The sequence below is a fragment of the Streptomyces sp. 7-21 genome (assembly GCF_016741785.1).
Taxonomy (GTDB): domain Bacteria; phylum Actinomycetota; class Actinomycetes; order Streptomycetales; family Streptomycetaceae; genus Streptomyces.
On sequence record NZ_JAERRL010000018.1, the window covers coordinates 57,455 to 100,762 of the forward strand.

Here is a 43,308-nt window from a genome sequence, read left to right on the forward strand (position 1 = left end):
GGCGCGAAGAGGATCTCTCCGGGGATCACGTGACGGCCTCCTCGGGCACGGGTCAGCTGATGGGCTCGTGGACGGTGACGAGCTTGGTGCCGTCGGGGAAGGTGGCCTCGACCTGGACGTCGCGGATCATCTCGGGGACGCCCTCCATGACGTCGTCGCGGCTGAGCACGTGGCGGCCGGACTCCATGAGTTCCGTCACGGTCCTGCCGTCGCGGGCGCCCTCCAGCACGTGCGCGGTGATCAGCGCCACGGCCTCGGGGTGGTTCAGCCGCAGCCCCCGGGCGCGGCGCCTGGCGGCGACGTCGGCGGCCACGTGGACCAGCAGCCGTTCCTGCTCGTGCGGGGTCAGTTGCACGCGTCACACCTCACCGTCATCGGCCCGGAACCGGGCGCCGGGCACCGGAAGGTTAGTTCGAGTTCGTTACGGTCGCGTTACCGGCGCTTCGCCCGGCTTCCGTCACCGTGTGCGGTCACGGTGTGCACAGAAGTGGCCAGTGAGGCCCGGGGCAAGGCAGGGTAGGGGAGGACAAGCGGGACACAGACCCCCGTGCCAGTGACGGAAAACGTGCACGTGTGAAGGAGCTAGGAGCCTCATGAGGATCGGGATCGTCGGAGCCACGGGCCAGGTCGGCGGCGAAATGCGGCGGATTCTGGCGGAGCGGAAGTTCCCGGTCGAGCAGCTGCGGCTGTTCGCCTCGTCCCGGTCCGCGGGGCGCACGCTGCCGTGGCAGGACGGCGAGATCACGGTCGAGGACGCCGCCACGGCCGACTACTCCGGGCTCGACATCGTGCTCTTCTCCGCGGGCAAGGGCACCTCCCGGGCGCTGGCCGAGAAGGTCGCCGCCGCCGGGGCCGTGGTCGTCGACAACTCCTCGGCCTGGCGCCTTGACCCCGAGGTGCCGCTGGTCGTCTCTGAGGTCAACCCGCAGGCACTGGCCAACCGCCCCAAGGGCATCGTGGCCAACCCGAACTGCACCACGATGGCCGCCATGCCCGTGCTCCGCCCGCTGCACGCCGAAGCCGGGCTGACCGGCCTGGTCGTCGCCACCTACCAGGCCGTCTCGGGCAGCGGCGGCGCCGGCGTCGCCGAGCTGGCCTCACAGGCGAACGCCGCCGTCGCGCAGGACGCCTCGCGGCTCACCTTCGACGGCGCCGCCGTCGAGTTCCCGGCGCCCGAGGTATACGTGCGCCCCATCGCGTTCAACGTGCTGCCGATGGCGGGCTCGATCGTCGACGACGGCCTTGAGGAGACCGACGAGGAGCAGAAGCTCCGCAACGAGAGCCGCAAGATTCTCGGCATCCCCGACCTGAAGGTCTCCGGCACCTGCGTGCGCGTGCCGGTCTTCACCGGCCACTCGCTCCAGATCAACGCCCGCTTCGAGCGCCCGCTGTCCCCGGCGCGCGCCCGGGAGCTGCTGGCGCAGGCCCCCGGCGTGGAGCTGTCGGACGTGCCCACGCCGCTGCAGGCCGCCGGCCGCGACCCGAGCTACGTCGGCCGCATCCGCCGCGACGAGACCGCGGAGAACGGGCTGGCGATGTTCGTCTCGAACGACAACCTCCGCAAGGGCGCCGCGCTCAACACCGTGCAGATCGCGGAGCTGCTCGCCGACGAGCTGAGCTGACCGCCGCGCGGGCCCCGGGCGCCCGGGGCCCGTCAGCAGTCGCAGCCGCAGTCGCAGCCGCCGCCCTCGCCGTTCCCGCAGCTGCAGCAGTCGCAGCAGTTGCCGCACGGCTCGCAGCAGTCGCACCAGTGACAGCAGCCGGTGCGCTCCTTCCCGGTCCACGGGTCGTGGTACGGGTCCTTGCAGCAGATCTGGCAGCTGACGCACAGCCCCAGCCACACCACGCAGCCGGCGATCAGCCCGCGCCGCCGTCCGGGCGGGGCGCCGGGCGGCGCGCCCGGCGGCGCACCGGGCGGCACGTGCGAGCAGGCGGGGGCGGCGGGGCCGAAGGCCCGGTCGATGGAGCGGCGCAGCTCGTGGACGAGCAGCAGGTGCGTGAGGCGGTCGCCGGCGATGTCCGTCTCGCGCAGCGCCAGCCTGATGCCGTGCGCCGCGTCGTCGCACAGCCGCCGCACCTCGGGCATCGGCGTGCCGGTGGCGGCGATCGGGTTCCACACCCCGGCCGCCGTGTCGGCCTCGAAGTCCTCGACGGCGTCCAGCAGGTGGGCCACGCGGCCGAAGAACCGCCCGGCCTCGGCCAGCGGCTCGGCGTTGCCGGGCCGGCCCGCCAGGTGGGCGGTGTGGGCGAACGCGGCGGCGGTCGCGGTCTCGGTGGGCTCGGTGACCGCCAGCAGGGGCGTGCCGGGCCCGGCGAGCGACTCCAGCCGCTGCTGCCGCTCGACGGCCTCGACCAGCACAGCCGTGTCGAAACCCACCCCGGCGCCGCCTTCGGCGGCCGCCCGGTCCCAGCGCCGCGCGACCCGGCTGGCCGCCGCGGCCAGCGGGCGGCGGGCCAGCAGCCCGTCGCCGTCCGCGACGTGGTCCCGGATCTTGGCGGAGGCCAGGACCAGCGAGACGGCCGCCGCCAGGTCGGCGCCCTCACCGCGCACGATCCTGGCCGGGCGCATGCCGCGCAGCGGGCACGGCCCCGCGGTGCGCCGGTGGCGCGCCTCCCCGGCGCGGGCCTGCGCCTCGTAGAGCACGGAGATCAGCAGCCCGTCGTAGTTGGTCGCCAGCCGCGCTGACTGGCCGTGTGTGGCGCGCAGCGCCAGGCACAGGCCGCACAGGTGCGCCAGCCAGGTGCGGTGCAGCCCTTCGGGCAGCCGGTGCTGGCAGGGTCTGATGATTCCGAACACGCCTCCCCCGTTTCCCCCTGACACGTCGTGCTTCATGCGTGCCGTGCGCGTCGGCGCTGCGCACGGACTGATGCGGAGGCCCCGGCCCGCACGGGCCGGGGCCTCCGTAGTCTGCCATCTTCACGGGCGGCCCGCGGTGTCAGGGGCCGCCCGCGGGCGGTCGGTTACGGGAGCGTGGCGCCGGTCGCCGCCAGCGCGTCGGCCACCGGGTAGAAGAACGTCGTCCCGCCGAACGTGCAGTCGCCGCTGCCGCCGGAGGTCAGCCCGAGCGCGGTGCTGCCGGAGAACAGCGCGCCGCCGCTGTCGCCGGGCTCGGCGCAGACGTTGGTCTGGATGGTGCCCCTGACGACGCCCTCCGGGTACTCGACGGACACGTCAAGGCCGGTGACCTCGCCGCCGTGCAGGCCGGTCGTGCTGCCGCTGCGCTGGACCTCCTGGCCCACCACGGCCTCACCGGCGCCGGTGATCTGCTGCTGGCTGCCGTTGTACAGGTTCACGGCGCTCGGAGCGTCCACGCTGGAGGTGTACTCGACCAGCGCGTAGTCCGCGCCGGGGAAGACGCTCTCGGTCGTCACGCCGACCTCGGAGCCGCCGGAGGAGCCGGACCAGCCGGTGCCGACGCCGCCGCAGTGGCCCGCCGTCAGGAAGGCGGGCGAGCCGTTGACGGTCACGTTGAAGCCCAGCGAGCAGCGCGCGTTCGAGGTGTAGATCGCGTCACCGCCCGCGAGGTAGGGAGTGAACTCGCCCTCGACGCGCTCGAAGCTGGCCTTGCTGCCCAGCGCTTCCACGCCGTCGCGGACCGCCTCCAGCTCGCTGCCGGTCACAGTCGAGTCGACGGTGACCTTCACGGTGTTGCTGACCGGGTCGATGGACCAGGCGGTGCCGGGAACGGAGAACTCCTCCACCGCCGCCTTGGCGGCGGTCAGCTCCGCCATGCTGTTCTCGACGATCCGGGCCTGGGCGCCGGCCGCCTCCACCTGGTCTGCGGCCTCGGCGTCCAGGACGTTCACGATGAGCGTTCCTGACGCGCTGTCGTAATAACTGCCCGCCGCGGTGTCGCTGAGCTGCTCGGTGAGGGTGGCGGACAGCTGGCCCGCCTCCTGCGAGGACAGGACGCGGGGCTCACTGTCCGAGGATGTGGGGGTGGTGGCATTCGCCTGCGAGACGGCGAGAGAGCCCGCCATCAGGGCTGCGATGCCGGTGACGGCCGCCGCGGCGCGCCGCCGTGTGGTGCGTCGGTGTGTCACGCTCGTTTCCTCCTGTGGGGGTTGGAGCCGGACGGCTCCGGAGAGAGCACGGGCGTGCGCGTCCCGGGACCAGGCCGGGCCGGACACGTCCATGCCAAGCGGTCTGGCGAGTATCGCCAGCCAGGCATGGCGCGCACAAGAACAAGTTCACGCCCCGACCATATGAACACATCGAGGGCATGAATCCTCACACCTCACGCAGAACACTCCGGCTATTCGCGCAGCGGGCCCACAACGAGAGGCCCCGAGGGGGGTGCGTGCTGGTTCCGTGCGAGCAAACCAGCCATGAACATAAGGTCTACACCTGTCTGAAAATAATCGGTTGGGGTCCGCTCATCGCACCAGGCCGTCCGTTTTCCGGAGCGCACGAGCCCGCGCACGGTGGCGCGCGAGGGCTTTCTGCGGCGCTCCAGCAGCCCTCCAGGGTCCCGTGAGCATTTCTGGGAGGGCAGCCGCCGCCGCTGCCGCGGAGAACGAGACGCGCCACCTGGTGGCGCCGGGAGGGCGGCGTGACCTGCCAGGGCGGACGGCGCGGCGCCGGGACCCCGCCAGCAGCGGCCGTCCGGCCACCCGCGCTCCGTCCCGCCGCTCCGTATCCCCCCAGGGACGCACGAAGGCGCCCCCGCCCGGACGTGCCGGGCGGGGGCGGGAGGAGTGTGACGCGCGTCCCCTGCTAGAAGACGTCGACGCCGTAGGCGTCCAGCGCCTCGACGACGGGCTGGAAGTACGTCGTGCCGCCGAACGTGCAGTCGCCGCTGCCGCCGGAGGTGAGGCCGATCGCGGTCGAGCCGGAGAACAGCGGACCGCCGCTGTCGCCCGGCTCAGCGCAGACGTTGGTCTGGATCAGGCCGTAGACGATGTCCCCGCCGCCGTAGTTCACGGTGTAGTTGAGCCCGGTGACCGTGCCGCTGTGCAGTCCGGTGGTGCTGCCGCTGCGCTGCACGGACAGGCCGACCGTGGCGTTGGCGGCCCCGGTGATGTCACGGGTCGAGCCGTTGTACAGGTTCACCTCGCCCGGGTGGGGAACCGAGGAGCTGTACTGCACCAGGCCGTAGTCGTTGCCCGGGAAGCTGCTTCCCACGGTCGGGCCGATCACGGTGCTGCCGCTGGAGTTGGCGTACCACGTGCCCGCGCCGTCGGTGCAGTGACCGGCGGTGAGCATGTAGTACGTGTTGCCGCTCCGCACGTTGAAGCCGGCGGAGCAGCGCCAGCTGCTCGCGTAGATCGCGTCGCCGCCCGCGACGTACCGCTGGAGCGTGCCCTCCGTACGCTCCACGGTGATCGCGTCCGCGAGGCTGCCCGCGCTGTCCTTGATCTCTTCGATCTCCGCCTCGGAGACCGTCTCGTCGACCGACAGGAGAACCTCGTTGGTCTCCGGGTCGATGGTCCAGGCCGTGCCGGCCACGTCCGCCTCGAGGATGGCGTCGCTGGCGGCCGTCAGCTGTGCCCTGCTGAACGTCCTGGCGTCGTCCGCCTGGGCGGCGCTCGGCGCGAGGAAGGCGGCGAGCGCGAGGAGGCCCGTTGCCGCGACGATCGGCCGCAGCCGCCGGGCCAGGCTTCTGTGGGGGTGGGTGCGCTTGGAACTCACTCTTTCCTCCTGTAAGGAATCTGGGCACCACCGGACGGCGGGACCCGTGAGGCGTGGCCAGGGGCGGAGCCGGTAGGGCATGCCCCTGACAAGCGCTGCACCCGAGTCTTCTCACCGGCGACCGTGTTGTCGAGGACGCCTTTCGGCCAGGCGATCACGGCCGGTCACCCATCTGGCGGCATAGCGTCAACTCACACAGCGTCAGGGTGCCATTACCACATCAGTCCTGATGAGACGGTGATTCGTATGCACCAGAACCGTCACGAAACATGGGCTGGAGCGCAATCCACTTGGCGCATCGTCCGTGACATGAAAGACCATAGGGAAGCGGACGAGAACGCAGGGGCCGCGTGAGGAGAGGAGGAGTCCATGGGATCGGTACGACGGGCGAGCGCCTGGCTGGGGCTGGTCGACGACAGCGAGCGCTACTACGACGACGAGTACGCCGAGGGCCCCGAGCCCGGTGACACCGCCGAGCCGTGGACCACCGACCCGCGAGTGCGCGTGGCAGCGGACGCCGCCCACGAGCAGGGCGGCAGGATCGCCACCGTCACCCCGGACAGCTTCCGGGACGCGCGCCGGATCGGCGAGCTGTTCCGCGACGGCGTCCCGGTCATCATGAACCTCACGCTCATGGAGCCCGCCGACGCCAAGCGCGTGGTCGACTTCGCCGCCGGCCTGATCTTCGGGCTGCGCGGCGACATCGAGCGCGTCGCCAACCGCGTCTTCCTGCTGACGCCGTCGCGCTACGAGGTGGTCAGCGCCGCGCGCAGCACCACGGACGACGGCTTCTACAACCAGAGCTGACGGCTTCCCGGGGCCTGCCCGCCAGTCAGCCCCGGAAGGCGTCGAGCCCGGTGAGCGCCTTGCCCAGCACCAGCTGGTGCATCTCCTCAGTGCCCTCGTACGTCAGCACGGACTCCAGATTCTGCGCGTGGCGCATCACCGGGTACTCCAGCGAGATGCCGTTGGCTCCCAGCACCGTGCGCGCGGTGCGGCAGACCGCCAGCGCCTCACGGACGTTGCGGAGCTTGGCGAGCGAGACCTGCTCCGGCCGCAGCGTGCCCGCGTCCATGCGCCGGCCGAGGTGGTGGGCGAGCAGCAGGCCGGTGTGCAGGGAGGCGGCCATGTCGGCGAGCTTGGCCTGGGTGAGCTGGAAGCCGGCGACCGGCCTGCCGAACTGCTCGCGCGCGCCGGCGTAGGACAGCGCGGCCTCGAAGCAGCTGCGGGCGGCGCCCATCGCGCCCCAGGCGATCCCGTAGCGGGCGTGGTCCAGGCAGCTCAGCGGCGCGCCCAGGCCCCGCGCACCGGGCAGCGCCGCGTCGGCGGGCAGCCGCACCCGGTCCAGCACCAGGTCGCTGGTGACGCTGGCCCGCAGCGAGCCCTTGTGCCGGATCTCGGTGGCGTGGAAGCCGGACGCGTCCGTAGGCACGGCGAAGCCGCGCACGCCGTCCTCGGCGCGCGCCCAGACCACGGCGACGCCGGCGAGCGAGCCGTTGGTGATCCACGCCTTGCGGCCCGTCAGCAGCCAGTCGGAGCCGTCGCGCTCGGCGCGGGTGCGCATACCAGCGGGATCGGAGCCCTGCTCGGGCTCGGTGAGGGCGAAGCAGCCCAGGACCTCGCCCGCGGCCATGGGCGGCAGCCACCGCTGCCGCTGTTCCTCCGAGCCGAAGCGGTGGATCGCGCGCATCGCCAGCGAGCCCTGGACCGAGACCAGGGACCGGATGGCGGAGTCGGCGGCCTCCAGCTCCAGGCAGACCAGGCCGTACCGCACGGCCGAGGCGCCCGCGCAGCCGTAGCCGCGCAGCGTCATGCCCAGCGCGCCCAGCGCGCCCAGTTCCCGGGCCAGGTCGCGGATGACGGGGACCTCACCGCGCTCGTACCACTCGGCCACGTACGGCAGCACGCGCTCGGCCGCCCACCGCCGGGCGGCCGCCCGGATGGCGAGGTCCTCCTCGTCCAGCAGGTCGTCGAGGCCGAGCGGATCGGCCGGGTCAAAGGCGGGTGGCCGTGCGGCGGGGACGTCACCGGGCACGGCGGGCACGTCGTCGGGCATGGGCCGACGCTAGGTCCGGGGCACGCCGCTGGGCAAGAGCCGCCGTCCCGCGTCGCCGCCGGCGGCACCCTGGCGGCGCTCCGCGGCGTTCCCGCCGTCCTGGCGGTTCCCGCCGTGCTGCCCGTTCCGCTCCCCGCCCGGCTCCGCCTCCCGGTCCGGACCGCCGCCGGGCGCGCTCAGGCCACGCGGCAGCCGCAGTGCGGCCAGGGCCCCGAGCAGCAGCAGGACGGCGCTGACGAGCAGCGTCAGACGCATGCCGTGGACGAACGCCTGCACCGCGCTCTCCCGCAGCGCCCGCCCGGTCTCGCCGCCGAGGCGCGCGGCCACGACGTACGCCTCGCCCAGCGAGTGGCTGGCGGCGTCGGCGTCGGCCGCCGAGATCCCGGCGGTGTTACGCACCCCGGAGCCGTACACCGCGTTCATCACGCTGCCGAGCAGCGCGATGCCGATGCCCGCGCCGAACTGGTACGCGGTCTCGCCGATGGCCGCCGCTCCCCCGGCCTGCCGGGCCGGGCAGTCGCTGAGCATCGACTCGTAGGAGCCGAACAGCGTGGCCTCCAGCCCGAAGCCGAGCAGGATGAAGCCCGCCGCCATCACGGCGGGCCTGTCCTCCTGGCCGAGGAGGGTCAGCACCAGCACGGCCGCCGCCGTCAGGACGAAGCCCAGGGCGACCATCCGGCGCGGGCCGAGCCGCCCCAGCAGCCGCGAGCCGGCCAGGCCCGCGGCGATGGCGGCAAGGCTGAGGGGCAGCAGCCGCAGCCCGGTGAGCAGCGGGGACAGCCCCAGCACGAGCTGGAGGTACTGCGCGGCCACGAGGGCCAGGCCCACCAGCGCCAGCACCGTCAGCACGATGCAGCCGACCGCCGTGCCGAAGGCGGGCCGGCCGAACGCCCGCAGGTCCAGCAGCGGTGCACGGCGGCCGCGCTGGCGGCGCGCGAAGAGCAGCAGCAGGGCGGCCGAGGCGAGCACGGCCAGCATCGTGCCCGCCCCGAACGGGTCACCCGCACCCGCCCGCTTGACGGCCCAGATGCCGCAGAACAGCCCGGCCGCTGCCAGCAGCGCCCCCGCCACGTCCCAGGAACCGGCACGGTCGCCCGTGGCCACCGACTCCGGCAGCAGCCAGCGGGCCACCGGCAGGCACACCAGCATCAGCGGGATGTTGACGAGGAAGACGGAGCCCCACCAGAAGTGCTCCAGCAGCAGGCCGCCGGCGAGCGGGCCCGCCGCCGCGCCGACGGCCGCCACCGCGCTCCACACCCCGATCGCAGCGGCGCGCTCCCGGCGGTCGGGGAAGACGTGCCGCAGGATCGACAGCGTCGCGGGCATGATCATGGCGCCGCCCATGCCGAGCAGGGCGCGGGCGGCGATCAGCATGGCAGGCGTCGCGGCATACGCGGCCAGCGCGGAGGCGAGGCCGAAACAGGCGTAGCCGAGAAGCAGCACGCGGCGCCGCCCCACCCGGTCGCCGAGCGTGCCGAAGAAGAGGAGCAGCGAGGCGCAGACCAGCGGGTAGGCGTCGACGATCCACAGCAGTTCGGGGCCGCCGGGCCGCAGGTCCTCGGTGACGGCGGGGACGGCGACGTGCAGCACGGTGGCGTCGACGGCGACGAGCAGCAGGCTGACGCAGAGGACGGCGAGGATGCTCCAGCGGTTCCGCGGCGGGGCGGGCGGGCCGTCCTGGCGTCCGGAGGCGTGGCTGGCCATGGTGCTTGCGGGCTGGGGCGTCCCGGGCATCGCTCCGCACCTCCCTGGGGACCAACGCGCGCCGAGGCGGTGGCGCCTCCGCGGACCGGGGGAACACCAGCGGGCGCGCGCACTGGCCGGACGCGGAGGCCGGACGACGTCACACACTACGGCAGGCCCCGCAGGCTCCCGCGCCGTCCCCGGCGGCAGGACGGCGACAGGACGGCGACAGCAGGGGAGAAAACGCCGTTCACCTGATGACGGCAAAAAGAAAGCGCGCGGATCATTCGTTCGGATTATTCCGACCGCGAATTCCCCGCTGCGCGCCGTTCCGTGACGCCGGGATAATGACCTCGCCAATCACATGAGCACACATCACATAGCCATCACGAATGAGGGCCTGCGCGCTGGTTCCGACAAGTCAACGGGTAATCTTGAGAGAGTGCGTACCGACCGATTCCTCGCCCGCATGGAGCAGGAGCAGAAGCCACCGCAGGTGCCGGCTCCGGTAATGAGCCGCACCCGGCTGCTGCTGCTGGGTGCAACGCTGGCGTTCTATGCGGGCGTCGTCGCGGCGGTGCTGACCACGTCGTGGCTGGTCCGCTTCGACTGGCAGGTCATGCTCTTCCGTCCCTACAAGCAGTGGCCCGAGTGGCACGCGTTTCTCGACTACTTCGTCGTGCTGGGCCAGCGCGGGCCCACGGCCGTGCTGATCGCGTCGTGGCTGCTGTGGCGGTGCTGGCGGCAGCGGACGATGCGGCCGCTGCTCGTGTTCTTCACAGCGCTGCTGCTGCTGAACGTCTCCGTGGGCGCCGCGAAGCTCGGCATGGGGCGCGAGGGACCGCACTATGCCAGCGTCATCGGTTCCAACGAGATGTGGCTGACCGGGGATATATTCCCGTCCGGCCATACCGCGAACGCCGTGGTGACCTGGGGAATCCTCGCCTATCTGGCGACCACTCCCCGCGCCCGCCGCCTGCTGTCGGTGCTCGCGGCGGTCTTCGCGCTGAGCGTCGGTGCCACCACCGTCTACCTCGGCACCCACTGGGTGAGCGACGTGCTGCTCGGCTGGGCCGCGGGGCTGCTGGTGCTGCTGGCGCTGCCGTGGTTCGAACCGCTGATCACCCGGGTCGAGATCGCGCTGCTGTCGCTGCGGGCCCGGCTGCGCGGCTGGCCCGCGCCGCCGGAGCCGACGGTGCTCACCATGCCGCAGGACGGAACCGGGCGGCAGGAGCACGCCGTGTCCGCACCGCTGGCGGGCGCGAGCCCCGACCATCCCGGTCATCCCGGCCATCCCGGTCATCCCGGCCACTCGCAGCCGCTGCGCACGCACTGACCGCCGCGGGGCGGGCCGGGAGGATCAGCCCTGCCAGCAGCGCACGACCGCGCCGTCCGAGACCGCCAGGTTCAGGCGCCCGGGCATGTACTCCATGGTGATGACGGCGTCCGGAGGCAGGCGGCGTACGGTGCTCCAGCCGCGCTCCCTGGCCCTCCGCTCGGCGTCCTCGGCGGTCAGGCCCACGTACTCCTCCGGGGCGTCATCGGGGGTGCGCGGACGGCGCGGAATCGGTGCCATGACGCCACCGTACGCCGCCCCGCGCAGCACCCGGAAGTCCCGCCCGGATCCGGGCCATGTCACGCTTCTGTCACAGACTTCCGCGCTCACAACCGTTACCTCGGCGCCTTGGCACAGCACCGGAAAACGGGTTCCGGATGTCTTTCTCCCGCCATTTCCGGGGCCGTCTCGGATGGTTTTCCGCGCGGGCCGCTGGCGCGGTTTTCTGCCGCCGTTATTCACCCGCCGGATGAACAGTGGTGAACGGCCGGTTGATGACTGATTACCTGCCGACCGCGCCGTTCGGTGGGGCGGAGCGCTCCGTTCCGGCCAGCAGGCCGCCAGCCGAAGAGGCGATTCGGCCGCCCGGGGGCGTGACCCGCGTGGCGTCCCCCCCGTTGTGCATGGGCACGCCGCCCGACCGTGGCGGAGACCCGAACCGAGGAGCGACAGTGTCCCCCCTGCTCGACGTCAGCGACGACGTACGCGCCGAGATCGGCGACGAGGAAGCCGAACGGCTGCTCACCGGCGAGAGCGCGCCCGGAACCTACGACTGCACCTCGTGCCGTACTCCCGGCAACACCAGCCAGGAGCGCACCAGCACCGTGCTGTTCGTAGGCGAGGAGACGGCCGTGCTGGCCTTCGCCCACGCCACGTGCATCCCCTCGCAGGTCGTCTCCGTCTCCGAGGAGCAGCTGCGGGGCGCGGTCCGGTCCATCACCGGGAACGGCCACTCCCCCACCCCGTCACCCACCCCGTCACCCGCCCCGCAGACGCCGGCGACGGCCGGTGTCCCCGCTCCCCAGACGCCCCAGCCCGCCCCCGCTGCCGCCGCGCCCGAGCCCGCCGAGCGCCAGGCCGTGCTGGGGGTGACGTGCGGCCAGATCCTCATCGAGGGCGAGCTGCACGCGGCCATCGTGGTGGAGCCGACGGGCCCCATCGCCAGGCCGGGCTCCGACGGCCCCGGCGACGACTTCCTGCCGCTGCTGATCGAGGCGGGCTTCCTGCCGGTGACCGACGTGGCCACGGCGCCGTCCCCGCTGGCGGGCTGGTCGGTGCTGCTGGCCATGGGCAAGCTGCACGCCGTGCTCCAGTCGGCGCCCGGCACCACGCAGCCGGTGGTGTGGTGGCAGGCGCACCAGCCACTGGCCGTGACGGACGGCTGGCGGGCGAGCGCGACGCAGCGCCAGCGCGTCTACGTCTACTGCGCGCCCGCCGGCACGATCGGCCAGCAGCCGCGCGAGGACCTGCTGCGCGAGGCGCTGGAGAAGGCGGCGGCGGCAGGCGCCCTGGTGGGCGCCGAGATGCCGCTCGCCGGCACCTGAGCTTCCCGGGCACGGCTAAGGCACGGTAAAGGCAGGGCAGGCACAGGATGGCGCGATCAGGTGCAGCATCGCCGTTCCCCGCATCCGCGGGCGGGGCGGATCGTTGGACCGATGTGCAGTCTTACGAAACCCACCGGACCCAGCCGCCCGCCTACGGCACCTACGAGGGAGGACACCAGCCCGGCATCCCCGGCATGCGGGCCCCCTCGGAGCGGATGGCGGGCTCCTCGCCCACACCGATCTACGACTCGCTGTGCGCCGAGTACCGCCGGCTCTTCCGGGCGCTGCCCGGCGACCGCAGCGACGAGGAGGAGCTGCGCTTCCGCGGCTTCGGCGGCGACCGGGGATACGAGCAGCCCGGCGGCATGACGCCCGCCGTGTACCCCTCGTACCCCTCCTCCACCACGTACGCGCCCCTGGGCGGGTACGGCGGCTACCCGGAGCAGGCCGCGCACACGACGGCCTACGGCCGCGCCGTGCCCGCCGCCCTGCCGCCCGCGCAGCGCGACGCGGGCGCACCCGAGATGGCGATGGGAGGCTGACCGGGGGGCGGCGGCCGCCCCCCGGTCACTTCCCCGGCTTGCGCCGCCGTTCCCTGACCTTCACCGACATGTGGATCGGGGTGCCCTCGAAGCCGAACTCCTCCCGCAGCCGCCGCTCGATGAAGCGGCGGTAGCCGGCCTCCAGGAAGCCCGAGGCGAAGAGCACGAAGCGCGGCGGCCTGGTGCCCGCCTGGGTGCCGAAGAGGATCCGCGGCTGCTTGCCGCCGCGCACCGGGTGCGGGTGCGAGGCGACGAGCTGGCCGAGGAAGGCGTTCAGCTTGCCGGTGGGCACCCGGCTCTCCCAGCTGGCGAGCGCGGTCTCGATGGCGGGCACCAGCTTCTCCACGTGCCGCCCGGTGCGCGCCGAGATGTTGACGCGCGGCGCCCAGCGCACCTGGACCAGCTCCTGCTCAATCTCCCGCTCCAGGTAGAAGCGGCGCTCCTCGTCCAGCAGGTCCCACTTGTTGTACGCCAGCACCAGCGCGCGCCCGGCGTCCACCGCCATCGTGATGATGCGGGTGTCCTGGACGCTGATCGGCTGGCTGACATCGATGAGGACGACGGCGGCCTCGGCCCGCTCCAGGGCGGCGGCCGTCCGCAGCGAGGCGTAGTAGTCGGCGCCGTCGGTGAGGTGGACCCGGCGCCTGATGCCCGCCGTGTCGACGAAGCGCCACGTCTTCCCGCCGAGGTCGATCAGCTCGTCCACCGGGTCACGGGTCGTGCCCGCCACCTCGTCGACGACGACCCGCTCCTCGCCCGCCACCTTGTTGAGCAGGGACGACTTGCCGACGTTCGGGCGCCCGATCAGCGCGATGCGGCGCGGCCCGCCAGGGGCGTCACCGAAGGACTGCGCCGGGGCCTCGGGCAGCACCTCGAGCACGGCGTCGAGCATGTCGCCCGTGCCCCTGCCGTGCAGCGCGGAGACCGGGTGGGGCTCGCCGATGCCCAGACTCCACAGGTAGGCCGCCTCCGCCTCCATGGAGGGGCCGTCCACCTTGTTTGCGCACAGCACGACGGGCTTGCCGGAACGGCGCAGCAGCTTGACGACGGCCTCGTCGGTGTCGGTGACGCCGACGGTGGCGTCCACGACGAGGATCACGGCGTCAGCGGCCTCGATGGCGAACTCCGCCTGCGCGGCCACGGAGGCGTGGATGCCGAGGACGTCCTGCTCCCAGCCGCCGGTGTCGACGACCTTGAAGCGGCGCCCGGCCCACTCGGCCTCGTAGGTCACACGGTCCCGGGTGACGCCGGGGCGGTCCTCCACGACGGCCTCGCGGCGGCCGAGGATCCGGTTGACGAGTGTCGACTTGCCGACGTTCGGACGGCCCACGACGGCGAGGACCGGGAGCGGGCCGGCGGAGGCGGCGGCGAGTTCGCTGCCGATCTCCTCCTCGTCGAAGCCCTCGCCGGCGGCGAGCTCCACGAACTCCGCGTACTCGGCCTCACCGAGGGCGCCGTGCGCGCCGCCGGAGCCGGGACTGTTCTGCTCGGTCATGGGTCGGGGTACCTCGCCTGTGCGTCGTTTGCGTCGAAGGTTCGAAAGGATTCGCAGGGTCGTGCGTGCTGCTCAAGTGTCGCTCACCGGTCAGCGGCCCGTGGTCTGCCGGGCCTGCCGCAGGTGGCCGGCGAGCCGGTGCTTCAGGCGCACGGACGCCGCCCGGATCTCCGTCCTGGTGCGCCCGCCGCCCCCGTCTGCGGCGGTGACGGGCTCGCCGAAGACGACGTCGATGCGCGCCCGCAGCGGCGGCAGGGGGCGTATCAGCCCGCCGCGGCGGTCGCCGCCGAGCACCGCGACCGGGACCACGGGCGCCCCCGAGCGCACCGCGAAGTAGGCCAGGCCCGGCCGCAGCGTGGCGAAGTCACCGGTGGTGCGGGTGCCCTCCGGGAAGATGCCGAGCACGCCGCCGGAGGCCAGCACGCCGAGCGCCGTGGTCACGGCGGTCCGGTCGGCCGCCGCCCGGTCCACCGGCACCTGCCCGATCCCCCGCAGGAAGGTGCCCAGCGGACCGGCGAACGCCTCCCGCTTGACCAGGAAGTGCACCGGCCGCGGCGACGCGGCCATCAGCACCGGCCCGTCGACGTTGTGCGTGTGGTTGACCGCCAGGATGACGGGCCCCTGGGCGGGCACCCGCCAGGCCCCCAGCACCCGCAGCCGCCAGGCGGTGTGCAGCACGGCCGCGGCGAGGCGCCGCCCGGCCGCCGCGCCCCGCGCGCTGGGAGTCACGGGCGCGGCCGTTCCCGTTCTTCCACGAGGCTGATCACGCACTCGATGACCTGCTCCAGGGTGAGCTCCGTGGTGTCGACCTCGGTGGCGTCCTCCGCCTTGGCCATCGGCGACGTGGCGCGCCCGGCGTCGGCGGCGTCCCGCCGCACCAGCGCCTCACGGGTGGCATTCACGTCGGCGCCCCGGCCGCCCGTGCCTGCGAGTTCCGCGCTGCGGCGGGCGGCGCGCGCCTCGGGCGAGGCGGTGAGGAAGATCTTCACGTCGGCATCCGGCAGCACGGTGGTGCCGATGTCACGTCCCTCGACCACCATCCCGGCGGTCGCGGACGCGGCGATGGCGCGCTGCAGGGCGGTGATGCGGGCCCGCACCTCAGGGACGGCGCTGACGGCGCTCACGGCGGCGGTGACCTCGGGGCCGCGGATCGGGCCGGCGACATCGGTGCCGTCCACGGTGATCGTCGGGGCCAGCGGGTCGGTGCCGGAGACGATTGACGGCTTGCCGCAAGCCGCGGCGACGGCGGCCGGGTCGTTGACGTCGACGCCGTTGGCCAGCATCCACCACGTCATGGCGCGGTACTGGGCGCCCGTGTCGAGGTATCCCAGGCCGAGCCGGGCCGCCACGGCCTTGGAGGTGCTGGACTTGCCCGTGCCGGAAGGGCCGTCGATGGCGACGATCACGGGGGTTGCGGCCACGGTGGTGCGCACCTTTCTGCGGATTGCGTCGGGCGTGACGGACGGCGTGGTGGGAGTCGTGCGGGGTGTCCCCGCGAGCCCCGGGGAGAAAGGGTACCGGTCTCCTGCCGCGGCCCCTCCCCGGGCCGGGTTCCCGGCGCCTAGCCCCGCACCGACCACCCGTGTTCGCGGAGGGCGGCGGCAAGACGGGGGGCGGCGACGGGGTCGACCATCAGCTGCACCAGGCCCGCCTGCTGGCCCGTGGCGTGCTCGATGCGCACGTCCTCCACGTTGATGCCCGCCGCGCCCGCGTCGGCGAAGATCCGCGCCAGCTCCCCGGGCCGGTCGGTGATGTGCACGGCGACGGTCTCGTACGCGGCCGGGGCGGCGCCGTGCTTGCCCGGCACCCGCTCGCGGCCCTCGTTGCCCCGCCGCAGCACGGCCTCGATGGCCGCCGCGCCGTCGCGCCGCTCGTCCTCCCCGTCGGCCTGCAGCGCGCGCAGCGCCCGCACCGTCTCGTTGAGGTCGGCGGCGATCTCGGCGAGCACGTCGGCGACCGGCCCCGGGTTGGCGGAGAGGATGTCGATCCACATCTGCGGCTGTGACGCGGCGATCCTCGTCACGTCGCGGATGCCCTGGCCGCACAGCCGTACGGCGCTCTCATCGGCCCCGGCCAGGCGGGCGGCGACGAGGCTGGAGACCAGCTGCGGGGTATGCGAGACCAGGGCGACCGCCCGGTCGTGCGCCTCGGCCTCCATGACGACGGGGACCGCCCCGCAGAGCGCGACCAGCTCCAGGGCGAGGTTGAGCACGCCGGTGTCGGTCTCGGGCGAAGGCGTCAGCACCCACGGCCGCCCCTCGAACAGGTCGGCGGATGCCGCCAGCGGCCCGGAGCGTTCCCGGCCCGCCAGCGGGTGGCTGCCGAGATAGGCCCGCAGGTCGCCGCCGAGCTCGGCGAGCTGCCGGCGGGGGCCCTCCTTGACGCTGCCGACGTCCACGTAGCCGCGCGCGGCACCGCGGCGCTGCGCCTCGGCGAGCGTCTGCGCGATGTGGGCCGGGGGCACGGCGGCGATCGCGAGGTCCACGGGCTCCGCGGGCGGTTCGTCCGTTCCGGCGCCGAGCGCGGCAGCGGTCCTCACCGAGTCCGGGTCGCGGTCCGCCAGGTGCACGCGCACGCCGCGGGAGGACAGGGCGAGCGCCGTGGAGGTGCCGATCAGGCCGGTGCCGATGACCAGGGCGGTGCGCATTGTCCTAGCGTATGTCCCCCGCCGCGGCGGCCGGGCCGGCGGTCACAGGCCGACCTCCTTCATCAGGCGGCCCACCTCGGTGGTGGTCATGCGCCGCAGCCAGCCGGACTTCTGGTCGCCGAGGGCGATCGGCCCGAACCAGGTGCGCACCAGGCGGTCCACCGGGAAGCCCACCTCGGCGAGCATGCGGCGGACGATGTGCTTGCGGCCCTCGTGCAGGGAGACCTCCACGAGGTAGTTGCGGCCGGTGTTCTGCACGACGCGGAAGTGGTCGGCGCGGGCGAAGCCGTCCTCGAGCCGCACGCCGTTCTTCAGGCGCTTGCCGAGGTCGCGCGGGACCGGGCCCTGGATGGCGGCGAGGTACGTCTTGGTGACGCCGTACCGGGGGTGGGTGAGGCGGTGAGCCAGCTCACCGTGGTTGGTGAGCAGGATCAGGCCCTCGGTCTCGGTGTCCAGCCGGCCCACGTGGAACAGGCGGGTCTCGCGGTTGGTGACGTAGTCACCCAGGCACGGGCGGCCCTCCGGGTCCTCCATGGCGGAGACGACCCCCGAGGGCTTGTTCAGCGCGAAGAACAGGTACTTCTGCGCGGCGACCGTCAGCCCGTCCACCTTGATCTCGTCCCGGTCAGGGTCGACGCGGGTGCCCTGCGCGGTGACGATCCGGCCGTTGACCTCGACGCGGGCCTGGTCGATCAGCTGCTCGCAGGCGCGGCGGGAGCCAAGGCCGGCGCGGGCCAGGACCTTCTGCAGCCGCTCGCCGCCGGGGTCGCCGAACGTCTTGGGCGTGCGGACGGCGGGCTTGTCGTGCCGCTGCCGGGCGCGTTCCTCCAGCTGCGCCTCGTATTCGCGGGGGCGGGCCGGCACGTGCCGCTGCGGGCGGCCGGAGGACCTGCCGCGGCCGTAGCTCCGCTCCTCGGGGCGGAGCCGTCCTCCGCGCTGCTGGCGCTGGCCGCCCTTGCGGCCCTTGCCCGCGCCGCGCTGGTCGCGGTTGCTGTTCCTGCCGCTGCTTCGCATCGTTGATCCGTAGTCGTCGTGAGGGGGCGGCGCGCGCCAGGGCGTCGCCGCCGTCAGGTCTCGTGGGGCTCGTCGGTGTCGGCATCGAACGACGGCACACCCTCCTGGCTGTCGCCTTCGACCTGGTCGGCCTCGGGCAGGAAGGGGGCGAGTTCCGGCAGCTCGTCCAGGCCCCGCAGCCCCATCCGCTCCAGGAAGTAGTGCGTCGTCCCATACAGGATCGCACCTGTCTCGGGTTCCGTGCCCGCCTCCTCGATCAGGCCCCGCTGGAGCAGCGTGCGGATCACGCCGTCGCAGTTGACGCCGCGGACGGCGGAGACCCGGGAGCGGCTGACCGGCTGGCGGTAGGCGATGACGGCCAGTGTCTCCAGGGCGGCCTGGGTGAGCCGGGCCTGCTGCCCGTCGAGAACGAAGCTTTCGACCGCCGCCGCGTACGCGGGCCGGGTGTAGTAGCGCCAGCCGCCGGCGACGAACCGCAGCTCGAAGCCGCGGCGCTGCGCGGTGTACTCGTCGGCCAGCTCGCGCAGAGCCCTGGCGACGGCGCGGCGCGGGTGGCCGAGCACCTTGGCGAGGTGCTCCTCGGTGACCGGCTCGTCCACGACCATCAGGACGGCCTCGAGCGCGGGCTTGAGCTCCAGCTGCCCGGTACCGGGCTCGGCGGTCTGCGGCTGGGTCATGAGCGGCCTTCCTGGGTCGTGCGCGCGCCGTCGGCCTGGTCGAACTCGTCGGTGACCAGCGTTCTCCCGGGCTCGGCACCGCGCCAGCGGACGGTGAGCGGTCCCAGCGCCTCCGCCTGGTCCAGGGCCACGGCCCGCTCCCGGTACAGCTCCAGCAGCGCGAGGAAACGGGCGACGACGGTGAGGGTGTCGGGCGCGTCCTTGACCAGGTCGCTGAAGCTGGCCTCGCCCAGCTCCCGCAGCCGGGCGATGACGAGGTCGGCCTGCTCCCTGACGCTGACCAGCGGGGCGTGGATGTGGTCGACGTAGACCTGGGGCTTCGGCTTGGGCTGCATAGCCTTGACCGCCAGCCGGGCGAAGCCCTCGGGACCGACGCTGAGGACGACCTCGGGCAGCAGCTCGGCGTGCTGGGGTTCGAGGCCGACGGTCCTGGGATGACGCAGCGACTCGGCGGCCAGGCGCTCGGCGAAGACGTCCGCGACCCGCTTGAAGGCGCGGTACTGCAGCAGCCGGGCGAAGAGCAGGTCGCGGGCCTCCAGCAGCGCCAGGTCTTCCTCGTCCTCGACCTCGGCGGCGGGGAGCAGCCGGGCGGCCTTGAGGTCGAGGAGGGTCGCGGCGACGACGAGGAACTCGGTGGCCTGGTCGAGGTCCCAGTCGGGGCCCATGGCGTGGATATGGGCCATGAAGTCGTCGGTGACGCGGGAGAGGGCGACCTCGGTGACGTCCAGCTTGTGCTTGGAGATCAGCTGGAGCAGCAGGTCGAAGGGGCCCTCGAAGTTGTCGAGGACGACGGTGAACCGGCCCTGGCTGTCCTGCCCGTCCTGGCCGTCCTGCTCGTCCTGGCTGGCCTGCCCGTGCTCCGCCGCCCCGTCGGCGGGCGCAGCGGACGACCGGGTGCCGGGCTCCTCAGACGGCTGGGCGGGGATGGGCGCGGGCCCGCCGGCGGCCGGGCTGGCGGGCTCGCCGGGGACACCGGCCGGGGCCTGAGCCGGGACCGCCGGGGCCGCCGGAGCCGGGCCCTTGCCCAGGGCGCGGCGCCGGCGCGTGGACCCGTTCATACGGGCTAACGGCCCCGCAGGCGGCGCACGAGGATGCTGGCCTCGCCGCGGGACTCCAGGTCAGCCAGGACGACGGCGACGGCCTCGCGGACGATCCTGCCGCGGTCCACGGCCAGGCCGTGGTCGCCGCGCAGCACGAGCCGGGCGTGCTCCAGGTCCATCAGCTCCTCGGCGGAGACGTAGACCGTGATCTTCTCGTCGTGGCGCTCGCGCCCGCTCGGGCGGCGCGGACGCCGGCGCTGGCCCCCCGCGGCGCGCGCCGCCGCGGCCGCGCGTGCGGCGGCGCCGCGCTTGGTCTGGCCGGGCACGGACGAGTCGCGGCGCACGGCCGGCCGGGGCTCCTCCGGGGAGCCGGCCGCGGCGTCCGGCGCTGCGCCGTCCTCGGCTTTCCCGCCCTGCGCGGGCTGCTCGCCTGTGGGGGCGGGCAGGCGTGCCGCGCCGTTCTCCGCGGTGCCGCTGGTGTGCTCCGGAGGGGTCGAAGGCTGAACGGCGGCCCCTCCGGTACTACGGAACAGTTCATCGGCCGCCGGGAGACTCACTCGGCGTGGCACCGGGCGAGCACCTCCCTGGCGAGCTGGCGGTACGCGGCGGCCCCCACGGAGTTGGAGGCGTAGGTCGTGATGGGCTCACCGGCGACCGTCGTCTCCGGGAAGCGGACGGTCCGGCCGATGACCGTGTGGTACACGTTGTCGTCGAACGCCTCGACGACGCGGGCGAGCACCTCGCGGCTGTGCACGGTCCGCGAGTCGTACATCGTGGCGAGGATGCCGTCAAGCCGCAGGTCCGGGTTGAGGCGCTCCTGGACCTTCTCGATCGTCTCCGTCAGCAGCGCGACGCCGCGCAGCGCGAAGAACTCGCACTCCAGCGGCACGATGACCTTGTGGGCTGCGGTCAGCGCGTTGACGGTGAGCAGGCCGAGCGAGGGCTGGCAGTCGATGATGATGAAGTCATAGTCGTTCAGCAGCGGCTGCAGGGCACGCTGGAGAGTCGACTCGCGGGCGACCTCGCTGACGAGCTGCACCTCGGCGGCGGACAGGTCGATGTTGCTGGGCAGCAGGTCCATGCCGGCGACCGCCGTCTTCAGCAGCACCTCGTCGGGCGCCATGCCCCGCTCCATGAGCAGGTTGTAGATGGTGAGGTCGAGCTCCATCGGATTGACGCCGAGGCCGACGGACAGCGCGCCCTGCGGGTCGAAGTCCACCAGCAGCACGCGGCGGCCGTACTCCGCGAGCGCCGCGCCCAGGTTGATCGCCGAGGTGGTCTTGCCGACGCCGCCCTTCTGGTTGCACATGGCAATGATCTTGGCGGGCCCGCGCTCGGTGACCGGGCCCGGAATCGGGAAGTAGGGCAGCGGGCGCCCGGTGGGCCCGATGCGCTCACGGCGCTGCCTGGCGGCGTCGGGGGCGATGGTGGCCGCGTACTCGGGGTCGGGTTCGTACTCCGCGTCCGGGTCGAAGAACTGCCCGTCCGGGAGGTCGTAGTCGGGGAAACGGTCGGCGTCGCCGCCCATGTGGTCTCCTGCCATGGCGCTCGGCTCATGGCTGTCCGTGCTCTGATGCGCTGTCATGCTCGGTTGGCTCTGGTGGGTTGCGAAGGTGTGGACAGCGACGGAGCCGTGGCCCGTCAGATCCGAGGCGCTCTGACGCCGCTCCGGGACCCCTGGTCGTCCTCCCCCGGGAGTAATTGTCGACTCATTCACAAGTCGTCTTACCTCCTTGGGGACCAGGAAACTTCTAGACAGGGTCAGCGTTCACCATGCCGACGACTGGCGACTCTATGGCGTGTCGGCCGTCCGCAGCAACACAATGCGCCGGACCGCCACGGATGTGTCGGCGATCGGCCATTCGCCTGTCAAGGGCACAACCCTCGCCAGTGGGACGTTTCAGCAGCTCGTGGAAGAGTGAATACGCACGGACGGGGGCGAGTTGGGCGCCAGAGGACGCCGGAGAGGCCGTCCGGAAGGCCAGCACTGGCCCTGACGTGACCACAATGTGACATTGCCGATGTTGACGCGTGCCGTTGACCCGGCGGCCACTCAGCCAAGGACGTCGGCGAGTTCGGCCGACGGCAGCCCGTGCGCCGCGGCGACCGGGCCGTAAACGACCTGCCCGGCGTGGACGTTGAGCCCGAGCGCCAGCGCCGGGTCACGGCGCAGCGCCTCGCGCCACCCGTAGCGGGCCAGCGTGACGGCGTACGGCAGCGTCACGTTGGTCAGCGCCGAGGTGGACGTGCTCGGCACGACCCCCGGCATGTTGGCCACGCAGTAGAACACCGAGTCGTGGGCGGAGAAGACGGGTTCGGCGTGCGTGGTCGGGCGGGAGTCCGCAAAGCAGCCGCCCTGGTCGATCGCAATGTCGACAAGAACACTCCCCGGCTTCATCCGCGCGACCAGGTCGCTGCTGACGAGCTTGGGGGCGGGCGCGCCGGGGATGAGCACGGAGCCGATGACGAGATCGGCGTCGAGCACGGCCTGTTCCAGCGCGTAGGCGTTGGAGACCACGGTCCGCACCCGGGTACCGAACGCACGCTCGGCCGCGCGCAGTTTGGCGATGTCCAGGTCCATGAGCGTGACCTGGAAGCCCATCCCGACCGCGATCTGCGCGGCGTTCCACCCGGCCGTACCGACGCCGATGATGACGGCGCGCGCCGCCGGGGTGCCCGGCACGCCGCCCGGCAGCACTCCGCGCCCGCCCGCGGAACGCATCAGGTGGTACGCGCCGACCTGCGGGGCGATGCGCCCGGCTACCTCGGACATCGGTGCCAGCAGCGGGAGTTCGCCGGACGCCGTCTCGACCGTCTCGTACGCGATCGCCGTGACACCGGAGGACGCCAGCGCCTGGGTGCACTCGCGGGAGGCAGCCAGGTGGAGGTAGGTGAAGAGCACCAGGCCGTCGCGGAGCCGGTGGAACTCCTCGGCGACCGGCTCCTTGACCTTCAGCACCAGGTCGGCGGTGGCCCAGACCTCGTCCGCGCCGTCGAGCACCGCGGCCCCGGCCGCGGCGTACTCCTCGTCGGAAATGGCGGAGCCGAGACCGGCACCCCGCTCCACACATACCTCGTGGCCCTCACCGACCAGCTCGTGCACCCCGGCGGGGGTGAGCGCCACGCGGTACTCGTTGTCCTTGATCTCGCGGGGGATGCCGACCCTCATCGTCGCTCACGGTCCTAGCGTCGCGAATCGTGTCCTCGCCAGTCTAATGAAGGATTAATCCATGTCTATCCTTGCTTACAGCAAATCATTCCGCGATTGCGCCTGCGTTTCCAAAGTGTCATCGCGAGATGCTACGGGCGGATCCGCGACCGGCCGGACCCGGGCGAGCAGCCGGGCCGCCTCCGCCCGGTGGGCCCGCGCCGCCTGCGGCTGGCCGAGCCGCTCGCTGGCGGACGCCAGGCGCAGCCGCACCGCCGCCTCGGCGCTGGGATCGCCCGCCCGCTGCGCCCTGCGCAGCGCCTCCCGTGCCGTCCGCAGCGCCTCCTCCACGCGTCCGGCCCGCTCCTGCACGCCCGCGGCCTCGGCCAGCGCCCGCGCCTGGCTGGCGGGGTCACCGCGCCTGCGGTGCTCCGCAGCGGCGGCACGCCAGGAGCGCAGCGCCTCCTGCCACTGCCCGGCGCGCGCCAGCGTCTCGCCGATGCGGCCGTGGAGCAGCGCGCAGGCCGCCAGGTCGCCGCTGGCCTGGCACTGGGCCAGGGCGCGGCCGTACCAGTCGGCGGACCGCTGCCAGTCGCCCAGCGCGGCGTAGGTGTGCCCCAGCGCGACGAGGGCACGCCCCGCGGTCTCCTCATCGGCCGCACCGGGCCCGCTCCTGGCATGCCGCAGCGCCTGGCGGTACCGCTCCAGCGCCGCCGTGTGCCGCCCGCAGCGGGCGTCGGCGTCCGCCAGGAACAGCTGCGAGGCCGCGGCCTCCCGGGCCAGGCCCTGCCGCTCGGCGACGCGCAGCGCCAGCTCGTGCAGCCGGTACAGGAACGGCGCGGCGGCCTGGGGTCCCCGGTGAGCGGTCAGCGCCTCACCGAACGCGGTCACCAGGCGGCGGGCCAGCGTGTCCAGGTCGCCGCCCGCCACGGCCGCGCGGGCCGCGGAGAACAGCGCGGGAAGCCGCACGTCCAGCCAGTCCGCCGCCTCGCTGGCCGACTCAAAGCGCATCGGCCCGGGCAGCGAGGCCAGCCAGGTGCGCGCCGGGGAACCCGGCGGCTGGGTGACAGCCTGGCAGGCGGCCAGCTGCCGGACGGTGCGCTCCAGCAGCCGGGCGCGCGCCAGCTGCGTCTCCGAGGTCCGCTCCCCGGCGGCGAGCGCCTCGCGCAGCAGCGGCAGCAGGCAGCCGGGCACCTGGTAGCGCTCCTCGTGCGGCGGCCCCGCCGGCCGCAGCAGCCCGAGCTGGGCCAGCGCGGCGAGCGTGGCGCGCGCGGTGCCGACCGGGCAGCCGGCCAGCGCGCCCGCAACGTGGGCGTCGGCGAGCCCGGCGGGGGCGAGCGCCAGCAGCCGCAGCATGCGGGCGGCGGGGGCCGGCAGCGAGCCGGCGGCGAGGGCGAACGCCCGGCGCAGCGGCTGCTCCTCGGGGTCAGCGGCGGCCGCGGGCCCGCCGTCCGCTCCCAGCGGCTCCCACCCGGGCGGCGCGGGCTCCGTCATGCGGCGGACCGCCTCGGCCACGGTGGCCTCCGGGTGGGCGGCGAGCCACCCCGCGACCAGCCGCAGCGCGGCGGGCAGGTGCGCGCACGCCTCGGCGAGCCGTTCCGCCGCGGTGGGGTCCACGGTGATCCGCACGTCACCCGCGCCCTGGGCGAGCAGTTCCAGCGCGGCGGCGGGCTCCAGGCCGCCGACGACGCACGGCCGCACCCCTGGCAGACCGGTCAGCGGCCCCCGGGCGACGGCCAGGACCAGGCAGTCACGGCTGTCCGGCACCAGCTCGTCCAGCTGCTCCGCTGAGGGGGCGTCGTCGACCAGCAGCACGCAGCGGCGCTCCCGCAGCTCCGCGCGCAGGGCGCTGGTCAGCTCCTCGTCATCGGCGCCGGGCGGTACCGGCGCCTCCAGGGCGGTGAGCAGCGCCCGGGCGGTGTCCTCGGCCGGCACGTCGGCGCCGCCCGGCTCCGTGAGCCTGGCCCGCAGCAGCCCGTCGGGGTAGGCGCCGGAGGCCAGCACCTCGCCCGCGAACTCCTCGGCGAGCGTGGTCCGGCCCGAGCCGGGGCGCCCCGCCACCAGCAGCACGCGGGCCCGGGGCACGGGCCGGCCCGCCAGGGTGTCGAGGCCGGCCCGGTCGAGGTCGGACCGCAGCGCCGCCAGCTCGGCGCGGCGGCCGAGGAACGCGGTTCCGGCGCCGGTGACCGTGTTGTCCGTCACGGCCCGAGCGTAAGCCACGCGCGCGCGACCGGCACGGCAAGGACACGTCAGGCCGGGAACGGCCGCGCGGGCCAGGGGGCCTCGGCGGGCCGCAGCGCCGCGAGGCCGGTGCCGGTGCGCGCCGCCTGGAGCGCGAACACGCCGGCGGTCAGGGCGGTGTTGTGCAGCCTGCCGGCCAGCGCGCCCTCGACCAGCTCGGCGACGGGCACCCGCGCGAGCCGCATGTCGGCCTCCTCGGCGAAGGTGGCGAAGCGCTCCCCCTCCGCCTCGGACAGCTCGCGGGCGAGGAAGATCCGCAGGGCTTCATCGCACCCGCCCGGCGAGGTGTACAGGTCGACCAGCACCCGCCAGTCCTCCGCCTTGAGGTGCGCCTCCTCGTACAGCTCGCGCTGGGCGGCGTGCAGCGGGTTCTCCCCCGGCACGTCGAGCAGGCCCGCCGGGATCTCCCAGAGCTTGTGGCGCACCGGGTGCCGGTACTGCTCGATGACGACGACACGGTCCCGCTCGTCCAGCGCGACGATCGCGACGGAGCCGGGGTGGGTCTGGTAGTCGCGCCGGGCGACCGAGCCGTCGGGCATGACCACGTCATCGGTGCGCACGCCCGTCTTGTTGCCCGTGAACGGCGTGGCGGTAGCGGTGACCGGCCACTCCTCGGGGGTGTCGGCCAGGGTGGTCACGCGCTCTTCTCCTCCTGGCCGGCCCGGCTGCCCTCGCGCCGCTCGATGGCGGCCCTGACCAGGCCGGCGAACAGCGGGTGCGGCCGCGTGGGGCGCGAACGCAGCTCCGGGTGGGCCTGGGTGCCGACGAGGTAGGGGTGGACGTCCCGCGGATACTCGACGTACTCCACCAGCCGGTTGTCCGGAGAGGTGCCGGAGAAGACCAGGCCCGCCTTCTCCAGCTCGCTGCGGTAGGCGTTGTTCACCTCGTAGCGGTGGCGGTGGCGCTCCTCGGCGTACGGCTCGCCGCCGTAGGTCTCGCGGACCAGGGAGCCCTCGGCGAGCTTGGCCGGGTACAGGCCCAGCCGCATCGTGCCGCCCATGTCGCCCTCACCGGCGACGATGTCCAGCTGCTCGGCCATCGTGGAGATCACCGGGTGGGCGGTGGCCTGGTCGAACTCGGTGGAGTTGGCGTCCTTGACGCCCGCGAGGTTCCGCGCCGCCTCGATGACGATGCACTGCAGCCCCAGGCACAGGCCCAGCAGCGGGACGCGGTTCTCCCGGGCGTAGCGGATCGCGGCGATCTTGCCTTCCACGCCGCGCTCGCCGAAGCCGCCGGGGATGCACACCGCGTCGCAGCCGGCCAGCTGCTCCTCGGCACCGCCCGGGGCCGTGCAGTCGTCGGACGTCACCCACTTGATGGCGACGCGGGCGTTGTTGGCGAAGCCGCCGGCCCGCAGCGCCTCGGTGACCGACAGGTAGGCGTCGGGCAGGTCGATGTATTTGCCGACGAGCGCGACGGTCACCTCGTGCTCGGGGTGGTGGACGCGGCGCAGCAGATCGTTCCACTGGGTCCAGTCCACATCGCGGAACGGCAGGTCAAGCCGCCGCACGACGTAGGCGTCGAGCCCCTCGCCGTGGAGTACCTTGGGGATGTCGTAGATGGACTTGGCGTCGATGGCGGCCACCACGGCGGCCTCCTCGACGTCGCACATCAGCGAGATCTTCCGCTTGATCGCGGCCGGCACTTCGCGGTCGGCGCGCAGCACGATCGCGTCGGGCTGGATGCCGATGTTGCGCAGGGCCGCCACGGAGTGCTGGGTCGGCTTGGTCTTCAGCTCGCCGGAGGGGCCGATGTACGGCAGCAGCGAGATGTGCACGACGAAGACGTTGTCCCGGCCGACCTCGTGCCGCACCTGCCGGACCGCCTCCAGGAAGGGCAGGGACTCGATATCGCCGACGGTACCCCCGACCTCCGTGATCACGACGTCCACGTCGTCGGTCGCCATACGGCGGATGCGGTGCTTGATCTCGTTGGTGATGTGCGGGATCACCTGGACGGTGTCGCCGAGGTACTCACCCCGGCGCTCCTTGGCGATCACCGAGGAGTAGATCTGGCCCGTGGTGACGTTGGCGCTGCCGTCGAGATCGACGTCGAGGAAGCGCTCGTAGTGCCCGATGTCCAGGTCCGTCTCGGCGCCGTCGTTGGTGACGAAGACCTCGCCGTGCTGGAACGGGTTCATGGTGCCCGGATCCACGTTCAGGTACGGGTCGAGCTTCTGCATCGTGACGCGCAGGCCGCGCGCCTTCAGCAGGGCTCCGAGGCTGGAGGCGGTTAGTCCCTTGCCGAGCGAGGAGGCGACTCCGCCGGTGACGAAGATGTGCTTGGTCGTCGTGGTACTGGGCGGCATAGCCAAGTGGGGCTCCCGTGAGTCGCGAGGTCGGATGCACGACGGGGCCGGGCGGAATGACGTTCAATCGGAGCGCCGCGGTCCGAGGGGACTCCGTCGTGGCGGTTCGGGGGTCGCTGCCCTCCGCTCCACACGGGCTACCAGGGTATCAGTGGCCGCAGGGGGAAGAACGGCCGAAGCTGGCTAGCAGGAGAAGACCGACTATCCGTGCCAACACCCGCAAAAACAGCGCCCCCGCCGACGAGGCCGCCGGAAGGGGACACGGAACCCTCCGCGGCGACGTACGATGCTCGGACGCCCGAACGGGCGATGGGAGCACGCACGCCCACACGGGGGGCGGAGCACAGTTTCGAGTGGAGACGCTAGTGGCCGGGCGCATCGAGGACTACGCACTCGTTGGCGACATGCAGACCGCCGCGCTCATCGGCAGAGACGGGTCAGCTGACTGGCTCTGCCTGCCGCGGTTCGATTCCCATGCCGTCTTCGCCAGTCTCCTCGGCAACGAGGAGCACGGCTTCTGGCGGCTCGGCCCCGCGCACGGCAGAGACGTGCCGCCGCCGCCGGCAAGCCGGAGGCGGTACCAGGGCGACTCCCTGATCCTGGAGTCGGAGTGGGACACCCCGCGCGGCACGGTCAGGGTGACGGATTTCATGCCGCCGCGCGGCCGGGACGCCCCGCAGCTGATCCGTGTGGTGGACGGCATCAGCGGCCGGGTGCCGATGCGCTCGGCGCTGCGGATGCGCTTCTCCTACGGCTGGGTCGTGCCGTGGGTGCACAAGATCGAGGACCGCACGGTCGCCGTCGCCGGGCCCGACTCCGTCTGGCTGGACACCACCGCGGACACCTACGGCCGGGACCTGACGACGTACTCCGACTTCACCGTCGCCCCCGGCGACCGGGTGACGTTCGCCATTTCCTGGCAGCCCTCGCACAAGCAGCCGCCGCCGGTGCCGCAGCCCGCGGAGGCGCTGGCGCAGACGGCGGAGTTCTGGCACGACTGGGTGGCGCAGTGCACCTACCACGGGCCGTACCGGGAGGCCGTGGTCCGCTCGCTGATCACGCTCAAGGCGCTGACGTACGAGCCGACCGGCGGCATCGTGGCGGCGCCGACGACGTCGCTGCCCGAGGAGATCGGCGGGTCGCGGAACTGGGACTACCGCTTCACGTGGCTGCGGGACGCCGCGATCACACTGTCGTCGCTGCTGCGCACGGGCTACCACGAGGAGGCCAGGGCCTGGCGCGAGTGGCTGCTGCGCGCGGTGGCGGGTGACCCGCAGAACCTGCAGATCATGTACGGCATCGCCGGTGAGCGTGAGCTGGCCGAGGCGGAGCTGAGCTGGCTGCCCGGTTACGAGAACTCCCAGCCGGTCCGCATCGGCAACGGCGCCGCCGGGCAGCTCCAGCTCGACGTGTACGGCGAGGTCACCGAGGCGCTGCACCTGGCGCACATGACGGGGCTGGCGCGCAACGATCACGCCAATCTGCTTCAGCTGAAGCTGATCCGGTACCTGGAGGAGCACTGGCACGAGCCGGACGAGGGCATCTGGGAGGTCCGGGGCCCGCGGCGCCACTTCACGCACTCCAAGGTGATGGCCTGGGTGGCGGTCGACCGTACGGTCAAGCTGATCGAGTCGGGCGAGGTAGACGGCCCGCTGGAGCGCTGGCGGGATCTGCGTGACGAGATTCACCGGACGGTGTGCGAGCGCGGCTACGACAAGGAGCGCAACACCTTCACGCAGTACTTCGGCTCCAAGGAGCTGGACGCCTCGCTGCTGCTCATCCCGCAGATGGGCTTCCTGCCGCCGGACGACAAGCGCGTGATCGGCACGATCGAGGCGATCCAGCGCGAGCTGTCGACGCTGGACGGCTTCATCCTGCGCTACCCGACCGCCGGGTCGGATGTCGGCGTCGACGGCCTGGAGGGCGACGAGGGGGCGTTCCTGGCCTGCTCGTTCTGGCTGGCCGACGACCTGGCGATGATCGGCCGGGTGGAGGAGGCGAGGAAGCTGTTCGAGAAGCTGCTGGCGCTGCGGAACGACCTGGGGCTGCTCGCCGAGGAGTGGGACCCGCGCCGGATGCGGCAGGTGGGCAACTTCCCGCAGGCGTTCAGCCACGTGCCGCTGATCGACACGGCGCTGCGGCTGACCGCGTCGGGGGCCTACGGCAGCTAGGCCGTCGCCCCTCCCCGCCGCGGGCCAAAGGCCCGCAGCGGGATGGCCCGCGGGTCTCACCCGGCGGGCTGCTGCACGGAGACGGACACGTAGTCGGCGACCAGGGTGCCGCCGGGCTGGGTCGCGGCCGTCGGCGTGGCCTGCCCGGCCACGCCGTCGGGGAATGCGCCGCCCATGGCCAGGTTCAGCAGCAGGAAGTGCCCGTGACCGGTGGCGTCGGCCCAGGTCTGCTCGCCGATCTGCTCGGAGCTGACCGTGTGGTACAGCTGGCCGTCGAGGTACCACCGCAGGTATTCGACGTCGCCGGTGCGGTCGAGTTCGAGGGCGTACTCGTGGAAACCGGCGTCGCAGTCGCCGCAGGCGGTGGCGGCGCCGATGCCCTGCGTCTCGTCACAGGGGCCGCCGGGGTTGACGCCGCAGTGGAGCACGCCCCAGACCTGGTCAAGGCCGTTGACGTTCTCCATGATGTCGAACTCCCCGATGCCGGGCCAGTTCCAGTAGTCCCCGCGGAAGTCGGCGCCGAGGGTCCAGAAAGCGGGCCAGTAGCCGAGGGCCGCGTCCCCCTCCAGGTCGGGCAGGCGCAGGGCCGCCTCGATGCGCATCAGCCCGCCGTCGGGCGCGGCGAAGTCGGAGCGCTGCGTCTCGATGCGGGCGGACGTCCAGGTGCCGCCGTCGAGCAGAGCGGTGATGACGAGGTGGCCTGAGCCGTCGAGCTGGATGTTGGCGGGGTCGCTGGTGTACGTCTGCACCTCCCCGGTGCCCCAGTTGGCGGGGCCGCCGGGGTAGCTGGTGCCCGTGTCGATGATCCAGTCGTCGGCGGACGGCAGGCTGCCCGCCGGGCCGTCGAAGTCGGTGCGCCAGACCTCCTGGAGCTGGGCGGGCTGGGCGCCGCCCGCCGGTTCGGCCCCCGCGGACGGCGTCTGGGCGACGGCCCAGGCCGCCAGCAGGCAGGCGAGCGCGGCGATGGTCGTAACCGTGCGACTTTTCGCGTACATGACACCTCCTGGCTGAGCACAGTGCTGGGCACGCCGCGCGGCGTCAACGTCATGATCCGGCCAGTGTCGGGTGAGCCGCCGGCTCAGACCCTGGCCAGCTCGTCGTACACGCTCAGCACGTGCGCGACGGTGGTGTCCTCGGTCGGCCAGCTCCCCGCCCGGATCCTGCCCGCTTCGGCCAGTGCGGCCCGCCGCTCCCCGTCCCCCACCAGGTCCGCGACGGCCTCGCCCAGCGCGCCGGGATCGCCATAGGGCACCAGCACGGCCGCGTCGCCAACCAGCTGCGGGACGCTGCCGACGGCGGTCGCCACCAGCGGCACGCCGCGGCGCAGCGCCTCCTGGGCCAGCGGCGCGCGGGCAGCCCAGCGGGCAGCGAACACCACCACGTCGGCGACGGCCACCAGGCGGTGGAGGTCGTCCCGCTTCCCCAGCAGGCGAACGGGCAAGTGCTCACGTGCGATGCGGCGCTGGAGCGTGGCGCGTTCCGGCCCCTCGCCGGTGAGGACGAGCAGCGGCTGCGGGGTCAGGCGCCGCCAGGCGCGGGCAGCGGTCAGCAGCCCGTCCAGCACCTCCCGGTCCTGCCGGTGGCCGAGGCGGGCCGAGGCGACGAGCAGCGGCCGGTCGACGGCACCGACGTCGGCGCGCAGCTTGAGCGGCTCGGCCTCGGCGTGCGCCCCTCGCCGCGGCCGCCGCTGCACCGGAAGCACGACGGGCGCGAGACGGGCGTCGCGCGCCCCTTGCCGGCGCGCGCGGTCGACCAGGTCCGTCGTCGCGCCCAGCACGACGGACGCCGCGCGCGCCACCCACCGTTCCGTCAGCGTCCGCAGGCGCTCCCGTGCGCCACTGGCGGTCGAGCGGGTGTGCCACGTCACCACGAGCGGCACGCCGGTCCGCCACAGCGCCAGCGAGGCCAGCAGCCCGGAGCGGATGCCGTGGGCGTGCACCAGGTCGGCGTCCCGGCACACGGCGCGCAGCGTCCCGACCGTCTCCAGCCGCGACCGGGCGCTGACCGGCACGAACCGCACCGCTGTGGCCGAGAACCCGAAGCGCTGCTCGGCGCCGGGCGTCGCGCACACCGTCACGCGCACCCCGCGCGCCACCAGACCCGCGGACAGGGAACGCACGTGGGCGCCGGTGCCCGCGCCGCCGCTGCCGAGCACCTGCACCACGTGCAGCGCCGCCCGGCCGCGTGCGCCGGCCGCCGCCCCGCCGGCCGGTACGCCTCTCCGCCCGCCCGGCAGCAGCGCGCGCACGCCGTGCGGCCCGGCAGCCTGACGTGCGTCGCTCACAGCAGCCCCTCGTTGGCTCGGAGTGGAATGCGCGTCCAGCATGCCAGTCCGGACCGGCCGCGCGGTACCGCGAGCCACTCGCACGGGCGAGGGAGCGCCCGGCAGGCGGTTACGCGCCCCCGTGCCCGAGGCGGGCGGCGGTGGCGAGCAGCTCCTCGGCGTGCGCCCGCGCCAGCTCGGAGTCCTCCTGGCCAGCCAGCATGCGGGACAGCTCACGCACCCGGCCCTCGCCGTGCACCAGGCGCACGCCGCTGCGGGTCACCGAGCCGTCGCTCGTCTTCTCCACCACCAGGTGCCGGTCCGCGAAGGCCGCGACCTGCGGCAGGTGGGTGACCACGACGACCTGGGCGTTGTCCGCCAGCCTGGCGAGCCGCCGGCCGACCTCCACCGCCGCCTTGCCGCCGACGCCCGCGTCCACCTCGTCGAACAGGTACGTCGGCACGGGCGACGCCCCCGCGAAGACGACCTCCACGGCCAGCATCACGCGCGACAGCTCACCGCCCGAGGCGCCCTTGGCGATCGGGCGCGGCGGCGCCCCCGGGTGCGGCGCCAGGAGCAGCTCCACCTCGTCGGCGCCGTGCGGGCCGAAGGTTACCGAGCGGCCGCCGACCGCCAGGCCGGGCTCTCCCTCCGGCGCGTCGGTCTGGCGGACGTCGACGTGGACGCGGGCGTGCGGCATGGCGAGCTGGGCCAGCTCCTCGGTAACCGCCTCGCCGAACCGCTTCGCCGCTTCCTGGCGGGCCGCCGTGAGCGCCGCCGCCAGCGCCGAGAGCCGGTCGCGCAAGGCGTCGCGCTCGGCCGTCAGCTCGCCGATCCGGTCGTCGTCGCCGTCGAGTTCGGCCAGCCGCGCCGCACCGCGCTCGGCCCACCGCAGGACGGCGGCGCAGCCGTCGTGCTCGCCGTCCGTCTCGCCGGGCCCGGGTGCCCCGTACTTGCGGATCAGGTGGGCCAGGACGGCGCGCCGCTCCTCGACGGCGGCCAGCCGCAGCGGGTCGGCGTCCAGGCCGTCGGCGTAGCCCGCGAGGTCACCCGCCACGTCCGACAGCAGGATGCTGATCTCGCTGAGCCGGTCGGCGAGCTGCGCCAGCGCCGGGTCGTGTCCGCGCACCGCCTCCAGGGCGCGGTGCGCGCCGCCGACGAGCGTCACGGCGTCGAGCGTGCTGGGGTCGGCCGGGTCACCGGCCAGGGCGCCGTGGGCGCTGGCCGCCGCGGCGGCCAGCGACTCGGCGTGGCCGAGCCGTTCGGCCTCGGCGGCGAGTTCGGCATCCTCGCCGGGCCGGGGCTCGGCGGCGGCGATCTCGTCGAGGCCGAAGCGCAGCAGGTCGGCCTCCTGGGCGCGCTCGCGGGCACGCGTGGTCAGCTCGTCGAGTTCGGCGGTGACCTCGCGCAGCCGCCGGTACGCCTCCTGGTAGGCGGCGAGCGGCTCGGCGACGGCCGCTCCGGCGTACCGGTCGAGCGCCTCGCGCTGCCGGCCGGGGCGGAGCAGGCCCTGCTGGTCGGTCTGCCCGTGAACGGCGATCAGGTCCTCGCCGAGCTCGGCGAGGAGCCCCACCGGCACCGAGCGGCCTCCGGCGTGGGCACGGGAGCGGCCCTCGGCGGACAGGGTGCGGGTCAGCAGCAGGGCACCGTCGTCGAGGTCGGCGCCCGCCTCGGCGGCGCGGCGCGCCGCCCGGCTGTCCTCGGGCACGGTGAGACGGCCCTCGACCACGGCCGCGGAGGCGCCCGCGCGCACCAGCCCTGCGTCCGCCCGGCCGCCGAACAGCAGGCCAAGGCTGGTGACGACCATGGTCTTGCCCGCTCCGGTCTCCCCCGTCACCGCGGTGAATCCCGAGGACAGTTCGACGACGGCGTCGTCGATCACGCCCAGGTTGGTGATCCGCATTTCTTCCAGCACGGATACGACCATACGAGGTCCTGCCAGGCCCCGGGACTCCCCCCGAAGGAGGCGGGCCCGACGGGAGGTGACACCGCAGGTCAGTCCGCAGGTCAGTCCGCAGGTCAGTGCGGACCGCCCCGCCAGCCCGCCACCGGCAGGGCGAACTTGGCGACGAGCCGGTCGGTGAAGGGAGCGCGGTGCAGGCGGGCCAGGCGCACGGGAACCGCCCCGCGCCGCACCTCGACCCGCGCGCCGGGCGGGAGTGCGATCGTGCGCCGCCCGTCGCACCACAGCACGCCGTGCCCGGTGTGCGGCATCACCTCAACGGCGAGGACGGAGTCGGGGGCGGTCACCAGCGGCCGGGCGAACAGCGCGTGCGCGCTGATCGGCACCATCAGCAGCGCCTCCAGCTCCGGCCAGACCACCGGGCCGCCCGCGGAGAAGGCGTACGCGGTCGAGCCGGTGGGGGTCGCGCACACGACGCCGTCGCACCCGAAGCCGGAGACGGGCCTGCCGTCGACCTCGGTGACGACCTCCAGCATCCGTTCCCGCGCGGCCTTTTCGACGGTGGCCTCGTTCAGCGCCCAGTCGGTATGCACGACGCGGCCGCTGTCGCCGTCGCTGCGCACGAGGACGTCGAGCGTCATCCGCTCCTCGACCTCGTAGGCACGGCTGACGACCCGGTCGACGACCTGGTCGAGGTCGTCGCGCTCGGCCTCGGCGAGGAACCCGACGCGGCCGAGGTTGACGCCGAGCATCGGTACACCGGAGGCACGCGCGAACTCGGCGCCGCGCAGCAGGGTGCCGTCACCGCCGAGCACGATGAGCAGCTCGCAGCCGTCCAGCACCCGGGTCCTGTCACCGACGACGTGCGGCTTGGCCACCCGCTCGGCCTGCGCGGGCAGCGTGAGGTCCTCGGCTTCCTCGGTCAGCACCCGCACGTTGAGCCCGTGACCGAGCAGCCCGCGCACGACCCGCTCGGCGCTGCGGATCGCGGCCGGGCGGCCGGTGTGCGCGAGCAGGAAGACCGTGCGGCCGTCGCGGCTGGTGGTCGCTTGCGTCACTGCGGGCCCTCCGTCACGGCACGGTCGGCGTCGGCCGGGTCCAGCGGCGGCGCACCGGCTCGCAGCCACAGAAAGTACTCGACGTTGCCCGACGGGCCCGGAAGCGGGCTGGCCGTCACCCCCTTGGTGCCGAGCCCGAGGCTGGCGGCGCGCTCGGCGACCGTCCGGATGGCCTCGGCCCGCAGCTCCGGCTTGCGGACCACTCCCCCGCTGCCCAGGCGTTCCCTGCCGACCTCGAACTGCGGCTTGACCATCAGCACGAAGTCGGCGCCGGGCGCGGCGCAGCTCACGAGGGCGGGCAGGACGAGGCCGAGCGGGATGAACGACAGGTCACCGGTGACGAGTTCGGGGACGGGACCGGCCAGCAGATCCGGCGTCAGGTCCCGCACGTTGGTGCGGTCCATCACGGTGACCCGCTCGTCCGAGCGCAGGGACCAGGCCAGCTGGCCGTAGCCGACGTCGACGGCGGTGACGTGGCTGGCGCCGTTGCGCAGCAGCACGTCAGTGAAGCCGCCGGTGGAGGCCCCGGCGTCCAGGGCGGGACGCCCGGCGACGCGCAGTCCGCGCGGCACGAACACCGCGAGGGCGCCGGCCAGTTTGTGCCCGCCGCGCGAGACGTAGCCGGGGTCGTTCTCGTCGGCGCGGACCACGAGAGCGGCGCTGGTGGCCACTTGGGTGGCGGGCTTGCCTGCCGTCGTGCCGTCGACGGTGACCCGTCCGGCCTCGATGAGGGAGCGGGCGTGCTCGCGCGAGCGCGCCAGGCCCCGGCGGACGAGTTCGGCGTCGAGGCGCGCCAGCCGGCGGTTCGTCGCTGCTGCCACGCCGGTTCAGCTCCCGGCCGGACGCGGCGCCGCGGCGGGCGCGGGCGGCCCGGGCTGCCGGTCGAGGGCCTCGAGGGTCTCGCGCAGGGCGCGGTGCACGTCCTCGTAGACCTCCAGGTGCCCGGAGACGGGGAGCCGCTCGGTCTCAGCGAGGCGGCCGAGTGCGGCATCGACGCCGGTGTGGCCGGTGGGTCCGGCGGCAGCCGGGGAGTTCGGATGCGGTTCGAGGGGCTCGTGCATGGGCCCGACGCTACCCGGTGACCACCGGTGCGCGCCGCCTCACCGTCCCCAACCGCCACCCGCGCCGGGCGGATGCTGGCTGCCCGGGACCGGGCCCGCCCCTCCCCTCAGCAGACAAGTGAGGTTAGCCTTACCTTCGTAGCCAGTTGCCAGGGGACGGGCACGCCCATGGTGCCGTGCCGCGCCGTGGACCCTTGCCCGCGCCCCGCGTGGACGCCCGGGGGCCGGGCGACAGCCGTAAGGACCGGACATGACCGCCGCGCTCTTCGACTTCTTCGACCTGCACGTGCTGCGCGCCCAGCGCATCAGCCCCGGCTTTGCCCGCGTCACCCTGGGCGGCGAGTGCGCCGACCGCCTTGCCAGCGGCGGCCGCGACCAGCGGGTCAAGCTCTTCCTTCCCCGCCCCGGGCAGCGGGAGGCCAGCCTGCCGCGCGGCGCCGGGGACCGCTGGTGGCCCGCCTGGCAGCGCATGGACCCCGCGACCCGCGCGGTGATGCGCACCTACACCGTGCGGGAGCAGCGCCCGGGCGAGCTGGACCTCGACTTCGCGATCCACGGCGACGTGGGCCACGCCTGCCGCTGGGCCCGCAGGGTCCGCCCCGGCGACCCGGCCACGCTGCTCGGCCCGCTGACGGAGGACAACGCGGGCGTCGGCTTCCGCCCCCCGGCCGATACCGCCTGGGTGCTGCTGGCCGGCGACGCCACGGCGCTGCCCGCGATGGCGGGCATCCTCGCCTGGCTGCCGGAGGGCATGCCCGTGAAGGCGTGGATCGAGGTAGCCCACGGCGCGGACCGCCAGGCGCTGCCGACCAAGGCCGACGCCGACGTGACCTGGCTGTGCCGCGACGGACTGCCGCCCGGCCAGGGCGATCCGCTGCTGAGGGCGGTGCGCGCGGCCGCTCTGCCGCAGGGCACGCCGTACGCCTGGCTGGCGGGCGAGGCCGGCTGCGTGCGGGCGCTGCGCCGCCACCTCGTGGGCGACCGCGGCTTCCGCCGCGACCGGATCACGTTCACCGGCTACTGGCGGCGCGGCGTCAGCGAAGACCACCTGATCGAGGAGGCCATCGCCGCCGCGTCCTGACGGGGCGGGCCGCGCCCGCACCCGCCTCACCGCTCCAGCGCCGCCAGGGCCTCGTGCGCCGGCAGGGTGCACCGCCCCTCCCCCGCGTGCGTCCACGCGGCGGCGCACAGCGCCCGCAGTCCGTCCGCCGGGTCACCGCCGGGCGCCGTCCGCTCGCACCGCAGCGCCCCGCCGCTGACGCCCGCACGCCAGCCACCGCACGCGAAGCCCCCGCCCGACGGCTCCCGCACCACCGCCGGCTGGGGAGCCAGCAGCCCGCGCAGGTCGGCCGCCACGTACGCGGGCCGGTGCGCGGGCGGCGCGGCCAGCAGCTCCGCGGCGCCGGTCACCCCGGTCAGCACCAGCAGCGCGTCGACCCCGCCGTGGTGCGCCCCCGCGATGTCCGTGTCGAGCCGGTCCCCGACGATGAGCGGCCGGCGCGCCTGCGACCGCAGCATCGCCTCCCGGTGCATGGGCGGCGCGGGCTTGCCCGCCACCTCCGGCCCGGCGTGCCCGGTCGCCACCCGCACCACCTCGACCGCGGCGCCGTTGCCGGGCGCCAGGCCGCGCCCGCTGGGCACGGTCGCGTCGGTGTTGGACGCGAACCACGGCACGCCCCGCCCCACCGCGAGCGCCGCCTCGGCCAGCGTCGCCCACCGCATGTCCGGGCCGCCGTACCCCTGCACGACCGCCGCCGGGTCGTCGTCGGCGGAGTCCACCGGCCGCAGCCCGTGTTCCGCCAGCGCCACGCGCAGCCCCTCACCGCCCGCGCACAGCACGGGGGCGCCGGCCGGGACGCGTTCGGCGACGAGGCGGGCGACCGCCTGCGCCGAGGTGATGACGCTGGACTCGGCGGCGGGCACGCCGAGGCCCGTCAGGTGGGCGGCGACGGCCGCGGGGGTCCGCAGCGCGTTGTTGGTCACGAAGGCCAGCCGCATGCCGCCCTCACGGGCGGCCCGCAGCGCCGCCACGGCGTGGGGAACGGCCTGGCTCCCGGCGTACACCACGCCGTCCAGGTCGAGCAGCGCGGTGTCGTAGGCCTCGGCGAGGGGGCGGTCACAGGCACGGGGGGTGGTGAGTATCGCAGCCATGGTCGCTTCCGATCATCCCTCACGCCGGTCCGCACCCGCACGGCGCCCGCTCCCGCCGGCGGCTTACCATGAGCGGATGCCCGCCGATGGTCTGGACCTGGCTCCGTTCCGCGGGGTGCGCTACGCGCCGGACCGTGTCGGCGGCCTGGCCGCGGTGACGTCCCCGCCCTACGACGTGGTGGTGCGTCCGGAGGGGCTGCGCGCCCTGGAGACAGCCGACCCGCACAACATCGTCCGTCTCATCCTCCCGCAGGCGTCCGCCCCCGGCGAGGCCCACCGCAGGGCGGCGGCGACGCTGCGGGCCTGGCGCGCGGAGGGCGTGCTCGTCCGTGATCCCGAGCCCGCCTTCTACGTCTATGAGCAGCGCCACGGCAGCACCGTCACGCAGCGCGGGATCATCGGCGCGCTGCGGCTCACCCCGCCGGAGCGCGGCATCGTGCTGCCGCACGAGGACACCGTTCCCGAGGTCGTCGCCGAGCGGGCCTCGCTGCTGCGCGCGACCGCCGCGAACCTGGAGCCGCTGCTGCTGACCTACCGGGGCGGCGGCCCGGCCGCCGGCACCGCCGCGGTCATCGCACGCGCCGCCGCCCGGCCGCCGCTGCTGGCGGCCACCGCGCCGGACGGCACCGGCCACCGGCTGTGGGCCGTCACCGCCCCCGCCGACCAGGAGACCGTGCGGCGCGGGCTCGCTACCCGCCGCGCCATGATCGCCGACGGCCACCACCGCTGGGCCACGTACCTGCGCCTGCACCAGGAGCACGGCGGCGCTCCCCCGTGGGACCGCGGCCTGGTGCTGCTCGTCGACGCCGACCGCTACCCGCTGCGCGTGCGGCCCATCCACCGGGTGTTCCCCGGGCTGCCCCCTGCGGAGGCGCTGGCCCGCGCCGCGGCGGGGTTCCGGGTCCGCCCGCTCGGCAGCGGGCTGGAGGACGCGCTGGCGGCCCTCGCTGCCGTTCCGCCGTCCGACGGCAACGCCATGGTGGTGGCGGGCGGCGGTGGATTCCACCTTCTGGACCGGCCCGACCCAGCGCTGCTGGCGCGGACCGTGCCGGCCGGGCGCCCCGAGGCGTGGCGGCGGCTGGACACGGCGGTGCTGCGCGCCACGCTGCTCGGCACGCTGTGGCGCGGGACGGCCGCCGGCGCCGTGCGGTACGTGCACGACGCGGCCGCCGCCGTGGCCGCGGCGGCGCGGTCGGGCGGGTCGGCCGTGCTGCTGCGTCCGGTCGCCGAGGAGACCGTGCGCGGCCTCGCCGAACGCGGGGTCACGCTGCCCGAGAAGGCAACCTCGTTCGGGCCGAAACCGGCAACCGGCCTGGTGCTGCGGCTCCTTGACGAGGGCGGCACACCCGATTGCGGGTGAAACTTAGGTTAGGCTAACCTCACTCCCAGTCTTCTCTGCTGACCTGGGAGCCGCATGAGCGCCATCGTTTACGCCCGGAAAGACGACCGGCTGGGCGAGTTCGCCCTCCGCCGCGTCGACCCGGCCGCCGACGCCGCACTGCTGCACCGCTGGCTGACGCACCCGAAGTCGGCGTTCTGGCTGATGACCGACGCCTCGCTCGCCGATGTCGAGGCCGAGTTCCGCGCCATCGACGCCGCCGGGGCCCGCGACGCCTTCCTCGGACTGCACGAAGGGCGGCCCGCGTTCCTCGTCGAGCGCTACGACCCGGCGCACGACCCAGTGGGCGCCGTCTACCAGGTGCGCCCCGGTGACGTCGGCATGCATTTCCTCGTCGCGCCCACCGACACCCCGCTGCACGGGTTCACCCGTGCCGTGATCACCACCATCATGGAGATGCTCTTCGCCGACCCCGCTACGCGCCGCGTCGTCGTCGAGCCCGATGTCCGCAACAAGCCGGTGCACGCCCTGAACGCGGCGGTCGGCTTCGAGGTAGCGGCGACCGTCTCACTGCCCGGCAAGGACGCCCTCCTCAGCCTGTGCACCCGCGAACAGTACCTCGCCACCCGCCAGGCCGTTCGGCCGTGAGGAGCCCCCGCATGTATCTCGCCGCCGGCGCCCCCGCGGACGCCCCGTTCCACGCCACCGACCACCTGACGCCCGAGCTGTGGGAACGCGCCACCCGCCACCTGATACGCAAGGCGCTCGCCGAGTTCTCGCACGAGCGCCTTCTCACTCCCGCCCGGGGCAGCGACGGCCGGTACACGGTCACCAGCGACGACGGCTCCGTCACCTACACCTTCTCCGCTCGGCTGCTCGCCCTGGACCACTGGCTGATCGACGCGGCCAGCATCACCCGCCACCGCGCGGGCGAGCAGCTGCCGCTGAACGCCCTCGACTTCTTCGTGGAGTTCCGCGACGCCCTCGGCCTGAGCGACCGGGTGCTGCCCGTCTACCTGGAGGAGATCAGCTCCACGCTCGCCAGCGCCGCGTTCAAGCTGTCGCGGCCGCAACGCTCCGCCGCCGAACTGGCGGCCGCGGACTTCCAGGACATCGAGGCGGGCATGACCGAGGGCCACCCCTGCTTCGTCGCCAACAACGGCCGTATCGGCTTCGACGCTGCCGAGTACCGCGCGTTCGCGCCGGAGGCCGGGGCGCCCGTCCGGCTGATATGGCTGGCCGCCCGCCGCGATCTGGCCACGTTCACCTGCGGGGCGGACCTGGACTACGACACCCTCATCAGCAGCGAGCTCGACCCGGCGACGCTGCGCCGTTTCGCCGCCCGGCTGGCCGAGGCTGGCCTGGGGCTTGACGACGTCTACCTGCTGCCGGTGCATCCCTGGCAGTGGTGGAACCGGCTGTCCGTCACCTTCGCGGCCGAGGTCGCCCAGCGTCACCTGGTCTGCCTGGGCTACGGCGATGACGAGTACCGGCCCCAGCAGTCGATCCGCACGTTCTTCAACGTCTCCTCGCCCGACCGCCACTACGTCAAGACCGCCCTGTCCGTGCTGAACATGGGCTTCCTGCGCGGCCTGTCCGCCGCCTACATGCGCGCCACGCCCGCGATCAACGACTGGCTGGCGGGCCTGGTCGCGGGCGATGAGACGCTGCGCGCCACCGGCTTCGGCCTGCTGCGGGAGCGGGCCGCGATCGGCTACCACCACCGGCAGTACGAGCTGACCGCCCAGAAGGGCTCGCCGTACCTGAAGATGCTGGCGGCGCTGTGGCGTGAGAGCCCGGTGCCGAAGCTGGAGCCGGGCCAGCGTCTGGCGACGATGGCGTCGCTGCTGCACGTGGACGCCGGGGGCCGGCCGCTCGTCAGCGCGCTGATCGCGGAGTCCGGTCTGCCGGCCCACCAGTGGCTGCGCCGCTACCTGGACGCGTACCTCGTGCCGCTGCTGCACTGCCTGTACGCCCACGACCTGGCGTTCATGCCGCACGGCGAGAACGTCATCCTCGTCCTGGAGAACGGCGTGCCCCGGCGGGTGTTCATGAAGGACATCGCCGAGGAGGTCGTCCTGATGAACTCCGCGACGCCGCTCCCCGAGGAGGTCGAGCGGATCCGGGTGGAGCTGAGCGACGAGCTGGTGACGCTGTCGCTGCTGACGGACGTGTTCGACTGTTTCTTCCGTTTCCTCAGCGCCCTGCTGGTCGCGGACGGGCAGCTGGAGGAGGACACCTTCTGGTCCTCGGTGGCGGACTGCGTCCGGAGGTACCAGCGCTCGGCCCCGCAGCTGGCGGAGAAGTTCAAGCGGTATGACCTGTTCGCCGAGCGCTTCGCGCTGTCGTGCCTCAACCGGCTTCAGCTGCGCGACAACACGCAGATGGTCGACCTCCAGGACCCGGCGGGCGCGCTGCAGTTCGCCGGAACACTGGAGAACCCGCTGGCCCGCTTCGCCGACGGCAGGTGATCCTGGGGGTGCCCGCCGCGGCGAGCGGCGGACACCCCCCTTCTGTCACCCGGCGCTGTGTGCCTCGTCCCCGGCCCGCTCCTCGGCCTCGGGGTCGAGTGCGTCGACGAACTCCAGACCGTCCAGCTCAGCCAGGCGGTCCGAGGCGTCGGTCGCCCCGCTGTGGTCGGACTCCAGCGCCCGCCCGAACCACTCCCGGGCCTCCTCGCGGCGCCCGGCGGCCAGCAGCGCGTCGGCGTACGCGTACCGCAGCCGCGCCACCCACGGCTGGTGGGAGGAGGAGTTGAGCTCCGGCGTCTGCAAGGTCACCACGGCGGCGTCCGCCTGCCCCATGTCGCGGCGGGCCCCGGCGGCGACCAGCCGCATCTCGATCTTGCCCGCCTTGTCGAGCTTGCGGACCTCCGGGTCCCTGGCCATGGCGAGCGCCTTCTCGGGGCGCCCGAGACCCCGCTCGCAGTCGGCCATGATCGGCCACAGGTCGCTGGCGCCGGACATGCGGCGGGCGGCACGGAACTCGGCCAGCGCCTCGCCGTACTTCTCCACGGCGTAGGCGGCGAAGCCGGCCGCCTCGCGCACGGCTGCCACACGGGAGGCGAGGCGCAGGGCGACGCGGGAGTGCGCGTAGGCACGCTCCGGGTCCTCATCGAGCAGCCTGGCGACCATCACCAGGTTCTTCGCGACGTCCATGGCCAGCGTCTTCGGCATGCTCCGCAGCTGCTGCCGTACCGAGGCGTCGACCTCTTCGCCGGTCACGTCGTCCGGGATGGGCAGCCGCTGGACCTGCTCCCGTTCCCTGGTGCCGTCCTTGCGGGACCGGTCGCGCCTCTCCCCGCCGCGGCCGTCGCGCCGGAATCCGCCGCCCCCGCGCGGCCCGCCGCGCCCCGGGCGGCCGTCGCGGCCCCCGTCCCGGGATGACCGCTCGGGGCGCCCGTCGCCGCGCTTGCCCTCACCGCCACGCCACGGGCGGCCCTCGTACCCGCCGCCGCTCCGGCCGCCGCGGCCGTAGCCCTCACCCCGGCCCGACCGGCGGTCTCCCCAGCGGTCACTACGGCCATCCCGCCTGCCGCCGTCACCTCGCCGGGGGCCGTTGCGCTCACCGGACCCGCGCGGCCGGTACCCGCCGCCGTGGCCACCACCACCGCGTGACTGGTCAGACCGCCCCTCCCGCCGCTGCGGACGCCCGGACGGCTCGGACGGTTCGGAGCGCCCGGACCGCTCCTCGGATGGCTGGGACATGAACGTGACTCCTGCGATGACTCAATGAGACGGACAGTTGTGACAACAAAAAAACCTCGGGTTCCCAGCATGCACGCTGGGAACCCGAGGTTCCTAAAAATCGTCCGGCGGCGACCTACTCTCCCACACGGTCCCCCGTGCAGTACCATCGGCGCTGGAGAGCTTAGCTTCCGGGTTCGGAATGTAACCGGGCGTTTCCCCTCCGCCATGACCACCGGAACACTAACGAAGTGCTCCAAGCGAACAAGCACACTCTTCAGTTGGAACACCACAAACGGCGGCCTCAAAAAGC

General features: G+C 73.9%; 39 protein-coding genes and 1 rRNA gene (1 of these 40 running past the window's edge). 10 read left to right on the plus strand and 30 right to left on the minus strand.

Features of this window, described 5'->3' with window-relative positions; translation table 11 throughout:
• Both JK356_RS19660 and JK356_RS19665 read right to left on the minus strand, forming a co-directional pair.
• Positions 1-29, minus strand: the 5' portion of a protein-coding gene (locus JK356_RS19660; protein WP_201870001.1) for an urease subunit beta. It extends 313 nt beyond the left edge of the window; only the first 29 of its 342 coding nucleotides appear in the window; the start codon lies at positions 27-29; its stop codon lies off the left edge, out of view.
• Between the two features lie 23 nt (positions 30-52).
• Positions 53-355, minus strand: a complete 303-nt coding sequence (locus JK356_RS19665; RefSeq protein ID WP_201870002.1) for an urease subunit gamma — start codon at positions 353-355, stop codon at positions 53-55.
• Between the two features lie 238 nt (positions 356-593).
• On the opposite strand from JK356_RS19665, the gene JK356_RS19670 reads away from it, so the two are divergent.
• Entirely contained in the window at positions 594-1,622 is a 1,029-nt protein-coding gene (locus JK356_RS19670) for an aspartate-semialdehyde dehydrogenase (protein WP_201870003.1), read from the plus strand.
• A gap of 32 nt (positions 1,623-1,654) precedes the next feature.
• Here JK356_RS19670 and JK356_RS19675 read toward each other — a convergent pair whose 3' ends face one another.
• From JK356_RS19675 to JK356_RS19685, 3 genes are all read right to left on the minus strand, one after another.
• Complete coding sequence (locus tag JK356_RS19675; RefSeq protein WP_201870004.1) at positions 1,655-2,797, minus strand: DUF5685 family protein; 1,143 nt, start codon at positions 2,795-2,797, stop codon at positions 1,655-1,657.
• 164 nt (positions 2,798-2,961) lie between these two features.
• A complete protein-coding gene (locus JK356_RS19680; RefSeq protein WP_201870005.1) occupies positions 2,962-4,044 on the minus strand; it encodes an alpha-lytic protease prodomain-containing protein in 1,083 nt (360 codons plus the stop codon).
• Positions 4,045-4,717: 673 nt separating this feature from the next.
• Positions 4,718-5,632: a S1 family peptidase gene (locus JK356_RS19685; protein WP_307815770.1), complete on the minus strand. Its 915-nt coding sequence runs from the start codon at positions 5,630-5,632 to the stop codon at positions 4,718-4,720.
• 369 nt (positions 5,633-6,001) lie between these two features.
• Between JK356_RS19685 and JK356_RS19690 the strand changes: the two genes are divergently transcribed.
• The gene (locus JK356_RS19690) at positions 6,002-6,439 is read left to right on the plus strand and encodes a cell division protein SepF (RefSeq protein ID WP_201870007.1); all 438 of its coding nucleotides are present in this window, start codon (positions 6,002-6,004) and stop codon (positions 6,437-6,439) included.
• A gap of 25 nt (positions 6,440-6,464) precedes the next feature.
• On the opposite strand, the gene JK356_RS19695 is transcribed toward JK356_RS19690, so the two are convergent.
• Both JK356_RS19695 and JK356_RS19700 read right to left on the minus strand, forming a co-directional pair.
• Positions 6,465-7,688, minus strand: a complete 1,224-nt coding sequence (locus tag JK356_RS19695) for an acyl-CoA dehydrogenase family protein (protein WP_201870008.1) — start codon at positions 7,686-7,688, stop codon at positions 6,465-6,467.
• A gap of 9 nt (positions 7,689-7,697) precedes the next feature.
• Positions 7,698-9,422 carry an MFS transporter gene (locus tag JK356_RS19700; protein ID WP_374100684.1) on the minus strand — a complete coding sequence of 575 codons (1,725 nt, stop codon included), beginning with the start codon at positions 9,420-9,422 and terminating at the stop codon, positions 7,698-7,700.
• Positions 9,423-9,813: 391 nt separating this feature from the next.
• On the opposite strand from JK356_RS19700, the gene JK356_RS19705 reads away from it, so the two are divergent.
• The gene (locus JK356_RS19705; protein ID WP_307815771.1) at positions 9,814-10,707 is read left to right on the plus strand and encodes a phosphatase PAP2 family protein; all 894 of its coding nucleotides are present in this window, start codon (positions 9,814-9,816) and stop codon (positions 10,705-10,707) included.
• Positions 10,708-10,731: 24 nt separating this feature from the next.
• Here JK356_RS19705 and JK356_RS19710 read toward each other — a convergent pair whose 3' ends face one another.
• Positions 10,732-10,947, minus strand: a complete 216-nt coding sequence (locus tag JK356_RS19710) for an I78 family peptidase inhibitor (protein ID WP_201870010.1) — start codon at positions 10,945-10,947, stop codon at positions 10,732-10,734.
• Between the two features lie 440 nt (positions 10,948-11,387).
• Here JK356_RS19710 and JK356_RS19715 point away from each other — a divergent pair, with 440 nt between their 5' ends.
• Together JK356_RS19715 and JK356_RS19720 are read left to right on the plus strand one after the other, a co-directional pair.
• Positions 11,388-12,251: a hypothetical protein gene (locus tag JK356_RS19715; protein ID WP_201870039.1), complete on the plus strand. Its 864-nt coding sequence runs from the start codon at positions 11,388-11,390 to the stop codon at positions 12,249-12,251.
• Positions 12,252-12,364: 113 nt separating this feature from the next.
• Positions 12,365-12,793, plus strand: coding sequence for a hypothetical protein (locus JK356_RS19720; protein WP_307815773.1), 429 nt, complete (start codon positions 12,365-12,367; stop codon positions 12,791-12,793).
• Positions 12,794-12,818: 25 nt separating this feature from the next.
• Here JK356_RS19720 and der read toward each other — a convergent pair whose 3' ends face one another.
• The 13 genes from der to JK356_RS19785 all read right to left on the minus strand — a co-directional run bounded on the left by der (position 12,819) and on the right by JK356_RS19785 (position 27,363).
• Positions 12,819-14,288 (minus strand): ribosome biogenesis GTPase Der, encoded by a 1,470-nt coding sequence (gene der, locus JK356_RS19725; RefSeq protein ID WP_201870011.1) that lies wholly within the window; start codon positions 14,286-14,288, stop codon positions 12,819-12,821.
• A 90-nt stretch (positions 14,289-14,378) separates the two neighbouring features.
• Positions 14,379-15,017, minus strand: coding sequence for a 1-acyl-sn-glycerol-3-phosphate acyltransferase (locus tag JK356_RS19730; protein WP_201870012.1), 639 nt, complete (start codon positions 15,015-15,017; stop codon positions 14,379-14,381).
• Complete coding sequence (cmk, locus tag JK356_RS19735) at positions 15,014-15,709, minus strand: (d)CMP kinase (RefSeq protein WP_307815776.1); 696 nt, start codon at positions 15,707-15,709, stop codon at positions 15,014-15,016. The genes JK356_RS19730 and cmk overlap by 4 nt, the downstream gene beginning before the upstream one ends.
• A gap of 140 nt (positions 15,710-15,849) precedes the next feature.
• Positions 15,850-16,935 (minus strand): prephenate dehydrogenase, encoded by a 1,086-nt coding sequence (locus JK356_RS19740; protein WP_201870014.1) that lies wholly within the window; start codon positions 16,933-16,935, stop codon positions 15,850-15,852.
• Between the two features lie 42 nt (positions 16,936-16,977).
• Positions 16,978-17,949, minus strand: a complete 972-nt coding sequence (locus JK356_RS19745) for a pseudouridine synthase (RefSeq protein ID WP_201870015.1) — start codon at positions 17,947-17,949, stop codon at positions 16,978-16,980.
• Between the two features lie 53 nt (positions 17,950-18,002).
• Positions 18,003-18,626 carry an SMC-Scp complex subunit ScpB gene (gene scpB / locus JK356_RS19750; RefSeq protein WP_201870016.1) on the minus strand — a complete coding sequence of 208 codons (624 nt, stop codon included), beginning with the start codon at positions 18,624-18,626 and terminating at the stop codon, positions 18,003-18,005.
• Positions 18,623-19,684, minus strand: coding sequence for a ScpA family protein (locus tag JK356_RS19755; RefSeq protein ID WP_201870017.1), 1,062 nt, complete (start codon positions 19,682-19,684; stop codon positions 18,623-18,625). Before JK356_RS19755 ends, scpB begins: the two co-directional genes overlap by 4 nt.
• Positions 19,685-19,689: 5 nt before the next feature.
• Positions 19,690-20,235, minus strand: coding sequence for a hypothetical protein (locus JK356_RS19760; protein WP_201870018.1), 546 nt, complete (start codon positions 20,233-20,235; stop codon positions 19,690-19,692).
• A complete protein-coding gene (locus tag JK356_RS19765) occupies positions 20,220-21,209 on the minus strand; it encodes a ParA family protein (protein ID WP_374100685.1) in 990 nt (329 codons plus the stop codon). Before JK356_RS19765 ends, JK356_RS19760 begins: the two co-directional genes overlap by 16 nt.
• 510 nt (positions 21,210-21,719) lie before the next feature.
• Positions 21,720-22,835 (minus strand): alanine dehydrogenase, encoded by a 1,116-nt coding sequence (ald, locus tag JK356_RS19770; protein WP_201870019.1) that lies wholly within the window; start codon positions 22,833-22,835, stop codon positions 21,720-21,722.
• 75 nt (positions 22,836-22,910) lie between these two features.
• On the minus strand, positions 22,911-25,016 hold the full coding sequence (locus tag JK356_RS19775) for an AAA family ATPase (protein ID WP_307815778.1): 2,106 nt from the start codon (positions 25,014-25,016) through the stop codon (positions 22,911-22,913).
• Positions 25,017-25,063: 47 nt separating this feature from the next.
• Positions 25,064-25,693: an NUDIX hydrolase gene (locus JK356_RS19780; RefSeq protein WP_201870020.1), complete on the minus strand. Its 630-nt coding sequence runs from the start codon at positions 25,691-25,693 to the stop codon at positions 25,064-25,066.
• Positions 25,690-27,363 (minus strand): CTP synthase, encoded by a 1,674-nt coding sequence (locus tag JK356_RS19785; RefSeq protein ID WP_201870021.1) that lies wholly within the window; start codon positions 27,361-27,363, stop codon positions 25,690-25,692. The genes JK356_RS19780 and JK356_RS19785 overlap by 4 nt, the downstream gene beginning before the upstream one ends.
• 365 nt (positions 27,364-27,728) lie before the next feature.
• Between JK356_RS19785 and JK356_RS19790 the strand changes: the two genes are divergently transcribed.
• On the plus strand, positions 27,729-29,534 hold the full coding sequence (locus tag JK356_RS19790; RefSeq protein WP_201870043.1) for a glycoside hydrolase family 15 protein: 1,806 nt from the start codon (positions 27,729-27,731) through the stop codon (positions 29,532-29,534).
• 56 nt (positions 29,535-29,590) lie between these two features.
• Here the strand turns inward: JK356_RS19790 and JK356_RS19795 are convergent, their stop codons facing one another.
• The 6 genes from JK356_RS19795 to JK356_RS19820 all read right to left on the minus strand — a co-directional run bounded on the left by JK356_RS19795 (position 29,591) and on the right by JK356_RS19820 (position 35,819).
• Positions 29,591-30,529 (minus strand): glycoside hydrolase family 16 protein, encoded by a 939-nt coding sequence (locus JK356_RS19795; RefSeq protein WP_201870022.1) that lies wholly within the window; start codon positions 30,527-30,529, stop codon positions 29,591-29,593.
• Positions 30,530-30,612: 83 nt separating this feature from the next.
• The gene (locus JK356_RS19800) at positions 30,613-31,770 is read right to left on the minus strand and encodes a glycosyltransferase family 4 protein (RefSeq protein WP_374100687.1); all 1,158 of its coding nucleotides are present in this window, start codon (positions 31,768-31,770) and stop codon (positions 30,613-30,615) included.
• A 157-nt stretch (positions 31,771-31,927) separates the two neighbouring features.
• Entirely contained in the window at positions 31,928-33,724 is a 1,797-nt protein-coding gene (gene recN / locus JK356_RS19805) for a DNA repair protein RecN (RefSeq protein ID WP_201870024.1), read from the minus strand.
• A gap of 92 nt (positions 33,725-33,816) precedes the next feature.
• Positions 33,817-34,758 carry an NAD kinase gene (locus JK356_RS19810; protein WP_201870025.1) on the minus strand — a complete coding sequence of 314 codons (942 nt, stop codon included), beginning with the start codon at positions 34,756-34,758 and terminating at the stop codon, positions 33,817-33,819.
• Positions 34,755-35,555 carry a TlyA family RNA methyltransferase gene (locus JK356_RS19815; RefSeq protein ID WP_236671636.1) on the minus strand — a complete coding sequence of 267 codons (801 nt, stop codon included), beginning with the start codon at positions 35,553-35,555 and terminating at the stop codon, positions 34,755-34,757. The genes JK356_RS19810 and JK356_RS19815 overlap by 4 nt, the downstream gene beginning before the upstream one ends.
• A gap of 30 nt (positions 35,556-35,585) precedes the next feature.
• The gene (locus tag JK356_RS19820; protein WP_201870027.1) at positions 35,586-35,819 is read right to left on the minus strand and encodes a hypothetical protein; all 234 of its coding nucleotides are present in this window, start codon (positions 35,817-35,819) and stop codon (positions 35,586-35,588) included.
• Between the two features lie 250 nt (positions 35,820-36,069).
• On the opposite strand from JK356_RS19820, the gene JK356_RS19825 reads away from it, so the two are divergent.
• The gene (locus tag JK356_RS19825) at positions 36,070-36,900 is read left to right on the plus strand and encodes a siderophore-interacting protein (RefSeq protein ID WP_201870028.1); all 831 of its coding nucleotides are present in this window, start codon (positions 36,070-36,072) and stop codon (positions 36,898-36,900) included.
• A 26-nt stretch (positions 36,901-36,926) separates the two neighbouring features.
• Here JK356_RS19825 and JK356_RS19830 read toward each other — a convergent pair whose 3' ends face one another.
• A complete protein-coding gene (locus tag JK356_RS19830; RefSeq protein ID WP_201870029.1) occupies positions 36,927-37,970 on the minus strand; it encodes an HAD-IIA family hydrolase in 1,044 nt (347 codons plus the stop codon).
• Between the two features lie 76 nt (positions 37,971-38,046).
• Between JK356_RS19830 and JK356_RS19835 the strand changes: the two genes are divergently transcribed.
• The 3 genes from JK356_RS19835 to JK356_RS19845 are packed head-to-tail and all read left to right on the plus strand — an operon-like array spanning position 38,047 to position 41,780.
• On the plus strand, positions 38,047-39,330 hold the full coding sequence (locus JK356_RS19835; RefSeq protein WP_201870030.1) for a DUF1015 domain-containing protein: 1,284 nt from the start codon (positions 38,047-38,049) through the stop codon (positions 39,328-39,330).
• A 54-nt stretch (positions 39,331-39,384) separates the two neighbouring features.
• Positions 39,385-39,957, plus strand: coding sequence for a GNAT family N-acetyltransferase (locus JK356_RS19840; protein ID WP_201870031.1), 573 nt, complete (start codon positions 39,385-39,387; stop codon positions 39,955-39,957).
• 11 nt (positions 39,958-39,968) lie between these two features.
• Positions 39,969-41,780: an IucA/IucC family siderophore biosynthesis protein gene (locus JK356_RS19845; protein WP_201870032.1), complete on the plus strand. Its 1,812-nt coding sequence runs from the start codon at positions 39,969-39,971 to the stop codon at positions 41,778-41,780.
• A gap of 45 nt (positions 41,781-41,825) precedes the next feature.
• Here the strand turns inward: JK356_RS19845 and JK356_RS22090 are convergent, their stop codons facing one another.
• On the minus strand, positions 41,826-43,016 hold the full coding sequence (locus tag JK356_RS22090) for a tetratricopeptide repeat protein (RefSeq protein WP_236671617.1): 1,191 nt from the start codon (positions 43,014-43,016) through the stop codon (positions 41,826-41,828).
• A 102-nt stretch (positions 43,017-43,118) separates the two neighbouring features.
• Positions 43,119-43,235 (minus strand): 5S ribosomal RNA (gene rrf, locus JK356_RS19855).
• Between the last annotated feature and the right edge of the window lie 73 nt (positions 43,236-43,308).

Excerpts from the sequence above, each read along its gene's own strand:
- JK356_RS19710 (WP_201870010.1), bottom strand. The coding sequence starts at position 10,947 with ATGGCACCGATTCCGCGCCGTCCGCGCACCCCCGATGACGCCCCGGAG.
- JK356_RS19670 (WP_201870003.1), top strand. The coding sequence starts at position 594 with ATGAGGATCGGGATCGTCGGAGCCACGGGCCAGGTCGGCGGCGAAATG.
- recN (WP_201870024.1), bottom strand. The coding sequence starts at position 33,724 with ATGGTCGTATCCGTGCTGGAAGAAATGCGGATCACCAACCTGGGCGTG.
- JK356_RS22090 (WP_236671617.1), bottom strand. The coding sequence starts at position 43,016 with ATGTCCCAGCCATCCGAGGAGCGGTCCGGGCGCTCCGAACCGTCCGAG.
- JK356_RS19840 (WP_201870031.1), top strand. The coding sequence starts at position 39,385 with ATGAGCGCCATCGTTTACGCCCGGAAAGACGACCGGCTGGGCGAGTTC.
- der (WP_201870011.1), bottom strand. The coding sequence starts at position 14,288 with ATGACCGAGCAGAACAGTCCCGGCTCCGGCGGCGCGCACGGCGCCCTC.
- JK356_RS19830 (WP_201870029.1), bottom strand. The coding sequence starts at position 37,970 with ATGGCTGCGATACTCACCACCCCCCGTGCCTGTGACCGCCCCCTCGCC.
- JK356_RS19700 (WP_374100684.1), bottom strand. The coding sequence starts at position 9,422 with ATGCCCGGGACGCCCCAGCCCGCAAGCACCATGGCCAGCCACGCCTCC.
- JK356_RS19765 (WP_374100685.1), bottom strand. The coding sequence starts at position 21,209 with ATGGCAGGAGACCACATGGGCGGCGACGCCGACCGTTTCCCCGACTAC.
- JK356_RS19745 (WP_201870015.1), bottom strand. The coding sequence starts at position 17,949 with ATGCGAAGCAGCGGCAGGAACAGCAACCGCGACCAGCGCGGCGCGGGC.
- JK356_RS19695 (WP_201870008.1), bottom strand. The coding sequence starts at position 7,688 with ATGCCCGACGACGTGCCCGCCGTGCCCGGTGACGTCCCCGCCGCACGG.
- JK356_RS19795 (WP_201870022.1), bottom strand. The coding sequence starts at position 30,529 with ATGTACGCGAAAAGTCGCACGGTTACGACCATCGCCGCGCTCGCCTGC.
- ald (WP_201870019.1), bottom strand. The coding sequence starts at position 22,835 with ATGAGGGTCGGCATCCCCCGCGAGATCAAGGACAACGAGTACCGCGTG.
- JK356_RS19755 (WP_201870017.1), bottom strand. The coding sequence starts at position 19,684 with ATGAACGGGTCCACGCGCCGGCGCCGCGCCCTGGGCAAGGGCCCGGCT.
- scpB (WP_201870016.1), bottom strand. The coding sequence starts at position 18,626 with ATGACCCAGCCGCAGACCGCCGAGCCCGGTACCGGGCAGCTGGAGCTC.
- JK356_RS19690 (WP_201870007.1), top strand. The coding sequence starts at position 6,002 with ATGGGATCGGTACGACGGGCGAGCGCCTGGCTGGGGCTGGTCGACGAC.
- JK356_RS19845 (WP_201870032.1), top strand. The coding sequence starts at position 39,969 with ATGTATCTCGCCGCCGGCGCCCCCGCGGACGCCCCGTTCCACGCCACC.
- JK356_RS19835 (WP_201870030.1), top strand. The coding sequence starts at position 38,047 with ATGCCCGCCGATGGTCTGGACCTGGCTCCGTTCCGCGGGGTGCGCTAC.
- JK356_RS19825 (WP_201870028.1), top strand. The coding sequence starts at position 36,070 with ATGACCGCCGCGCTCTTCGACTTCTTCGACCTGCACGTGCTGCGCGCC.
- JK356_RS19785 (WP_201870021.1), bottom strand. The coding sequence starts at position 27,363 with ATGCCGCCCAGTACCACGACGACCAAGCACATCTTCGTCACCGGCGGA.
- JK356_RS19740 (WP_201870014.1), bottom strand. The coding sequence starts at position 16,935 with ATGCGCACCGCCCTGGTCATCGGCACCGGCCTGATCGGCACCTCCACG.
- JK356_RS19820 (WP_201870027.1), bottom strand. The coding sequence starts at position 35,819 with ATGCACGAGCCCCTCGAACCGCATCCGAACTCCCCGGCTGCCGCCGGA.